47 protein-coding genes and 2 tRNA genes (2 of these 49 cut by a window edge) are annotated in these 57,671 nt (G+C 43.2%); 28 read left to right on the top strand and 21 right to left on the bottom strand.

What is annotated here, in order from left to right:
- Both AC59JO_RS20775 and AC59JO_RS20770 read left to right on the top strand, forming a co-directional pair.
- Nucleotides 1-62, top strand: the final stretch of a protein-coding gene (locus tag AC59JO_RS20775; RefSeq protein WP_497307690.1) for a hypothetical protein. 613 nt of this gene lie to the left of the window's left edge; only the last 62 of its 675 coding nucleotides appear in the window; the start codon falls outside the window, past its left edge; the stop codon is at nt 60-62.
- Nucleotides 63-814: 752 nt separating this feature from the next.
- Nucleotides 815-1,384 carry a hypothetical protein gene (locus tag AC59JO_RS20770; RefSeq protein ID WP_497307688.1) on the top strand — a complete coding sequence of 190 codons (570 nt, stop codon included), beginning with the start codon at nt 815-817 and terminating at the stop codon, nt 1,382-1,384.
- On the opposite strand, the gene AC59JO_RS20765 is transcribed toward AC59JO_RS20770, so the two are convergent.
- Complete coding sequence (locus tag AC59JO_RS20765; protein WP_497307686.1) at nt 1,379-2,698, bottom strand: leucine-rich repeat-containing protein kinase family protein; 1,320 nt, start codon at nt 2,696-2,698, stop codon at nt 1,379-1,381. The genes AC59JO_RS20770 and AC59JO_RS20765 overlap by 6 nt on opposite strands.
- A gap of 178 nt (nt 2,699-2,876) precedes the next feature.
- Between AC59JO_RS20765 and AC59JO_RS20760 the strand changes: the two genes are divergently transcribed.
- The 7 genes from AC59JO_RS20760 (at nt 2,877) to AC59JO_RS20730 (ending at nt 12,061) form a co-directional block, all read left to right on the top strand.
- Nucleotides 2,877-3,137: a hypothetical protein gene (locus tag AC59JO_RS20760; protein WP_497307684.1), complete on the top strand. Its 261-nt coding sequence runs from the start codon at nt 2,877-2,879 to the stop codon at nt 3,135-3,137.
- Nucleotides 3,138-3,247: 110 nt separating this feature from the next.
- On the top strand, nt 3,248-4,021 hold the full coding sequence (locus AC59JO_RS20755) for a M17 family peptidase N-terminal domain-containing protein (protein WP_497307682.1): 774 nt from the start codon (nt 3,248-3,250) through the stop codon (nt 4,019-4,021).
- Between the two features lie 64 nt (nt 4,022-4,085).
- Nucleotides 4,086-4,694 (top strand): RNA polymerase sigma factor, encoded by a 609-nt coding sequence (locus tag AC59JO_RS20750; protein ID WP_413670773.1) that lies wholly within the window; start codon nt 4,086-4,088, stop codon nt 4,692-4,694.
- A gap of 72 nt (nt 4,695-4,766) precedes the next feature.
- Nucleotides 4,767-5,723: a FecR family protein gene (locus tag AC59JO_RS20745; RefSeq protein ID WP_497307680.1), complete on the top strand. Its 957-nt coding sequence runs from the start codon at nt 4,767-4,769 to the stop codon at nt 5,721-5,723.
- 114 nt (nt 5,724-5,837) lie between these two features.
- The gene (locus AC59JO_RS20740) at nt 5,838-9,374 is read left to right on the top strand and encodes a SusC/RagA family TonB-linked outer membrane protein (protein ID WP_413670775.1); all 3,537 of its coding nucleotides are present in this window, start codon (nt 5,838-5,840) and stop codon (nt 9,372-9,374) included.
- A 35-nt stretch (nt 9,375-9,409) separates the two neighbouring features.
- Nucleotides 9,410-11,203, top strand: a complete 1,794-nt coding sequence (locus AC59JO_RS20735) for a RagB/SusD family nutrient uptake outer membrane protein (RefSeq protein WP_497307678.1) — start codon at nt 9,410-9,412, stop codon at nt 11,201-11,203.
- Between the two features lie 18 nt (nt 11,204-11,221).
- Nucleotides 11,222-12,061, top strand: a complete 840-nt coding sequence (locus AC59JO_RS20730; RefSeq protein ID WP_497307676.1) for an endonuclease/exonuclease/phosphatase family protein — start codon at nt 11,222-11,224, stop codon at nt 12,059-12,061.
- Nucleotides 12,062-12,185: 124 nt separating this feature from the next.
- Here AC59JO_RS20730 and AC59JO_RS20725 read toward each other — a convergent pair.
- The 3 genes from AC59JO_RS20725 to AC59JO_RS20715 all read right to left on the bottom strand — a co-directional run bounded on the left by AC59JO_RS20725 (nt 12,186) and on the right by AC59JO_RS20715 (nt 12,970).
- A tRNA-Val gene (locus AC59JO_RS20725) sits at nt 12,186-12,260 on the bottom strand.
- Between the two features lie 216 nt (nt 12,261-12,476).
- Nucleotides 12,477-12,551: transfer RNA gene (locus AC59JO_RS20720), tRNA-Val, on the bottom strand.
- A gap of 101 nt (nt 12,552-12,652) precedes the next feature.
- Nucleotides 12,653-12,970 carry a hypothetical protein gene (locus tag AC59JO_RS20715; RefSeq protein ID WP_413670778.1) on the bottom strand — a complete coding sequence of 106 codons (318 nt, stop codon included), beginning with the start codon at nt 12,968-12,970 and terminating at the stop codon, nt 12,653-12,655.
- A 1,433-nt stretch (nt 12,971-14,403) separates the two neighbouring features.
- Between AC59JO_RS20715 and AC59JO_RS20710 the strand changes: the two genes are divergently transcribed.
- A complete protein-coding gene (locus tag AC59JO_RS20710) occupies nt 14,404-15,096 on the top strand; it encodes a ferritin-like domain-containing protein (protein ID WP_497307674.1) in 693 nt (230 codons plus the stop codon).
- Nucleotides 15,097-15,108: 12 nt separating this feature from the next.
- Entirely contained in the window at nt 15,109-15,954 is an 846-nt protein-coding gene (locus tag AC59JO_RS20705; RefSeq protein WP_497307672.1) for a ferritin-like domain-containing protein, read from the top strand.
- A gap of 74 nt (nt 15,955-16,028) precedes the next feature.
- On the opposite strand, the gene AC59JO_RS20700 is transcribed toward AC59JO_RS20705, so the two are convergent.
- A complete protein-coding gene (locus tag AC59JO_RS20700) occupies nt 16,029-16,475 on the bottom strand; it encodes a thioredoxin family protein (protein ID WP_497307670.1) in 447 nt (148 codons plus the stop codon).
- Between the two features lie 98 nt (nt 16,476-16,573).
- A complete protein-coding gene (locus AC59JO_RS20695) occupies nt 16,574-18,214 on the bottom strand; it encodes a DUF6600 domain-containing protein (RefSeq protein ID WP_497307668.1) in 1,641 nt (546 codons plus the stop codon).
- Between the two features lie 203 nt (nt 18,215-18,417).
- Here AC59JO_RS20695 and AC59JO_RS20690 point away from each other — a divergent pair, with 203 nt between their 5' ends.
- On the top strand, nt 18,418-19,380 hold the full coding sequence (locus tag AC59JO_RS20690; protein ID WP_497307666.1) for an isopenicillin N synthase family dioxygenase: 963 nt from the start codon (nt 18,418-18,420) through the stop codon (nt 19,378-19,380).
- Nucleotides 19,381-19,557: 177 nt separating this feature from the next.
- Here the strand turns inward: AC59JO_RS20690 and AC59JO_RS20685 are convergent, their stop codons facing one another.
- Nucleotides 19,558-20,796, bottom strand: a complete 1,239-nt coding sequence (locus AC59JO_RS20685) for an MFS transporter (RefSeq protein ID WP_413670784.1) — start codon at nt 20,794-20,796, stop codon at nt 19,558-19,560.
- Nucleotides 20,797-20,939: 143 nt separating this feature from the next.
- Between AC59JO_RS20685 and AC59JO_RS20680 the strand changes: the two genes are divergently transcribed.
- Nucleotides 20,940-21,821: a LysR substrate-binding domain-containing protein gene (locus AC59JO_RS20680; RefSeq protein WP_413670785.1), complete on the top strand. Its 882-nt coding sequence runs from the start codon at nt 20,940-20,942 to the stop codon at nt 21,819-21,821.
- Between the two features lie 223 nt (nt 21,822-22,044).
- On the opposite strand, the gene AC59JO_RS20675 is transcribed toward AC59JO_RS20680, so the two are convergent.
- The gene (locus tag AC59JO_RS20675) at nt 22,045-22,527 is read right to left on the bottom strand and encodes a hypothetical protein (protein WP_413670786.1); all 483 of its coding nucleotides are present in this window, start codon (nt 22,525-22,527) and stop codon (nt 22,045-22,047) included.
- Nucleotides 22,524-23,861 (bottom strand): tRNA lysidine(34) synthetase TilS, encoded by a 1,338-nt coding sequence (gene tilS / locus AC59JO_RS20670; protein ID WP_497307663.1) that lies wholly within the window; start codon nt 23,859-23,861, stop codon nt 22,524-22,526. Before tilS ends, AC59JO_RS20675 begins: the two co-directional genes overlap by 4 nt.
- A gap of 51 nt (nt 23,862-23,912) precedes the next feature.
- Here tilS and AC59JO_RS20665 point away from each other — a divergent pair, with 51 nt between their 5' ends.
- The 6 genes from AC59JO_RS20665 to AC59JO_RS20640 all read left to right on the top strand — a co-directional run bounded on the left by AC59JO_RS20665 (nt 23,913) and on the right by AC59JO_RS20640 (nt 32,000).
- Entirely contained in the window at nt 23,913-26,486 is a 2,574-nt protein-coding gene (locus AC59JO_RS20665) for an OstA-like protein (RefSeq protein ID WP_497307661.1), read from the top strand.
- Between the two features lie 272 nt (nt 26,487-26,758).
- Entirely contained in the window at nt 26,759-27,004 is a 246-nt protein-coding gene (locus AC59JO_RS20660; RefSeq protein ID WP_413670789.1) for a hypothetical protein, read from the top strand.
- Between the two features lie 486 nt (nt 27,005-27,490).
- Entirely contained in the window at nt 27,491-28,576 is a 1,086-nt protein-coding gene (locus AC59JO_RS20655; protein WP_413670790.1) for a Gfo/Idh/MocA family protein, read from the top strand.
- A gap of 3 nt (nt 28,577-28,579) precedes the next feature.
- Entirely contained in the window at nt 28,580-29,314 is a 735-nt protein-coding gene (locus tag AC59JO_RS20650) for a 6-phosphogluconolactonase (RefSeq protein WP_413670791.1), read from the top strand.
- A 186-nt stretch (nt 29,315-29,500) separates the two neighbouring features.
- Nucleotides 29,501-31,216 (top strand): GMC oxidoreductase, encoded by a 1,716-nt coding sequence (locus AC59JO_RS20645; RefSeq protein ID WP_497307658.1) that lies wholly within the window; start codon nt 29,501-29,503, stop codon nt 31,214-31,216.
- Between the two features lie 25 nt (nt 31,217-31,241).
- A complete protein-coding gene (locus AC59JO_RS20640; RefSeq protein ID WP_413670793.1) occupies nt 31,242-32,000 on the top strand; it encodes a 3-keto-disaccharide hydrolase in 759 nt (252 codons plus the stop codon).
- Nucleotides 32,001-32,099: 99 nt separating this feature from the next.
- Here AC59JO_RS20640 and AC59JO_RS20635 read toward each other — a convergent pair whose 3' ends face one another.
- From AC59JO_RS20635 to AC59JO_RS20615, 5 genes are all read right to left on the bottom strand, one after another.
- Nucleotides 32,100-33,800 carry a CocE/NonD family hydrolase gene (locus tag AC59JO_RS20635; RefSeq protein WP_497307656.1) on the bottom strand — a complete coding sequence of 567 codons (1,701 nt, stop codon included), beginning with the start codon at nt 33,798-33,800 and terminating at the stop codon, nt 32,100-32,102.
- 221 nt (nt 33,801-34,021) lie between these two features.
- The gene (locus AC59JO_RS20630) at nt 34,022-34,720 is read right to left on the bottom strand and encodes a LytR/AlgR family response regulator transcription factor (protein WP_497307654.1); all 699 of its coding nucleotides are present in this window, start codon (nt 34,718-34,720) and stop codon (nt 34,022-34,024) included.
- Complete coding sequence (locus AC59JO_RS20625) at nt 34,717-35,775, bottom strand: sensor histidine kinase (protein WP_413670796.1); 1,059 nt, start codon at nt 35,773-35,775, stop codon at nt 34,717-34,719. Before AC59JO_RS20625 ends, AC59JO_RS20630 begins: the two co-directional genes overlap by 4 nt.
- A gap of 183 nt (nt 35,776-35,958) precedes the next feature.
- Nucleotides 35,959-36,444, bottom strand: a complete 486-nt coding sequence (locus AC59JO_RS20620; RefSeq protein WP_413670797.1) for a hypothetical protein — start codon at nt 36,442-36,444, stop codon at nt 35,959-35,961.
- Between the two features lie 114 nt (nt 36,445-36,558).
- Nucleotides 36,559-38,898, bottom strand: a complete 2,340-nt coding sequence (locus AC59JO_RS20615) for an efflux RND transporter permease subunit (protein WP_497307651.1) — start codon at nt 38,896-38,898, stop codon at nt 36,559-36,561.
- 397 nt (nt 38,899-39,295) lie between these two features.
- Between AC59JO_RS20615 and AC59JO_RS20610 the strand changes: the two genes are divergently transcribed.
- Both AC59JO_RS20610 and recO read left to right on the top strand, forming a co-directional pair.
- Nucleotides 39,296-39,667, top strand: coding sequence for a diacylglycerol kinase family protein (locus AC59JO_RS20610; protein ID WP_413670799.1), 372 nt, complete (start codon nt 39,296-39,298; stop codon nt 39,665-39,667).
- Complete coding sequence (gene recO, locus AC59JO_RS20605) at nt 39,657-40,382, top strand: DNA repair protein RecO (protein WP_497307649.1); 726 nt, start codon at nt 39,657-39,659, stop codon at nt 40,380-40,382. Before AC59JO_RS20610 ends, recO begins: the two co-directional genes overlap by 11 nt.
- Nucleotides 40,383-40,389: 7 nt before the next feature.
- Here recO and AC59JO_RS20600 read toward each other — a convergent pair whose 3' ends face one another.
- Nucleotides 40,390-40,512, bottom strand: coding sequence for a hypothetical protein (locus AC59JO_RS20600; protein WP_497307647.1), 123 nt, complete (start codon nt 40,510-40,512; stop codon nt 40,390-40,392).
- A 331-nt stretch (nt 40,513-40,843) separates the two neighbouring features.
- Here AC59JO_RS20600 and AC59JO_RS20595 point away from each other — a divergent pair, with 331 nt between their 5' ends.
- The gene (locus AC59JO_RS20595; protein WP_497307645.1) at nt 40,844-43,222 is read left to right on the top strand and encodes a glycoside hydrolase family 3 C-terminal domain-containing protein; all 2,379 of its coding nucleotides are present in this window, start codon (nt 40,844-40,846) and stop codon (nt 43,220-43,222) included.
- A 65-nt stretch (nt 43,223-43,287) separates the two neighbouring features.
- Nucleotides 43,288-45,627 (top strand): glycoside hydrolase family 3 protein, encoded by a 2,340-nt coding sequence (locus AC59JO_RS20590; protein ID WP_497307643.1) that lies wholly within the window; start codon nt 43,288-43,290, stop codon nt 45,625-45,627.
- Nucleotides 45,628-45,908: 281 nt separating this feature from the next.
- Here the strand turns inward: AC59JO_RS20590 and ruvC are convergent, their stop codons facing one another.
- The 4 genes from ruvC to AC59JO_RS20570 are packed head-to-tail and all read right to left on the bottom strand — an operon-like array spanning nt 45,909 to nt 51,045.
- Nucleotides 45,909-46,499 carry a crossover junction endodeoxyribonuclease RuvC gene (gene ruvC, locus AC59JO_RS20585; protein WP_497307641.1) on the bottom strand — a complete coding sequence of 197 codons (591 nt, stop codon included), beginning with the start codon at nt 46,497-46,499 and terminating at the stop codon, nt 45,909-45,911.
- 18 nt (nt 46,500-46,517) lie between these two features.
- A complete protein-coding gene (gene aat, locus AC59JO_RS20580; protein ID WP_413670804.1) occupies nt 46,518-47,156 on the bottom strand; it encodes a leucyl/phenylalanyl-tRNA--protein transferase in 639 nt (212 codons plus the stop codon).
- Between the two features lie 11 nt (nt 47,157-47,167).
- Nucleotides 47,168-49,123 carry a DUF3857 domain-containing protein gene (locus AC59JO_RS20575; RefSeq protein WP_497307639.1) on the bottom strand — a complete coding sequence of 652 codons (1,956 nt, stop codon included), beginning with the start codon at nt 49,121-49,123 and terminating at the stop codon, nt 47,168-47,170.
- Nucleotides 49,120-51,045 (bottom strand): DUF3857 domain-containing protein, encoded by a 1,926-nt coding sequence (locus tag AC59JO_RS20570; RefSeq protein WP_413670806.1) that lies wholly within the window; start codon nt 51,043-51,045, stop codon nt 49,120-49,122. The genes AC59JO_RS20575 and AC59JO_RS20570 overlap by 4 nt, the downstream gene beginning before the upstream one ends.
- Before the next feature lie 481 nt (nt 51,046-51,526).
- Between AC59JO_RS20570 and hflX the strand changes: the two genes are divergently transcribed.
- Nucleotides 51,527-52,711, top strand: a complete 1,185-nt coding sequence (gene hflX, locus AC59JO_RS20565; RefSeq protein WP_413670807.1) for a GTPase HflX — start codon at nt 51,527-51,529, stop codon at nt 52,709-52,711.
- An 86-nt stretch (nt 52,712-52,797) separates the two neighbouring features.
- Here hflX and AC59JO_RS20560 read toward each other — a convergent pair whose 3' ends face one another.
- Complete coding sequence (locus AC59JO_RS20560) at nt 52,798-53,700, bottom strand: menaquinone biosynthesis family protein (protein WP_413670808.1); 903 nt, start codon at nt 53,698-53,700, stop codon at nt 52,798-52,800.
- Nucleotides 53,701-53,712: 12 nt separating this feature from the next.
- Entirely contained in the window at nt 53,713-54,333 is a 621-nt protein-coding gene (gene mqnB / locus AC59JO_RS20555; protein WP_497307636.1) for a futalosine hydrolase, read from the bottom strand.
- A 76-nt stretch (nt 54,334-54,409) separates the two neighbouring features.
- Between mqnB and AC59JO_RS20550 the strand changes: the two genes are divergently transcribed.
- The 4 genes from AC59JO_RS20550 to AC59JO_RS20535 all read left to right on the top strand — a co-directional run.
- Nucleotides 54,410-54,826, top strand: coding sequence for a 6-pyruvoyl trahydropterin synthase family protein (locus AC59JO_RS20550; RefSeq protein WP_090534603.1), 417 nt, complete (start codon nt 54,410-54,412; stop codon nt 54,824-54,826).
- 9 nt (nt 54,827-54,835) lie between these two features.
- Entirely contained in the window at nt 54,836-55,477 is a 642-nt protein-coding gene (folE, locus tag AC59JO_RS20545; RefSeq protein WP_413670811.1) for a GTP cyclohydrolase I FolE, read from the top strand.
- A 96-nt stretch (nt 55,478-55,573) separates the two neighbouring features.
- Nucleotides 55,574-56,461: an ACP S-malonyltransferase gene (fabD, locus tag AC59JO_RS20540; protein ID WP_413670812.1), complete on the top strand. Its 888-nt coding sequence runs from the start codon at nt 55,574-55,576 to the stop codon at nt 56,459-56,461.
- Between the two features lie 83 nt (nt 56,462-56,544).
- Nucleotides 56,545-57,671: the 5' end (the start) of a sensor histidine kinase gene (locus AC59JO_RS20535; protein ID WP_497307633.1), read on the top strand. It continues 2,608 nt past the right edge of the window; the window shows 1,127 of its 3,735 coding nt (coding positions 1-1,127); its start codon is at nt 56,545-56,547; the stop codon falls past the right edge of the window.

The raw sequence follows: 57,671 nt of genomic DNA, 5'->3' as shown, positions 1-57,671 counted from the left end.
AAGATGATTTCTGGATTGTAGATACCAATGGATACTTTAAGTTAAAAAAACTAAATAGTTAGGGCGGTTACACTATAATGCAGATTGAACTCTGTCGTTGTTGATGTTGTCACCAACAACTCTACGCGCGGTATTTGAACAAGGCTTTTGGATATCATAAAAGAAGGGGGGGCAAAAAATTGTTGGTGACAACACCAACGACGCGCGGCAGGGTTATTTATTGTCGGCTTTATTGGCCTGGTAACATGGCTTATTGATGTGGTGAAGGAAAATAAGTAAGTCGTAAGTATTGAGTTCTAAGTCTCAAGTCGTTAGTTTTAAGTTCAAAGTCGGTTATATTTTTAAAAACACAACTTAGATTTACAGTTGTGTTTTTAGGCGTTAAGTTTCTGGTATACAGTATGTAATGTTGATAAATAAGACTTAAGACTAAAAACTTCAGACTTAGTACTTTTTTATCCTTGTTTAAACACTAAAACTTTAGTTGGTGCGTTATTGATAAGATTAAAAAATAAAAGCCTCCTTGCACTCGCTGCTTGGAGGCTTTAAACCTAAACCTTATCACAAATCAAGGTGGTAACCTTGTATTGAAATAGCTGCAAATCTAATACATGGATTGTTAAAATCAAAAAAAAACCGACGAATAGATCGAATGAATAGACGAATTGGTAAAAATTATCATTTTTCGTTCAAATATTTCTAAAAAAGCAAACCTACGGGTTACCTTTATCGCTATGCTAAAGCATAATAGGATGTACAAATTTGAAAAATCCTGTATACTTGCATGGCATCTTAAACCCCTACATGGTATTTTATGTATCCGAAAGACCTTATCGGAAAGAAAATAACAGATATTTATTGCCTGGTTAAGAACAGGCAATACGAACTTGATTTTGCCAGCTGTTTTATTGAGCTTGAAGGAGGTGTGTTTGTAAGCATTCCTTATGATTTCAATGATGAACTGAGGATAGAAGCGCCCGATCCAGGTGCGAAAAGTATTTTCCTGCATCCTTTGATTAAAACAGAGCATGTTAACTCGGGAAAGAAATCGATTGGCGAACTGGCCTATAATAATTACACAGGCTGGAAAACCCTGATAGTTAAGATGAGGCACATTTTAGCATATCGGCCTTATAAAACAGAATTTGCTGAAAATAAATTAATGAATGTTAAAGGCAGGTGTATAGTTGATTTGCTTAGTTCGGGGTTTGAGGACGAAAAGCTAATTTTAGAGCTTGATAACGGTTATTTCATTACCGAAACAACGGTAGCTCCAAGCGGCTTAGGTCTTGCCGGAATTAATTACTTTACCTGCCTGGCTGATTTACTTGACGGAGAAGAGGATGATTTAATAAGGCTATCAGCAACACAGGCATCGCTATAGCACAAAATGTTCCCGGTCTAATACTATCAAGTCTCTGTTTAAAACTTGAAACGAAGGGCGCTTTTCCACATTATCGCTCATGCACGCATCCCTGAGCTCTTCAAGTTTTGATATTAACCGAGAATCTGCTTCATTGCACAAACTGATGAGGTCATCAAGCAAACAGCCATAAGCCCTTACTTCCAGCAATTCAAGTTTTTTTGCGGTTCCGGTATCTGACAGATCATAAAAACAGGCAGCTCCAAAATCGCTGAATAGCGTGTTGGCGTCATCGTCAACCAAAATGTTGTGGGCGTAAAGGTCACTGTGCATAATACCTTTGTTGTGCAGGTGTTCTGCTACGGAGGCAATGGTTCCTGCAATTTTTAATACATGTGCAGGCGTAAGGCCCATGCCGGGTTTAAAAACGTCGCGCGTGCAGCTAACGAAGCTGGGGGGCAGACCGAGGTTGTAAAAGCTTTCGGGTATGAGTTTCATTACCAGCCCTTCTTTATTTTCGGCATGATTGGTGATCTGGCCTATCAACTCTACTAATCCGTCATGGTTGCCAGCGGTTATGCAAGCGTTCATTTCATCTTCGGGCAGGCCATCGCTGGTAACCGCGCCTTTAAATATTTTGACAGCAACTTCACTGGTTTTACCGGCATGTCGCCAGGTAGCTTTGGAGATGATGCCCGATGCACCTTCGCCAAGCATTTCGCTGATTTCCAGCTGGCAACTGTCGATTGGTGTAAGCGGTTGTACTGTTGGCTTATAGCTGAAAGGATTGCCCGAAAAGGCCAGCCATGATAGTTTGGGCAGAGATAAAAGCCATTCAGGAAATTCATTTAACTGATTTGCGGAGATCCGGAGCAATTCTAAATTACGGCACTTGGTAAGCGACGCCGGTAACTCCTTTAATTTATTACCCGCAAGCATTAGCTTCTGCATTCTGCTGCAATTACCTGTTTCGGCAGGTAACTCAGTAATCCTGTTGTTGGTAAGGATAAGCCAGCGAAGATTTGAATTAATTGATGCCGGTGGTACCGTTTCTATCCGGTTTGATTTAAAGCCAACCATATCCAGCAGCGGGCAATCGGCCAATACTTCCGGCAAAACCGTGAACCGGTTTTCTGAACAAAAAAAGATCTTCAGTTTTTTGAGCCTGCCAAAATCAGGGGGCAATGAGTTCAGGTTATTGAATGATAGATCAAGGTACTCCAGCGTATCTGCCAGTTCAAAAATTTCAACCGGGAAATGAGAAAGATTCTCTGATAGTTTAAGCGATATAGCTCCTTTTAATTCTCCGTTTTGTAACTGCTTTAATGTTTGCATAGGTTGCAGGCAAAGGAACAAAAAAGGCTAAACATTTATGTTATTTCTTGTGATACTAAGGAGGGCTTCGGGTTAAGGGTCCCGATATAAGTAACAAATAAGATAGATTTTAGAGGTGCGTTAACAGTAAATACTTTTCCCTTTAATTCGCCGTTTGTTGCGGAAACCCCTATATGTTATGCATAAGAAAGTGCAGTTGGCACATATTCGCTATAATACCAATAGTAATGGTCAAACCCAATGCTGGCGCCTTGTGCTCGATGGCGAAGAGATTCTGGTAGAATCTGTTCAGATCGAAGCGCCGGTATTCACCTCCCGGGATTGGATCGAACCCATCGGTCAGTTTAAGCACCATATATCAGTAAAAGATTGCGATGTTATTATAAGCGAAGCAGGCGCAGCCCTCATTACCCGATCAGAAAATCTGATTTACATTTAATAGCGGATTGGGATGTTATTTAAGAGGTCTTGCATTTCTTAATCTACGTCATCTTTTTGTTTTTTTATTTCCCCCATTTTTGACGTATCAGTAATTTAAACATCGTCATCATGGAACACGCTATTACACTAACTCAAAAATTATCTGTAAAATCTTATATAGGTTCGTTACGGTTGCTTATCGCCAGTGTAGCCATCGTTTTAATCAATTTTACAAACGGGTGGGCACAAACGCAGGCTTCGGCATTGCCCGCCGCCGGAACATCAGCCACATTGGGGCAAATAGATGGGATGATGATAACAACGGCTGTTCAGGCGCCGTCTAACCAGCAAACGCCCTTACAGGTTATTTGCGTTTTTGAATACACCGATGGAGATATATTTAACTCGCCGCCCGCATTGCCGCGTAACCTTAACGGATTGGTACATATAGATGACGCGCTGAAGGGAATGCTTACCGAATTACGAAAAAGCGGCAGGTTTGAAGGCCATGCATTGGAAACCATATTGATTACACCACCCGCCGGCAGCATGCCTGCCGAAAAGCTGCTGATCATTGGGCTTGGCGACCGTAAAGCATTTAACCCCGAGCTGATGACCAGTGTTGGCCGTGTAGAAATGCGTGAAGCTCTGCGCTTAGGCGTAAGCAGCTACTCGCATGCCAGCGATTTAAAAGATGCCGGTATTGATTCGCCTACGGGTATTGTAGCAGTGAATGTTGTTAAAGGGGCTGTAAATGCTTATGAAACTGAGCAGTTTTTGAAAAATCATTCGCTGAGCTCGTTTCAACCTATAACCAAAATAACGCTGCTTGCAGGTCCTGCTTATTTTCAAATTACAGGAGATGCGGTTAAAGCTTTTGTTGGTACTTCAAAAGGCAATTAACCGCTTCTGTACGATCAGTTTGTTATTTAACTTTTACTTTACTTAGGTTGTTTAATTTTGGCGGATGCAACAATTTGATACTCCTCCTGCTGATCATGAACTGTTGGAAATGCTTAGAGACGATAACATCAGTGCTTTTGATGTATTGTTCAACCGCTATTGGAAGTCCCTTTTTATGGCTGCGCAGGTAAGATTAGGTGATTACGAGGCCGCGAAAGACATTGTGCAAAACCTGTTGATAGATGTTTGGCAAAAGCGAAATGAACTACAAATAAACACCTCTCTTGAGCAGTTTTTGTTTGGTGCGGTTAAACGCAAAGTATTAAATCATTTCCGTTCGGAAGGCATCAGGCAAAATGCTATGGAGCATGCACTGTCACGGATGAACGATATCATCTATAAGGAAGAAAACCTATCCTCATATTTTAACCTCGAAAAAATTGTGAGCGAAGAAGTAGAAGAGATGCCGGCTAATATGAAGCGTGCTTTCCTGCTGCGGAGCGATAGCTATTCGGTAAAGGAAATTGCCGAAAATCTTAACCTTGCCGAGCAAACCGTATCAAATAATATTACCGAAGCGCTAAAACGTTTAAAGCGCCGCCTTAAAGTTGAATACCCCGATCGTTATATTAACTGTTTTATTTGCCTCGTGATTTTGTTTACACAAAGTTAACGAAAACTTGATGTAAAATAGAAGTAGTAAAAGCGGCTTTGTGCAACATCCCAATAAAAAGCACAAAACTGGATGGACTCGTCGGAGCTTAAAAAATTAATTGACCGCTACGTTAAAAATAAAGCTACCGAACAGGAGCGAAAATTGGTTGATGGATGGTATCAATCATATGATGATATCGATGAACCCTTGCCCCTCGCTAAAGAACAGCAGTTAAAAAGCGAAATTTACAACTACGCCAAAGCGCATGTAAATAACAATCCTCCCAAAATACGAAGACTTAATTTTATCAGGTATGCCGCCGCCGCTGCAATCATTGTGCTGGTTACAGCAGGGTTGCTTCTGCGCCGAGAAATAGCGCAGCAGCAGGAACAGCAGAAGCCGACCTATGCTATCTTTAAAACAGGTATAGGGCAGGTAAAAAAATTGGAACTACCTGATGGTTCAACTGTTTGGCTCAACGCCATGTCACGCGTCCGTATCATTGAGGGCTTTGAAAAAAAGGCAACCCGCAGTGTTTATTTAGATGAGGGTGAAGCTTATTTCGAAGTAAAGCATGATGCCGCCCATCCCTTCCTGGTAGTAACAGGCAGTATAACCACAAAGGTGCTGGGTACATCATTCAATGTAAAAGCCTATAAACAGCTAAACTATGTAGCTGTAACCCTTCGCACCGGTCATGTGGAAGTAAGTGATAAGCAGGGGAAAAAAGCTGTATTGATCCCTAATCAAAGGGCAGTTTATTCATTGCAGGAACATAGCTATAAACTAAGCAGCTACAATGGCGAAAAAAGCAAAGGTTGGGTAGAGGGACGATCGGCGCTCAGCAATGCCTCTTTCCGGGAATTGGCCCTAACCGTCAATAACATTTACGGGGTAAAACTCACCAGCAAAAACAAGCAAACAGATACCTACAAATACAATATCATCATCAGCCAGTCGCGCACGGTTGATGAAACCATGAGGCTAATATGTTCAATCCATAAAAACAGTTGCAGGAGGCAAAATAATGATGTAACCCTATATTAATAAAAAAAGCCGGTCTGTAGCAGATCCGGCCATAGTTCGCAAAGCTAATAGATTGAGCCCTATTTGCTTATGCCCTTAGTTTCTCCGTTAAAAATCCACTAAGAACTCAAAAGTATGAAAAAAAACTTACGTTGCTTAAGTAAAGCCATGCGTATCACTTTTCTGATTTACACCATTATTATTGCGGGCGCAGGTGTATTGATAGCCGCCCCAAGCACAGGACAGGTTTTTGAGAAGCGCGTTAGCGTTTCCCTTTCAAAAGAAACACTGTTAACCTCAATTAAAAAAATTGAAAATGCCGGGAATATTGAATTTGCCTACGACCCCAAACTGCTTGGTTTGGCCGACGTGCAGGTGAAAAGCCAAACCTTTAATAACGAGCGTTTAGCCGATGTATTGAAAAGGCTTTTGGCTAATACCGATATCGGTTTTAAGGAAGAGGTATCGGGTACAGTTACCTTATATAAAAAAGATCAGCCAAGGCCGGCCTTAGGTAAAATTGCCGGGAAAATCATTGATGAAAAAGGCGCGCCTTTAACCGGGGCTACCGTTATGTTGCTTGAAGCCAGCAAAGGCGTACAGGCCGATATCAACGGCGAATTTACCATTAGTGCCGACGAAGGAAATTACACCTTAATGGTAAGCTTTATTTCGTTTGAGTCGAAGCGTGTAACGGGCGTAAAAATAAAACAGGGCGAGGTTACACAACTTAATCCCATAACACTTGTTGCACAATCGGGTACGTTGAACGAAGTATTGGTTGTTGGTTACGGCACACAGAAAAAGCAAAACCTTACCGGTGCCGTTGAGCAGGTTACCTCAAAGGTATTTGAAAATCGTTCACTGCCAAACTTAACCCAGGGCTTACAGGGCGTAATCCCTAACCTGAACCTGGTGCCGCTTGATGGTAAGCCTATCCAGTCGCCCACCTACAATGTAAGGGGTACTACTTCGATCGGGCAGGGCGGAAACGCGCTGGTTTTAGTTGACGGTGTGGAAGGCGATCCAAGCAGGATTAACCCGAATGATGTGGCCTCAGTATCGGTATTGAAAGATGCGGCTTCGGCCTCTATATATGGTGCAAGGGGTGCTTTCGGCGTGATCCTCATCACCACTAAAAATCCATCCAAAGAAAAAACCAGCGTTACCTATTCATTTAACCACTCGGTTAAAAGCCCAACTGCTGTGCCTAAGTTTGTTACTGATGGCTACACCTTCGCCAAGATGTTTAACGATGCATGGAGTGCCTGGAATGATTATTCACAAACACCACAAAACATCAACAAAACAGTTAAGTTTTCTCCGGCATATCTTGAGGAATTAAGAAAACATTCTCTTGATCCTTCTTTGCCTTCAACTATAGTTAACAGCGCCGGCGAATATGAATATTATGGCAATACCGATTGGTACAAGCTGTTATACAAAGATCATAACGAAGCCCGTGAGCATAATCTTGCTATTTCAGGTAACAGTGGCAAAGCCGACTTCCTGATCACCGGGCGTTATTATTCGCAGGATGGTTTGTTCCGCTATAATTCTGATGATTATAGCATGTACAACCTGAGGGCTAAAGGTTCATTGCAGGTTTACCCATGGTTAAGCCTTTATAATAATGCTGACTATTCCAATATGAAATACCACAACCCGCTCAACGTGGGTGAGGGGGGAAGTATCTGGAGAAACCTGCAGGACGAAGGCCATACCATGGTACCCTTATTTAATCCCGATGGTACGCTTACTTACTCGGCCGCATATTCCGTGGGGGACTTTTACTACGGCAAAAATGGTATCAACTTCGATAACCGGGTATTCAGAAATACAACCGGCTTTGTAGCCCAGTTTTTTGATAATACATTCCGTGTTAAAGGCGATTTCACTTTTCAAAACACCGATAACGGTCAAAACCGTAAACGAGTGCCCGTTCCTTACAGCCGCAAACCAGGGGTAATTGAATATGTTGGTACTGCTTATAACGATCTTGAAGTTTACAGCCAGAGTACGCAATATATAGCTACAAATACTTACGGCGAGTTTGAACCTAAATTAAATGGTGGCCACTACTTTAAAGCATTAGCAGGGTTCAACTTTGAGCAATCAACCAAAAAAACGCTTGATGTAACACGTAACGGTTTAATTTTTGAAGATGCTACTGATATTAACCTGGCATTGGGTCAGGCAATCAGCACTTCAGGTGGTTGGGACCAGTGGGATATTGTGGGCGGTTTCTATCGTTTAAATTACTCGTTTAAAGACAGGTATCTAATTGAAGCGGATGGTCGTTATGATGGTTCGTCAAAATTCCCTGCCGATCAGCGTTATGCTTTCTTTCCTTCAGTTTCTGCAGGTTGGAAAATCTCCAACGAGCCATTCTGGAAAGTATCGAAAGAGCTGATCACCAACTTAAAAGTAAGGGCTTCTTACGGTTCATTGGGTAACGGCAGCATCGGCTCATATGCATTCCAGGAAAAATTCAATATTTCTAAATCGGGCAGGATCCTGAATGGGGTATTGCCTCAAAAAACCAGTCAGCCGGGCGTATTGCCTGATGGTTTAACCTGGGAAACTTCAAACACACAAAACCTTGGTTTAGACTTGGGCATGCTATCTAACCGTTTAACCATTTCGGGCGATGCCTACATCCGCAAAACAACAAACATGTTTACTGTGGGTATGACGCTTCCCGCTGTTTTTGGTACCGATGTGCCTAAAGGTAACTACGCCGACCTGAAAACAAAAGGCTGGGAAGTAACCGTAGCCTGGCGCGATAAATTTAACGCCGGTACCAAGCCGTTTAACTATGGTTTAAGATTAACACTGGCCGATTACACTTCTAAAATTACCAAATACAACAACCCCGATAAACGTTTAAGCGATTATTATGCAGGCCAAACAATAGGCGAGATCTGGGGATTTGAAACAGCTGGTTATTTTACTTCTGCACAGGATATTGCCAACTCGCCTAAGCAAACGCTTATCAAGGCTTCTACTACAGGGCAACTTTTGCCGGGCGATATCAAATTTAAAGACCTTAACGGCGATGGCGTAATTGACTACGGCGACCAAACCGTAAACAAACCCGGCGACAAGCGCATCATCGGTAATGCTACCCCAAGGTATACTTACGGTATTGGTGTTGATGCCGACTGGAACAACTTCTTTTTCTCGGCATTTTTTCAGGGTGTTGCCAAACGCGACTGGTACCCGGGCTCAGAAGCAAGTGTTTTCTGGGGACAATACAACAGGCCTTACAACAAAGTGCCACAATCGCAATTGGGTAAAATCTGGTCGGAGGATAATCCTGACGCTTACTTCCCAAGGTACCGCGGCTATTCGGCACAAAACGGATCGGGCGAGTTAACCCAGGCGCAAACCAAATATTTGCAAAATGCTGCTTACCTGCGTATGAAAAATGTACAGGTAGGTTATAACCTGCCATTGCGTTTGATCCAGAAGATCAAACTAAACAATCTTCGCGTGTTCCTTTCGGGCGAGAACCTGTTGACATGGTCGCCGCTTTATAAAATTACCAAGGATATCGACCCCGAAAGTATCAACGGATCAGACAGGGTACTTACCGATGGTAACAGCGGTAACGGTAATAACTACCCGATATTAAAGAGCGTAACCCTGGGCTTAACCGCAACATTTTAATCAATCGCAGTACGAAAATTTTAAAAACATTAAATATGTTTCACATAAAAGCAACACACATTAAGTTAGCCATAGCAATGCTTTTTGCAAGCTTGATTACAGTTAGCTGTAAGAAATTAGACCAGGTACCCAAAGACACCGCTACCAACAGCGCTGTTTTTGGAAGCATAAACGGCCTGCAGCTTTATGCCAACTCGTTTTATGATATCCTGCCAACCGCGGGCGATGCTGTACGCGGTGATGCCATGGCTGATTACGCGGCAAGGACATCGGTTCCGGATTTTTTAAGACCGGGTGCCTATGGCCCAAGGCAAAGCAGCGGCTGGACCTGGACCGGCCTGCGCAACATCAACTACTTTATCGAAAATTGTAATAACCCGAGTATTTCGCTTGATCAGCGCCAGCATTTTATTGGCCTTGCACGCTTTTTCAGGGCCTGGTTTTACTTTGATAAGCTTAAGCGTTTTGGCGACGTGCCATGGTACGGCAAAACAATGAAGGTTGATGATCCTGCGTTATATAACGGCAGGGATAAAAGGACCCTTGTTGTTGATTCGATACTTGCCGACCTTGATTATGCAGGACTGCACATCAACACTACTGACAATACCAGGAGCCTTATCACTAAATATACTGCTTATGCATTTAAATCAAGGGTTTGCTTGTTTGAAGGTACATTCAGGAAATACCATGATGAGTACGGTTTGCAGTCGTCAGTTAATGGCTTGCTTACCCAGGCTGCAGATGCTGCGCAAAAAGTGATGAGCGAAGGCGGTTTCAGTCTTAATACTGCGGGCGGAACAGATAAAGCTTACAGGCAGTTGTTTACCAGCCAGGCGCCGGTAGCATCGGAAGTGATCCTTGCAGCAATTTCTGATCCTGCACTGGGTATCTTCAATGATTCCAACTGGTACTGGACTAGCGCCACTTACGGCGACAGGTTAAGCTTTATCCGCACATTTGTAAATACTTATTTGAATATCGATGGCACGCCGTTTACCGATAAGCCCGGTTATAAAACAATGCCTTTTGCACAGGAGGTAAAAGGCCGTGATATGCGTTTGCAACAAACCATCCGTATGGGCAACTACACCCGCTTAAACGGCGCTACTCAGCAAGCAGCACCGCCGGTGTTTTCATATACCTATACAGGTTATCAGCCCATCAAATTAACCCAGGATGATGCCTCAATGGATGGCGGATCGCGCAATACCAACTCAATACCGCTTATGCGCTATGCGGAGGTATTGTTAAACTATGCCGAAGCAAAAGCCGAGCTGGGTACCTTTACTGATGCCGACTGGAACATGACCATTGGCGCTTTACGCCGCAGGGCAGGCATAACAGGTAACACTGCTACCAAGCCCGTTGTTGCGGATAAATATCTGCAAACAAATTACTTTCCGGCTATCTCTGATCCTGCTTTGTTGGAAATAAGGCGCGAGCGCGGCATTGAACTTGCCTTTGAAGGTTTCAGGTTCAATGACATAGTAAGGTGGAAACGCGGCGAGTTGATGGACCAAACCTGGAACGGCTTTTATGTACCGGCCCTGGATGTGCCGCTTGATTTAAATGAAGATGGCAAGCCTGATGTATGTTTTTACACTACATTGCCGGCAAACCAGGTGGCAGGTGTAACCTATGTGAGCGTTGCCGCTACATTAACCGGGGGTACTGCAAACCCGCAAAGGCTTAGCAGCGATAATGAACTTACCTGGCTAACAACGGTTCAGCGTAAATGGGATAATAAATTTTACCTGTACCCAATCCCTGAAACCGATAGGCTTCAGAACCCTAAATTAGGTCAAAACCCGGGCTGGGAACAATAATTATAACAGATATATATCATGAAAATAAAACAATATTTATTTGCGGCATTATTTGCTTTGGTATGCATGCAGGGTCGTGCACAGCATTTAATTGCCGGAACTTTCAATTTGCGTTTCGATAACCCAAGGGATACCGGTAATTTATGGATTAACCGTGCACCTGTTGCCGCCGCGCTGGTCCGCTTTCACCAATTTGATATTTTTGGTACGCAGGAAGGTTTGAAAAATCAGCTGGATGATTTGAATAATGCCCTGCCTGAGTATGAACGCTATGGCTTAGGTAGGGATGATGGAAAAGATGCGGGTGAGCATTCGGCTATCTTCTTTAAAAAGAGTCGCTTTGTATTGCTGAAAAAAGGTGATTTCTGGCTGTCTGAAACGCCTGATAAGCCGGGTTTGGGCTGGGATGCAACCTGCTGCAACCGCATCTGTTCATGGGTGTACCTGCAGGATAAGGAAAGCAAAAAGAAATTCTATTTCTTTAACGCGCACTTTGATCACCAGGGAAAAATTGCCCGCGAAGAAAGCGGTAAACTGATCCTGAAAAAGATCAAAGAAATTGCAGGCAACGAAAAAGCCATATTCACCGGCGACCTGAACGGCGACCATAACAGTACCTGGTACCAGCGACTGGCGACCTCAAATTATTTAGTTGATACTTATAACCAGGCAGCTCAACCTTATGAGTTTAACGCCTCTTTTAACTCATTTGGAAGGGCTTTAAAATCAAACGGCGTAATCGATCATATTTTCACCACCGGTAAAGTGGATGTTAAAAGGTGGGGCATTTTAAGCGATAGCTATCACGGTAAATTTCCGTCAGATCATTTCCCGGTATTGGCGGAAGTGAATTTATAGGATAATAATTTTTTATTGTTTGAGGGGCTGCCGGAGGCAGCCCCTTTTTTTGTGTTTTGAGTTTTAGCGCAGCCTTGCGACATTAAAAACAAAAAAGCCTAACATTTCTGTTAGGCTTTTTCCGTGGGAACTACTGGGTTCGAACCAGTGACCCTCTGCTTGTAAGGCAGATGCTCTGAACCAGCTGAGCTAAGCTCCCCTTTTTGCTTCTTCGTTCAAGTGACCCTCCCGATATAAAATCGGGATGCTCTGAACCAGCTGAGCTAAGCTCCCTTTGTGTTTGATTTTACCATTATGTTTGGTAAAACCGAGCGGCGAAGTTAAATTACTTAGCCATATAATGCAAATACTTTTGCGAAGTATTTTGCGTGTAATGCAAGTATAAAAAGCCCAACATTGCTGTCAGGCTTTTTTGTGGGAGCTACTGGGTTCGAACCAGTGACCCTCTGCTTGTAAGGCAGATGCTCTGAACCAGCTGAGCTAAGCTCCCTTGCTTTTGGGACTGCAAATATAGGAGTTGACGTTTGTTTGTCAAAATAAAATTTCAAAAACTTTTATGTGGCTGATTTTTAATAAATAAGAACGTTACTGCTACTTCACATCCCGGTATTGGGCTCGTGGGCGAGGGTCTTCGGGGAGGATTTCCATCTTCGGGAAATCAATATAATTAGCATACCACTGTATGGCACTTACTAAATCAAGCGCATCTTCGGCTGCAACATTGACGGTTTCAAAAGCATAGAGCTTATGACCGGCATAGCCATAAAGCTGGATTTCGTTATCATCCGCACTAAATTGCTCTTCGTCAAGGCAATAAACTTTTACTTTAAGACGTGTATCCCTGGAGTGGATCACATCCCTGCAGGGGTTTTGAGGATCGGTTGCCAGTAAATATACATTATAGTCCATAGTTAGGCTAACAAAGTTTAATTGGGATGGTTTCTATGATTAAGTATTTAATGAATGAAATTGTTTGAATTTTATACGTATTTCTCAAGATGTGGAAATCGCACCCTTGTTTGGGGAAAGTTTCTACAGTTTAACGTTTAGGTAATATTAAAAACCTGTTTTTTAAGCAAATAAGTGCTAAATTATCAATTGGCATTTCGTTTGAATAAATGTTATTACCCTTCTCAAAGGGTTGTTTTTCATAGGTAGATGTAGGGTCGAAATACTGCGAGAGTGTTTCGACCTTTTTTATTGGCCTGGATTGGATGTAAGAAACGGTTTGAAATAAATAAATATTACTAAATAGAAAGTTTTATTGTCTATTGCAAACACTTACCCCGTGATAAGTATCATATGCAATTAACATAAGCTCGCAAAGCCGCAAAGAAAAACCTTTGCGCCTTTGCGAGAAATCAAATACGTTATCGGGTTACTTCAACCTTCAATGTTAATTACTGAGGCTGCCAATTACTTCGCAACTCATCCAGTTTAACCTTTGGGAAAATTATACCACCATTCCCGGTATGTATTTACACACTTTGCCACCAATAAGTCTTTGAAAAGCGTTTTTTGATGCTTTATGATATGTTTTTATATCTGGCATCCGGTTTGAATTAGAGTTAATGTCCTTACTAAAAAGGACTGTTTTTCATAGGTAGATGTAGGGCCGGATCAACTGCGAGGGTTGTCCGGCCTTTTTTATTTGCTTTATGATGTTATCTGAGAATTAAAATAGATACTGCCAAATTAACCATTGGGAAATTAATTCCCGGTTCCGGGTGTCATTTCTACACATTGAACTCCGCTTAGGCTTTAAAAAGCTGCCAATTAGGCAATTAAAGCTGTTTTTTGAGATTGGCACCCTGTTTGAATATAACTTATTACCCTTCTCAAAGGGTTGTTTTTCATAGGTAGATGTAGGGCCGGAATAACTGCGAGAGTTGTCCGGCCTTTTTTATTTAATGGAAATTCAAATTCATTTTATTCCATTGCTTTTTAATTAAGAATATTTTATTCATTAGTTGCTTATAATCCCCGGTTTTGGGATTGCTTTCCACAGTAATTGCGTACAATTACCTCAAAAAGCTTATTTATAGCGACGTGGAGCACTTTTGTGATTTGGCACCTGGTTTGGATAAGTATTAATACCCTTCTCATAGGGTTGTTTTCATAGGTAGATGTAGGGCCGAAAAACTGCGAGAGTTTTTCGGCCTTTTTTTATTGCCCTTCCTTTTTGGGAATTTTTTATTGCGAATAGAGCCCTGGGTTTTACTGAAAGTTAATTACTCTAATTAAGAGTGTATTAATGTCAACTAATTGCAATCCGCCATGTTGTTACAGGCGTATATCCATCTACAGAACGACTAATTATAACATCAAAAAAATCGAACTTTATGAAAACATCTGAACAAGAAAGCATAGGCGGGGCAAACATGGCCAGGAGGTCATTTTTACGCTATGCGGGGTTAGGCGTGGCATCAGCCGGCCTTTTAGCTACAGCAGCATGCCACAAAGATCATAAGGTAGTAGTTGGCGGGGGCATTGACATCGGTGCCAAAGGCGATCTTGCTATCCTGAACTACGCTTACGCACTTGAGCAACTGGAAGCAGCTTTTTATATCCAGGTAATTACTACCCCATATTCGGGCATGACATCTGATGAAAAAGCGCTTTTCACCAGTATCCGCGATCACGAGGTTCTTCACCGCGAGTTTTTCAAAGCTGCTTTAGGCGGTAACGCAATCCCGGCGCTTACTGTTGATTTCAGTACTATCGATTTTACCAAGAAATCTGCAGTGCTTGGCGCGGCCAAGGCATTTGAGGATACCGGTGTTAAAGCTTATGATGGGGCCGGTTACCTTATTCAGGATCCTGGTTATTTAACTATTGCCGGTAAAATTGTATCGGTTGAGGCAAGGCATGCGGCGCTGATCAGCAATATGCTGGTGGCAGGTTCATTTGCCGCCGATGATCAGGTTGACAGCAATGGCTTAAACAAATCGGCCACCATTGCCGAGGTATTGCCCATTGCAAATACCTACCTGAAAACTAAAGTGAGTGCATCCAATTACAGTTACACAGCTTAATTCCCCATCGCCATGAATTTATTTAATATAATAGACGAAATAGAAAAATTTGATCCGGAGCTGAACGACAGGCTTAATCCGCGTCGTGCAGCCATCAAAAACATAACCAGCTTCGGTTCAAAAGTAGCTCTGGCTGCGGTGCCGTTTGCTATGGGTACTATGCTCAAAAGGGCATATGGTGCGGCTGCTGCCCCAACGGTAGTGGAGGTTTTAAACTATGCCTTAACGCTTGAGTATCTCGAATCATCTTTTTACAATACAGGTGCTGCTTCTGCAGGTTTGATCCCTGGGGCTGGTGCTTCTTATATCAATACCGTAAAAGACGACGAAAACCAGCACGTGGCCTTCCTGAAAACAGCTATTACCGCTTCGGGCGGCACTCCGGTTACTCCGCCTAAGTTTGATTTTACTGCCGGCGGCGGTACTGGTAACGGGCCGTTTAAAGGTTTGTTCAGCAATTATACCTTGTTTTTGAAAGTGGCATTGGCATTTGAAGATACAGGTGTACGTGCCTATAAAGGTCAGGCCCCTAATTTATTGGGCAATAAGGATATTCTGACCGCTGCTTTATCTATACACGCGGTTGAAGCCCGTCATGCATCGGCCATCCGCCAATTGCTGGGTGTTTCTCCATGGATCACCAGTACCGCTACTTTGGGTAATGATACAGGCGTGTCGCAAGTTAATGGCAATTATGATGGGGAGCAAAATGTTACCCAGGGGCCGGTTAATGTTACCACATTGCCAAGTGTTTCCGGCTCTACTACTTCGGTTGCTATTGCTACCGCTGCCTTTGATGAGCCTTTATCTATGGACCAGGTGTTAGCTTTATTAGTAGGTACTTTTATCTACACCTAAATAAAGTTGTTAATTGAGTTAAAAAAAGACCGGTTACTTTTAGTGCCGGTCTTTTTTTATACCTGAAAATTGAACTATTTGTTCAATGCCTGCTGGCCAAATTTTATGAGGTCGTTTGCCCTTATGTAGCCCACAGTACCTGAAACAGGTTTGCCTTTACTGGTAAATATGATCATGGTAGGGTAGGCCTGCAGTCCCCACTGGGCGGCAAGGGCAGGGCCTTGCCCCTTTTCCATATCAATGGCTACGTTCACAAAGTTATCGTTATAAAAGTCGGCTACTTTATTGTTTTTGAATGTAGTAGCCTTAAGCATCTTGCAGGGGCCGCACCAGCTGGCATAGGCATCCACAAAAATATATTTGTTTTGGCGGGCCGCCTGTTTTAAGGCTTCGTTCCATGAGTTTTCAATAAAATTGATTTGGGTTGATGATTTGCTTACGTTTTCCTGGCCCTTAACGGTGGAACTAAGTACGAGAATAAGTGCAATAATAAAATGATTGGTATGCAGGAGTTTCTTCATTATTAATAGTAGCGTTATAATTAGTAGCGTTTATAATAAAAACAGCACGTATATAATGCTTTATACGTGCTGTTTATTGTAGCTGTTATAATTTTTATTTACCTGTTTTCAGGGCGTCTTTCCCTTTGCTGCTGCTGGCGTTGTTGTTCCTGCTGCTGCCTTTGGGCTTGTTGCTGTTGTTGACGCTGCGCTTGTTGTTGTTGTCTTTGGGCCTGCTGCTGTTGCTGGCGTTGTTGTTCCTGTTGCTGCCTTTGGGCTTGTTGCTGTTGCTGGCGCTGTTGCAATTGCTGTTCTCTTTGGGCTTGCTGTTGTTGCTGGCGCTGTTGTTCCTGCTGCTGTCTTTGAGCCTGCTGTTGTTGCTGGCGCTGTTGTTCCTGCTGCTGTCTTTGAGCCTGCTGTTGTTGCTGACGTTGTTGCTCCTGTTGTTGCCTTTGGGCCTGCTGTTGTTGTTGGCGTTGTTGTTCCTGCTGCTGACGTTGTTGCAACTGTTGCTCTCTTTGGGCTTGCTGTTGCTGCTGGCGCTGCTGCGCCTGCTGATCAAGTTGGCTTTGTGGGCGCTGTTGTTGCTCTCCTCTGGCCTTTTGTTGTTGTTGGCGTTGTTGCAGTTGTTGTTGACGCTGTGTCTGTTGTTGTTGCTGGCGTTGGGTTTGATCTTTTTGTTTTTGATCAAGCTGTTGTTGTCTTTGAGTTTGCTGCTGTTGCTGGCGCTGCTGAGCCTGTTGCTGACGCTGGGCCTGGTTATCTCCCGGCCTTGCGTTTGGCTGGTTAGGGCGTGCTCCGTTTGCAGGGATTGGCCTTGCTGCCGGGCCTGCATGATTAACCTGAACTATTTTATTATCAGGTTTTTCATTTCGTGCTACTTCCCTTAAACGAGCTGCATTATTACGGTTGATAGCTGCATTACCGCCACGTCTGTTGGCTATACCATCATTAGGGTTTTGCTGCCTGTAAGCCGCGGCGTTTACTACCCTTGCCGGTCTGGCATCGGGGGCTTTCCTTATTTCCGGGCGATAGATATTCACATTGTTGTTTACTATCCTGCCACCACCGTTTGGCCTGTTAACATTAGTGATGTTGTAAACACGCACGTTACGGTTGTTGGTAACCTGCCTTATCTCGTTAATTCTAGGACCGGTTATATAAGTGCGGTTATTATTAACATAAGTGTTGTTGATAATGGTTGTACGGTTAATAATGTTTACCACACGAGGGCGCGATACGTAATAGTTGTAAATGTTTGGCCTGTTGATATAAGCCTGCGGAGCGCAAACCCAGTAATTATCAGGTACACGGTAACTATTACCTAAAGATATACTGATGCTGATACCTGGTTGTAAAGGTGCCCAGCCGTAATAACCACCGCCGTGCCTCCAGCTTACCCATGCTGGTGCCCATTCATGACCGGGGATCCATTCCCAGCCGTAATAATCATCATAACGCCACCTGCCATAGTGGAAAGGCGCCCAGCCCCATTCGTAGTCAGATACCCAGGTATTCCCATAATCGGTTACTACCCAGTGACCGCGGGTGGCGTAGGGCCTAAAATCGTCGCCGGCATCGGGTACCCAAACGTTTCCGTATTGAGGGTCGCTAACCCAGGTGCCGTAAGGGTCAAGTTCGTCGTAAAATTCCTGGTCGGATACGTAGCCTCCGTCCTGGGCTTTACTCATGTTTGGTGCGGCAAGCATTATTAAAAATGCTATTAAGCTGATACCGCATATTTTATTGATGAATTTCATATAATTGATGTTTAAAAACAACCTGTCAGGTTGCTGTTGCTAAATATATGACAGGCAGAAGTATAAAACGTTTAAAGCAAAAATTGTTTTAAGGCTTAATACAAACTAAACCGGTGTAATTATGGGGATAAAATTTTATTGCTATCTTGTGTTCCTCGCTTAAAAATTAAATAATTTTGCTACCTGTTTTATAAACTACAACTATGAGCACAATAACCATTCCACGTCTGGATCTGAATACCTATATAAGCGGCACGGCCGAAGAGCGCAAACAATTTTCGAACGATATTGGTAAAGCTTTTAACGAAACCGGCTTTGTGACTATCACCAATCATGGTTTAAGTAAAGAACTGATTGATAAACTTTACGAGCAGGTGAAAGCGCTGTTTGCCCTTCCAGATGCTGTGAAACAGCAATATGAAATCCCCGGTTTGGCTGGCCAGCGTGGGTACACGGGCAAAGGCAAAGAAACTGCGAAAGGTTTTAAAACTCCTGATTTGAAAGAATTTTGGCAAATAGGTCAAACCGTGACAGATGATGACGTGCTGAAAGCACAGTATCCGGATAACGTAATTGTTAATGAGCTACCCGAATTTAACCCAACCACTATTGAGGTTTATAAAAAGCTGGAAGCTGCCGGCAAACACTTGCTTCGTGCAATTGCCGTTTATCTCGAGCTACCCGAAAACTATTTTGATGATAAGGTGCACAACGGTAATTCGATACTCCGCACCCTGCATTATTTCCCTATAACTGACCCTGATTCGGTACCTGATGACGCTGTACGTGCCGGTGCCCACGAAGATATCAACCTGATTACTTTATTAATAGGTGCCAGTGCCGATGGCCTCGAACTGTTAACCCGCGATAATACCTGGTTTCCGGTTAAAGCTTATGGCGAAGACCTGGTAGTTAATGTTGGCGACATGCTGCAGCGTTTAACGAATAATAAACTAAAATCAACCACGCATCGCGTTGTGAACCCGCCTCGCGAGTTGATGAAGTTTTCCCGTTTTTCTGTGCCGTTTTTCCTTCATCCCAAATCGGGCATGGATTTGACCAGTCTTGATTCGTGTATTGACGAACAACATCCTAAACTATACACTGATATCACTGCCGGTGAGTATTTGGATGAACGCTTGAGGGAGATTGGTTTAAAGATGTAAATCTTTAAAAAGCATCTAATAAAAGCGTCATTGCGAGGAACGAAGCAATCCCAAGCTATACAGAGTGGCTCTGCTAATCGGGGATTGCTTCGTTCCTCGCAATGACGTCGTAGCATAACAAAGCCCTTTCCAAACGGAAAGGGCTTTCACATTTAAATATAGGTAGATGATATAACTTTACTTTGCCAGCACTGCCTTGCCATCAACGCTTTCACCAACTGCCTGTCTTCTTTTATACAATACAAACAATGCGGTAGCTAATACGCCAATGATTCCCTCAATACAAACAGCCCTGCGTGGACCGAGCTCGTTGGCTAACCAGCCAGCCATCAAGCTGCCAACCGGGATCATGCCCTGGTAAGCCATAACGTAATAGCTGATAGCCCTGGCCCTCATGGCCGGTATGGCGTGGGTTTGGATATAAGTGTTAATGGCTGATGTTTGCGCCATCATACCAACCCCGGTAAATACCATGAATACCAAGGCAAACGGTAGTTTTCCTGCATAAGCCACCATCAGCACACTTGTACCGAAGATGAGGCTTGCTATCGACATGATCTTTACCAGGTTCTTATTACTCTTTAAGTTTGCCAGGTACACCGCACTGATCACCGAACCTAAACCAGCTGCGCTCTCAAACCAGCTGAAAGTTTTAGCATCGCCATTAAAAAGGTCTTTAGCAAAGATGGGCATTAACGTATTAAAAGGAATAACGAACAGACTGCTTGCAGTGAGCATCAGGATCATGCTGCTCAGGTCGCTGTCACCTGATACATATCTGAAGCCTTCCTGTAATTCTGTCCAGATGCTTTTTTCTGAACGTACCGGTACAATGGTATTCAGCTTCATCATAAATAAGCAGGTGAGTACCGGGATATAGCTCAGAAAATTGCCGAAGAAACAAACATCCTCACCGAAAGCGCTCAATACGATACCGGCAATGGCCGGGCCCGCAATACGAGCCAGATTGGTCATGGTTGAGTTTAGGGCAATGGCATTAGGCAAATCGGCCTTGTCGTCAACCATATCCACCATTAACGATTGGCGGCAGGTAACATCAAAGGCGTTTACAATACCCTGCAGCAGGCTTAAACCAACAATAGCTGGTATATTATAAATTTTGAAAAAGATCATGAAAGCAAATACCCCGGCCTGCAGCATGGATACCACTTGTGTAATAACCAAAATGCGGTAACGGTTATGCCTGTCAACAATACTGCCGGCATAAGGAGCTAATATCAATGATGGGATCAGGCTCACAAAACTTACTATTCCCAGTAAAAGCGCCGAACCTGTAAGACGGTAAACCAACCAGCTTACTGCTGTTTTTTGCATCCATGTGCCAATGAGGGAGATTGACTGACCGTAAAAAAACAGCTTAAAATTACGGTACTTTAAAGAGCGAAACACATTCATTTGTTCAATTCATAACAAAAGCAAATTCAGGGGAGTACTTAATGCAAGACTATTGAATTGTTTTATGCTGCAAATATCGCCCATATCAATATATTTGTAAAATAGATTGTTTTAATAGGATTGATAGATAAAAACGATTGATTGTGGAATTGCGTCAACTGCAGTATTTTGTTAAAGCTGCCGAAACCATGAACTTTACTGAGGCAGCAGCAGCTGTGTTTATAACACAAAGCACGTTATCACAGCAAATCAAACAACTTGAAGAGGAGCTGGGTATGCTGCTGTTCGACAGGATAGGCAAGCATGTACGTATCACCGAGGCCGGGCATATATTTTTAACCCATGCCCGCAAAATCCTTAACGATGTACAGCGGAGCAGGCAAGCCATCAGCGAGTTGCAGAACGCTACAATCGGAGAACTGAACCTTGGCGTTTCATACGCTTTTACTTCTTTGTTGTTACCGGCACTGGCGCCGTTCAGTACCAAATATCCCGGTATCAAGATCTTTATCACTTATGGCAGCCCCGAGGAACTGGAAAAAAAACTACGGCTGGCTGAGCTGGATATGATCCTTGCTTTCCATAATGAAAGCGATGACGAAGACCTGGAAATGCAGGAATTATTTAGCTCGAGCGTGGTCATGGTGGTTTCTAAAAACAATCCATTGGCCCAACTCAAAAAGGTAAGCCCGGAAGAGCTTGCCAAACTTGATCTCATCCTGCCGGGAAAAGGGTTCAGTTCGCGCGATTTTATTAATGAGCTGTTTAACCGTAAAAAAATAATCCCCAATATTAAAATTGAGCTCAATGATGTGCATTCATTGCTGGCCCTGGTTGAGAATGGTCATTGGGCAACTGTTTTGAATGAAAAAGCCATCATAGGTTGGAATAAAGTTACTGGCATTCCTATCGAATCAAAAGATATCAAACGGCAATCATATATCCTATGGCAAAAAGGTGTTTACCGAAAACGTGCAGCTATTTTATTTATTGAGGAGTTGATGAAGGTGATGGAGAGTGAATAAATCATATCTCAAACTTTTTGTCATTTCGATGGAGCGTGTAGAGGAAAAGCATTGGGGCGAAAGAGAAATCTTATACGCCATGTAAGTTCGTCGTTGGAGTTCGCGGGCAGGGCGTATAAGATTTCTCCTCACGCTACTACTCTTTTCCTGCGCTTGTTCGTCGAAATGACAGGCGCATAATATAAGCTGCCCCCCGCGGTCGCGTCCTCACGACCAACGCGAATTACTTCTTCATCTCTTCCCTTATCGCCCTTAAAAACTCATTAGGGTGCTTGGAGCCGATGATATAAAGCAGGCCATCGCGATCGGTAAGGTGAATGGCCTCATTGCCCGATGTGAAAAAGCGGATGGTGCCTTTGGTGTGCAGGTTATAAACCGGGTTATTGAACATGTAGCGGCTGTAAGTACCCTTTTCGGCTTTAATAATGCTGTTCAAATCTATTTTTACCAGTTTGGTTGTCCACAACCCGTCGAGCATAACACTTTTGTTTTCTACACGGGTACGGAAATGCAGCAGGAAGCCCAGAATAATTGAAATAATGATGATGGAAAAGCCCACTACAACCAGCAAATCGCCGTTGCGTTCGCGTTCGTCGGTAAAAAAGTAGGCTGCAAAACAAAACATGGCTAAAACCAGGCGTATGGTTAGCGGTATAAATTCCCGGCCAAGGTATTGTTTTTCGGTAAAAACGGATTTATCGCTCATGTTAGTTTAAACAGTTCGAAGATAGTAACTTTTTTAGTGTTATCACTCACTTTATACCTTTCGTCGGGGCGATAGCCGCCAATCCACATAATTTCACCGTTGCCATTTACAAGGATTGGGATTTCTTCCTTTTGGTGCAGCGGCACTTTCTGGTTAATGAAAAAATCGCTCAACTTCTTTTTGCCCTTCATCCCCAAAGGAAAAAAATGGTCGCCCTCATACCATGTACGCATTTTTAGCGGATAAACCAGTTTATCGGCATCAATGGATACTGCCAGCGGATTATCTTTTATAATCAGCGGGCTATCATCGTGTAGCAGGTTAAGCTTATAAACGCCAAAATTTGCTTCATGGTCTGTAGCGTTGATAATAACTTCGGCAGGCGGCCCTATAGTTTTGGGTTTAAGGATGATGTTATCCCTGTCAAGCAATAAGGTATGTGTTCCTGATTCAAATACCCTGCCGGAGTGTTTATCAAGCGAAGCAATGAGATCGTCAATGGTGGCTTCATTAAAACCATACTCATCCAGCAATTTAAAAAGAAGCAGCCTTTTGGGGTTAAGCTTCTTTACGTTGTTAATTGGAAAATAGGCAATATCATCATGTATTTGCGGCAGTGTTTGCCTCAATTCATCAAGCCTGATCTCCAGTAATTGTTCAAGATCACGAAAATGGAGCAGGTTATTTTCAAAAGTTTTTTCGAGTGATGGGTTGAGTTCCTTCAGCTTAGGCACAACTTCCAGCCTGATCTTATTGCGGGCATATTTGGCCGAAGCATTGGAGCTGTCCTCTACAAAATTTAAACCTTCGGCAGTAACAACGGTCTGTATCTCATCCCGTGTCAAAAACAATAGCGGGCGAACCAACTTGCCATTTTCGGGCAAAATGCCGTGCAAGCCGGCAATTCCGGTACCGCGTGTAAGGTTTAACAATATTGTTTCGATAGTATCGTTTTGGTGGTGAGCAAGCGCAACGACCTCATAACCTGATTGCTGACTGATAGTATCAAACCACTGATAACGCAAATCGCGGGCTGCCATCTGTATGGATATCTTGTTGTCTGCAGCGTATTGCTCTGTATTAAAGTTAACAGTATGAAAAGGTACATTGAGGGTTGTAGCCAGATCATGGCAAAAGGCCTGGTCGCGCAGGGCTTCATCACCGCGCAGCTGAAAGTTACAATGGGCAATGCCAAAATCATAGCCTGCAGCATTAAGCAGGTGTACCATCAAAACCGAATCGATGCCGCCGCTTACAGCTGCCAGTATTTTGGTAACAGGCGTAAATAAGCTGTTTTGCTCAATAAAATTAACAAACTGATTAACTGGCAGCATTCATCAAAATTATTAATTTAATAACCCCAACAAAAAACTAATTTTGCCATTGTGAGGAAATACGTTTTATGCTTTTTGTTTTTGGCGATGGCAACTGCAGCTATGGCTCAAAAAAAATCAATTGTAAACCTGATACAATCTGAACGAAGCACCGGCACAAAGGTTAACGGCAGGCAGCTGATCAAGGTATATAAAGGTGTGTTTAAGCAGGATTATTCCCTCCTCCGGTCGGATAGTGCTTACTTTTACCCCAACGAAAACGCTTTTGATGCTTTTGGCAACGTAAACATAAACCAGGGCGATACGCTGAATATATTTTCGGATAAGCTCAATTATAACGGGAATACCAAAACGGCCATCCTTACCGATAATGTTAAAATGGTTGACCGCGATGCTACGTTAACCACCAACTACCTTACGTATAATACGGCCAGCCGCATAGGTACCTATACAGGTGGCGGAAAGCTGGTGAATAAGGACAACGTGCTTACCAGTAAAAACGGTTATTACTTTGCTTTCAGTCGCGATTCATATTTCAGGTACGATGTGGTACTTACTACGCCCGATGCATTGATAAAAAACGATACCCTTAAGTATAACACGGGCACACGTATTGCCTATTTTTTCGGTCCAACCAATATTTACGGTACTAAAGACAAGGATACTCTGTATACCGAGAACGGTTTATATAACACTGTTACCGAACAGGCGTATTTTGGTAAGAAAAACTCATACAGGCAAGGCACTAAATCATTAAAAGGCGATAGCCTTTTTTATGATAAGCTGAAAGGCTATGGCCGTGCGGTAAAGAATATCACCTTTGAAGACAGGGAACAAAAGGTAACTATAAAAGGCGACCTGGGTACTTATTTCAGGGCCGAGGAAAAAACCGTTGTTACCGAAAATGCTTACGTGGTATTGATCTCCGAGCAAAAAGATACCAGTAAAACGGATACCTCGGTTAAGCAATTACCTGTTGCAAATAAGAATGCCAAAGCGTCCGCTAAAAATATAACCGATCTTACCAAAATAGCCGGTGCCATAAAGCCCGACAGCAGCCACAAGGCCCCGGCCAATACCATGCCCATTAAGCAGCCTTTTGCTATAGGTAAAAAAGATAGTGCCAATGTTGATATGGCAACTAAGCTGGTGCAGGGCGCTTTACAAAATAGTAAAGATGCCAATGCTGACGCATTGATAAAAGCAGCAACGCAGGCTAAAAAAGGGAATGAAAAGCTGATTGATTCGGCGCTGAAGGCTGTAGCTCCGGCATTAAAAAATAATAAAGACAAGGCTGGCATTAAAAACATAGGGAACCTGGCCGGAGTGGCTGATGCTATTAAGCCGGGCATTGCCAAAGTAACAGGCAAGCTTGTACCTGTTAAAACGGTAGTGGCGCCAAAAGATACGAGCCACATCAAACGCGATTCGATATACATGACTGCCGATACCATTGAAACGCAGATCATGACTTATAAAGACCAAAAGATTTACCAGGAACGCCAGCGGACCTTACGCGATACTACACTAAAGCAACGCAAACTGGCGGCTGATAAAAAGTCGTCGAAGTTCCTTACTGCTTATTATATAAAGGTACCTAAAGACACCAGCTACTTTCACCGCGACTTTTTTGGAAAGCCTAAGCCTGTAAATGATTCATTGCAGCGCAAAAAGGATGCACTTGCGGCTATTAAAAAAGCAAAGCAGGATAGCATAGCCCGTGAACAGATGCAGCGCGACCCGGTTTTTAAACAATACCCGGTTAATTTGAAGGATACGGCACGCGTGCGGATGCTTATCGGCCATCACCATGTTAAGATTTTTAAATCTGATCTGCAGGCTAAATCCGATTCGGTATTTTATAGTAACAGCGACTCAACCATGCGCATGTATGTGAACCCTATTATCTGGACACAGGGTTCGCAGTTGAGCGGCGATACCGTATACATGCAAATGCGACATAAAAAGCTGGATAATATTGAGCTGTTCCCCTCTGCATTTATCGTGAATATTGAAAAAGATGATTCAACGCATTTTAACCAGGTGTCGGGTAAAAAAATGCGGGGGTATTTTAAAGATGATAAGCTTGACCAGATGTATACATTTGGCAATGCCGAAACAATTTATTTTCAGCGCGACAGCGGTAAAGTTTCGGGCATGCAGCGATCATTGAGTAGCAGGATCCGTACCGTTTTTAAAAAGAACCAGGCTACGGATATCTACTTTTTAACCAAGCCCGAAAACCGGTATATCCCTATTGAAAAGGTTAAAGAAGATGATAAGATATTAAAAGGCTTTTTATGGAAACCTAAAGAGCGCCCTGCATCAAAAGAAGACATCATTAAAAAGCGTAGTAAAAAATTACCGGCGACTAAATCTCCGACAAAAAATGCTCCTGCTAAACCCGGAACTGCCAAGCCGGGGGCGAGCCTCAAAACGGATAGCCTTAAGGGCCCCGGAATAAAAAACATGCAGGATAGTACTCTAAAAGTTGATACTGGAAAGAATAATGCGATAAAATTAAAAAAGGATACGATAATCAGAAATTTCGCACCAAAACGGACCGGAAATGAGCAAAAAAAGGACAGTATTGTTAACAAAACGCCATCTGTTAAGAAAAACTGATCCAAAATGAAAAAAAAGTAACATTTTTTATCAAAAAAATTAGTCTACTAATTCTATAGTGCTTATATTTGACTAATTGTTATTATCGATCTAACCAATTAGTTCTTTATGATAAATAATGAGGTCAGTCAACTTAAATTTAAAAAAGAGACAGCCGGCGGGCTATCTCTTTTTTTCTGCCTCGTTTTAAAGCATGTTTAAACAACTGTTTTATTTGTTTATAAAGGAAACATCATTTATCGTGGCGTGTTATCTCAATAAACACTAACGTCATGATCGATCAAAAAGACACCACTCCGGCCGCAAAAGACGGGAAATACGAATTCCTGATCAATTACTCAGAGCGTGAGCTTACCTGCCGTGTTGAAAAAGAACAAAACAAGCTGCATGTTTTTATCGATAACAACATCAACGCCGAGCTGGAATTGCAGCCCGATGGCAGTCTTACCCAGGTCAGCGGCAATGCCCTGCCCGAATCAACCATCGAGTTTATAAAAAAACATGTGTTGGAACAGTAGGAGATAAAACTGTTGCTTTGAACTTGAAGGAGGTATTTTATAAAGCTCTCGTTGAACACCTGTAGCATATTTGAAACCGCTTATGTCAGCAGGTAAGCTTCGGGCGAAAGCGGTCAGAACGTGGTGGGCATGTGTGGCTGTAGGGGCATAGCAAATTTTTGCAGAAGCGGGGGCCTGTGAAGACAGGGCAAAATAATTGCAGCCTGTGGTTCTGCCCGGTTTGCAGGGCAAAGGCCTTGCGCGCAAAGAAGCCTATCTGCTGACTTGATTTTTGGTTCTTTTTATCAAGAAAAAGAACAAAGCCAGCCCGCGGCGATTGAGCGGGCCAATGTTATTAGAGGATCTCAACCGCTGTTACTTGCCTTTACAACATCTTTCAAAAGTTTTCAATTTTTAAATATTATTCGCTAATCTTGAACGGTATTCTGAACCAGGTAAATCCTGTGCGCTGCTCCAATTATCGGCGCTTTATTATATATACATTTTATGAACAAAACTAAAGTAGCCATACTGGGTGCCGGTTTTATTACCGATATCCACATGGAATCATACCATCGCTTTATCCCCGAAGCCGATGTTGTGGCCTGTTACGCCCGTAACCCTGAAAAAGCCAAAGCCTTTGCCGAAAAATATCACATAGCCCAATGGTTTGATGATATTGACAAACTGCTTGCCGAATCAGGTTGCGAAGTAGTAGATATCTGCCTGCCCAATTACCTGCACGCCGAAGCTACCATCAAGGCGGCTAAAGCAGGGAAACATGTAATCATCGAAAAACCGCTTGCTATTACGCTTGAAGAGGCCGATGAAATGATTGCCGTATGCAAGGCCAATAATGTAAAGCTGATGTATGCCGAAGAACTTTGTTTTGCACCAAAATATGAACGGGCACGGCACCTGGTAAAGGAAGGCGCTGTTGGCGAGATCTATATGCTGAAGCAAGGTGAGAAACATTCGGGACCTCATTCGGACTGGTTTTATGATATCAATTTTTCGGGTGGCGGTGTGATCATGGATATGGGCTGTCATGCGTTAGGCTGGTTTAGGTGGATGCTTGATAATGCCCAACCTAAAAGTGTTTACGCCAGCATGAGCACGGTACTGCATAAAGGCCGCACCAAAGGCGAAGATAATTCGGTAATTATTGTGGAGTTTGAAAACGGTGTAACCGCTGTGGCCGAAAACAGCTGGGCAAAACATGGCGGTATGGATGATCGCTGCGAGATCCATGGCCTTGGCGGTGTTATTTATGCCGATCTGTTTATGGGCAATGCGGCAGTAACCTACAGCAGGGATGGATACGGCTATGCCATGGAAAAATCAGATACTACGCAAGGCTGGAGCTTCACCATATTTGAGGAAGCCTTTAACCAGGGCTATCCGCACGAGTTAAAACATTTTATTGATTGTGTACAAAATAACAAAACTCCGTTGGTAACCGGCGAAGATGGCAGGGCTGTGCTTGAACTTATCTACGCGGTCTACGCATCTGCAGGAGCGGGTAAAAAAATTGAGCTGCCGTTTTCGGCAAAGATTGATAAACCGGTAAATCTTTGGCTCAATAACAAATAGAAAATGAAACTACATATATATCCCGATTATAATACCATGTCGAAATCTGCAGCCGATTTGGTAGTTACCCTGGTTAATCAAAAGCCCGATGCGCTGATCTGTTTCCCTTCCGGCGATTCGCCAACCGGCATGTTCAGCTACCTTGTTCAATACGCCAACCGCCGCCTGGTTGATTTTAGCCAAACCAACTTTGTGGGACTTGATGAATGGGTTGGCCTCGACCGCACTAATGACGGCAGTTGTACTTACTTCCTTGAAAAGCATTTTTTTAAACCGCTTAATATTTCGCCCGCTAAGATGAAGTTTTTTAATGCCGTGGCCGATGATCTGGATGCCGAATGCCAGGCTATGAATAAACATATTGATAAGCTTGGCGGGTTAGATATGATGGTGGTTGGCGTTGGGCTTAACGGTCACATCGGCCTTAATGAGCCTGGCGCCGATTTTCATTCTTACGCGCATCATTCGCCTTTAGCTCCAATTACTATAGAAGTTGCTCAAAAGTATTTTACTACCGATACTGTTTTAACCGAAGGCATTACCCTTGGCTTGCGTCATCTGGCCGAAGCCGCGGTACCGGTACTTATAGCCAGCGGAAGTAAAAAGGCACCCATTATTGCCGAAGCATTGCAGGGATGTGTTACTAATGATGTGCCTGCTTCTATATTTAAAACGCTGCAGAATGCGCAGGTGTTTATGGACGACGCCGCGGCAGCGCAACTGAGCTTAGCAGTATAAGAACTGTTATGATGATCTTAAAGCTTAAGGCAAAAGCCGAAAGCTAAAATTTAAAGCTTTGAGCCTTCTGCTTTGCGCTTTCAGCTTTTAAGGACTGAATGCTTTATGCTTTTGGCTTTGCGCTTTCAGCTTTATACAAAACCTATTGACAATTAAATAGTTTATTAACCATAACCAATTGTAGCCATGCCTGACGAGCCAAAAAGTACTGAAAATCAGTTTACCTATGATGCCATAGTTATAGGCTCGGGTATTAGCGGGGGCTGGGCAGCGAAGGAGCTTTGCGAACAAGGTTTAAAAACGCTTGTACTTGAACGCGGCCGGGACGTGCAGCATATCAAGGATTACCCCACAGCAACCATGGATCCCTGGGAGTTTAAACACCGGGGGGAGATGACGAAGGCTTTTTTGAAAGAAAACCCATTGATTAGTCGTGCTGCGGGTTATGGCGAGGATGATGCCCATTTCTTTGTAAAAGATAAAGATCATCCCTACATACAGGAAAAACCTTTCGACTGGATCCGCGGTTACCAGGTTGGCGGTAAGTCGCTTACATGGGGCAGGGCTTGTCAACGCTGGAGCAAATATGAGTTTGAAAACCCGGCACGTTTTGGTTATGGCATTGAGTGGCCTATTGGTTATGATGACGTGGCGCCATGGTATTCGCATGTAGAAAAGTTTATAGGCGTTTGCGGTAACAAGGACGGTATTGAAGCAATGCCTGATGGTGAGTTTTTACCGCCCTTTGATATGAACGCGGTGCAGGAACATATCAGCAAAAAGATAAAAGAAAACTATCCCGACAGGCACCTGGTACATGCCCGCTGGGCGCATATCACCGAGCCTAAGCAGATCCATATAGATCAGGGCAGGGTTAAATGCATGGCGCGCAACCTGTGTATGCGCGGTTGTCCCTTTGGTGGCTATTTCAGTTCGGTTAGCTCAACGTTGCCCTGGGCCAAGAAAACGGGGAATCTAACTATACGGCCTTTTTCGGTAGTTCATTCTGTTATTTATGACGAAAAACTTGGTAAAGCTACCGGGGTAAAAGTTATTGATACCAATACTAAAGAGGAGTTTGTATACAAAGCCCGCATCATTTTCATGAATGCTTCGGCATTGAATACCAATCTGATCTTGCTTAATTCTAAATCAAACCGGTTCCCGAACGGGCTCGGCAATGATAATGGTTTGCTGGGCAAATACATCGCTTTTCAAAACTACAGGGCATCGGTAACGGCCGATATGGATGGCTTTTTAGACCGCTATTATTTTGGCCGAAACCCGACCGAGCTGATCCTGGCCAATTATCGCAACCTGCACCAACAGGAAACTGATTATAAAGGCGGCTTCACCACTTTTATGGGCGCTTACCGTAACCGGGGGCCAAAAGAAACAGCCGAAGGTGAATTAGGCGGCGCTTACAAAGATTCGCTTACGGAGCCGGGCGGCTGGAGCGCATATATGTACCTGCAGGGCGAAACAATACCCAAGGCCAGCAATCATGTGCGTTTAAGTCCGGATAAAAAAGATCAATGGGGTATTCCGCTGCTGATCACATCTGTTGAGTATGATGATAACGATGAACGCATGATCAAAGATTTTTTAACCCAGACTGCCGATATGTTTGAAAAAGCCGGATGCTCCAATATTCAAAAGCACGAGAACAAACAGGCACCGGGACTGGATATACATGAAATGGGAGGGGTAAGAATGGGCAAAGATCCCAAAACATCGCTGCTGAACGAGTGGAACCAGCTGCATTTATGTAAAAATGTGTTTGTTACAGATGGTGCTTGTATGACAACTACCGGAAACCAAAGCCCCTCAATTTTGTATATGGCTTTAACTGCCCGTGCTGCTACTTATGCGGTGGGTGAATTTAAAAAGGGAAATATTTAAAACTTACTAATTAAACATAGCACCAATGAACAAGTTATTTTTAATAGCAATAACAGCCGTCGCCATAAGCGGCTGCCATTCATCCACCCCCAAAAACTATAATAACGACAGTACCGTAGTTGCCGATACCAACAAAAAAACGGCAGGCCCAACTTCGGCGTTTGAGCCATTGTTTGATGGTAAAACTACTGATGGCTGGCATGCATACGGTAAACCGGCACCGGGTTTAGCCTGGAAAGCAGAAGATGGGGTGCTGCACCTCGACGCCTCGCAAAAAGGCGACTGGCAAACTAAAAATGGCGGTGATATGGTAAGCAACGAGGAGTATGAAAACTTTGATCTGAAGCTGGAATGGAAGATCTCCAAGGCTGGGAACAGCGGCATTCTGTTCCTTGTTAAGGAAGATACCTCCAAATACAAATACAGCTATTTTACCGGTCCCGAATGCCAGGTTGTCGATAACAAAGAAAACGAAGACGGCAAACTCATCAAACACCGTGCAGGTGATCTGTATGACCTGATCTCCATATCAAAAGAAGTAGTTAAACCTGCCGGAGAATGGAACCAGGTAGAGATTGTTTGCAATAACAGCAAACTTGATTTTACTATCAACGGCGAGCATGTATTGTCAACTACCCTCTGGGACGATAACTGGAAAAAACTGGTAGCGGGCAGTAAATTTAAAGAATGGCCCGATTTCGGCACGTTTAAATCAGGGCACATCGTGTTGCAAGACCATGGTGCTGATGTTTGGTACAGGAATATTGAGATTAAGAAATTGTAGTTTTAGAACCCAGACTTACGAAGTAATTCAAAACTTCGTAAGTCGGTTCTTCCGGTCTTTAATTCCTTGCTTCCTGGCTCCTTACGCTTTGCGTCTTATTTATCTCAGCACCGGCACATTTATATAACTATCATTAAACCATTTTATTTGCAGCGGTTCCTGAGCATCGCGGATAGTTTCATCGCTCACGTTTTTTCCTGTCCCGTAGTTGATCTGTTCAAAAGGGCTTTTGTTGATATTGAGCAGGATCACGATGCGACTGCCTTTGCTGAATTGCCTGCTGGTGATGTATGAGTTGGTAAACGGGATAGTTTCCATTTGCCCCGGCTTTAACAACCTGCGTTTCTCCGGGTTTGTTGCATAACTCGCCCTGCCCATAAAGTAGGTGAGGTAAAAATATTTGCCATCGGGCATTTCCTCAAACATCACCACATGGTAATCCATGTCTTTTTTATTGATGATGGTTTTTAATACGCCCGAAAACGCACCGCTGACAGTAAGCGGCTGGGCGAGCGGATCACTTTTAAAAACAAGGCTGCTGCCGGTGTTCAATGTATCATAAATAAGCTGGTTTAAAAAGTAATAACTGCTGATGCTATCCCGGTTGGCGAAATTGACCCTTTGCGATGCGAAAGCTTTTTTTAATGGTTTAGCAGGATTTAAACGCGAATTATCAAGATAAAACTTTAGGGTATCATTGCTCATTTGGTTGAGCGAGGGTACATGCTTCCATTCGTTGCTACCCATAACTTCAAAGTTGAATTTATCCTTCAGGAAGGCAGGCTTAGGCTTGTGTTTAAAAATATAATCAAACCATTGGTAAATAATTTCGTGAATGTTGATCCTGGCTGCATCATCAATGCGGTAGCCGTTAAAAATGGAATCAGGGTGCCCCTGTGAACCGAAATGCCCATATGGCCCGATGATTACGTAATGATTGGCTTTAGGATTGTATTTCAGATGCTGGCGGTAATAATACATGCCGCCAATTTGCCCGCCATCGTAATAGCCGGTGGTTGTTAAAATGGGTATATTGATATTTGCAAAATCCTTTTTGTATGGGATCATATGCCGCCAGTATTGATCATAGGTAGGGTGCGCCACCCAATGCCCGAACATATGATTAACTCCTCTTCCAGTAAGGCTGTCGAGCGTGTGATATGCTAATCCCGCGTTGTACCATTTCCAATACAACTGGTTCCATTGCGGACTGTTGTAATCTTTTTCGTCCAGGAATTTATTGTTGCTGGTGTAGTATGTCCACGAAAATACGAAGCTCATTTGCACGTTATTGGTCATGGGTACATCAAGGCCCGGCGCTACGGCAGCTGAAGGCACAATGGTTTTAAGTGCGGGATGAAGCTTTTTTGTAGCCGCCCATTGTGTAAAGCCGTTGTAACTTCCACCATACATGCCCACCCGGCCATCGCTCCAGGGTTGTTTGCTAATCCAGTCGATCACCGCATATGCATCGCGGCCATCGGTTTCATAAGCCAGCGGCTCACCTGGGCTGTTCCATTTGCCGCGGGTATAGGCCATTACACCAACATAGCCCCGGTCGGCAGCTTCCTTGGTTTTTAGTGAATCTGTAGGGCGGGCGTAAATAGTGAACTGGAAAATAGCAGGTAGTTTTTCCGTTACCTCTTTTTTACGCGTTGTCATCACGGTTATGAATGCACCATCGCGGGTTTTTAGCAGAACACTATCCCTAAGGTAAGATGCTGTAGCTTTTTTGTTTTGTGCCGATGCTATGCTCCCGAAAATAAGGCATAGCAAGAGCAGGGAGAATAATTTTCTCATTATTTTAGGTGGTTAATATGTGTTTATGACTTTTAGATATGAAAGATTTCTTTCAATATTTTAAGGTTCCCCTCTTGAGAGGGGGCGCTGGGGTAAGAGCGACGGGAGGGGTGTGTTTATGCGTTTGACTTACCAAAGTAGAAACACACCCCTCCACCCCTCTCAAGAGGGGAATCGCACTTTCCCGAGCTTCTTTTATTTAATATTTATCCATGCTCTATTTACTTATCTGCTGCCCATTGCCTGAATTTCACCGATTGCCTTTCGGAAACCTCCAGTTGGGCACCTGTACTGATTGCTATTTTTAAACGGCCATCAACAGTTGTTATAGTTTGTATGTACTGCCTGTTGATGATCTGCGCCCGGTTGATCCTGAAAAATATGCTGCCGTTTAATTTATCCTCCAACTGGTTAAGTGAGCTTTTCAGGAACACATTTTTATCACCAAAAAAGATCCGGGCATAGTTATCCATCGATTCAATTAGGTGCACCGAGCTCCATTGAATAAAATGGTATTGCTGGCGGTCTTTCACAAAGATCTGGCCCGCGGGATCTGCCTTACTCAATCGTTGCCTGGCATGTGCTACGGCTTTTTCAAATCTTTCTTCACGAATTGGCTTTACGAGATAATCAAGCGCACTTACCTCGAAAGCTTTAACAGCATACTGGTCATAGGCCGTGGTAAATACCACCGGCGGGACCTGATCTAAGGATTCCAGTAAATCAAAGCCTGATTTTTCGGGCATCTGGATATCCAAAAAAAGGAGATCAGGTATTTGATCATTTATTATTTTCAGGGCATCATCGGCGTTGGCGGCTTCTCCCATAATTTCAAAATCAGGGTAACCTGCAAGTAGTCGCTTTATTTCACTCCTGGCAGCGCGTTCATCATCAATAATCAAAATCCTTATCTTTTTCATGAAACGGGAATTTTAATGGTTGCTGTTACTATGCCATTGGTTTCGCTGACAGCAAAGCGGGCGAATTCTTTGTACTGTAATTGCAAACGCTCGGTTAGGTTTTTAATACCCAACCCGCCGCTTTCTTCAAGAAGGTTTAACCTGCCGGGATTACTTACGGATATGATCAGATTGTCTTGTTCGTTAATAAGTTGCACTTCAATAAGTCCACCTTGTTTTTGCTGGCCGATGCCATGCTTTATGGCGTTTTCAACAAGCGTTTGGATACTTAGGCGTGGGATAAGCATGGCATTCAATTCATCGCTCGCTCCGATATGATATTGCAACCGCTCTTCAAGCCTGAGTTTTTCCAGTTCGAGGTAATCCTTAACCAGTTCAAGCTCTTCTTTTATGCTGATCATTTGTTTGTCGCCACTGTAAAGAGAGCTCCGCAGCAGATCGGCCAGCAGGTCGATTGCCCGCCTTGCCGATTTAGGATTATCAATAACCAAAGCTTTGATATTATTTAAAGAGTTGAACAAAAAATGCGGATTAAGTTGAGCGGACAGGTTATTAAGCTGAGCGTCTCGGGTGACGATCGCCAGTCGTGCGTTTTCTTTGGCTATATTAATTTCGCGTTTTGCGTAGTGGTATAGATGATAAGCCAGCAGCCAGATCGACATCAATCGTACCCCGGCCACAAAAATGCTATCGCGGTAGAAATCAAAGAAATCACTGAACGCTTCCGAGAACCCCGGTTTAAACCACACCCTGAAAAGGTAAACCTTTGAAATGGTTACAAACAGGTAAACCACCCCTAATAAAAGAACAGTAGGTATCAATCGAGGCAATAGTTTATTAAGTCCGAGGCTTTGCCAGCCTTGTTTTAGGGCGAAGCAACGGTAAAGGTGTGTAATGAGGATATAAACGGCAACATCAGTAGTGAATTGAAGAATACCCAACAACCAGTTAAAGCCCGGCTGATTAAAGCCCGTATACCCCCAATAAAGCGCCGCAACCGACCAGCCAATGAGCTGGCATTTCCAATAAAGTGATATAGTTACCTGTTGTTTCAATTTGCTTGCTGTCCGAATTATTACCAAAGCAACAAAAACTATTATACAGTTAAAAGATAAAGTACATGAGTGCAGGTATTTAGGGGATAAACGCAGGCGGGGGAGAATCAAGACTTTTAGACATAAGAGCCTGGATTGCTATAGCCAGTAAAAGCTTTGGCAGATCTATAAACTTTAATCGGGTTACTTCTTAGGCGCTTTGGGCTTTTTTTCGCGCTTATTGTCAGATATCATTTTTACAATGGTTTTACCATGGCTTAGTTGCATAGCATCTTTAACTTTTGCCAGCGAATTTTGCCAGGCCTCATCAACCAGTTTCTTTACTTCCTGCTGCGGAAATGTTTCAATATCGTTCACCAGCAAATAACGGTACTGCTTACCTTGGCCAATAAGGAGTTTCTGCGGATCGGAAAGTTCTGAGCCCCAGTAAAAGCCAAAATGGGTATTGTAGTTACCCCCACGGTACAGGGCAAAGGAGCAAAATATGTGGCTCATTTTTTCGGTAGGCGACCAGCCCACGGCCAAAGCATTGTAATTGTCATAAATGAGCTCGTTGGCCTGAGGGTACAGATCCCATATAAAATCGCGCAGCCATAAGGCACGCTCCCTCACTTCGGAAGGAAACATTCTCAAAAAGAAAAGCAAATCGGCAACTTCTTCTTTGGGCATATTATAAATATACAACCTTTTTATTTGTAAGTAATAATAAGCTTTATATAACAGTAAGTTAAAGAGGGCGTTATTGATCTGTTTTCCTTTTTTAAATATTCATAGGCTTCGGCTTTAAGCTTCGTCAATATCCGGGCCTTTGATCTTGTCGCGGTCAACGCCGCCTTCAAGCGATAGTAAAAATGCAGGTAGTAGTGTCAGATTGCTTATCATCGCTACCAATAAGGTAATAGATAACAGTACACCCAGGGCAACGGTGCCGCCAAATTTTGATATAGCGAAAATGCCGAAACCAAAAAACAAAACAGTGGCAATGAAGATCATGCTCACCCCGGTTTCGCGAATGGTGTCTGAAACTATTTGCGATATGCCTTTTTTGCTGTGGCGCAACTCATGGCGGTAACGGGTAATGAAGTAAATAGTTTGGTCGGACGAGATCCCCATCGCTATACTGAAAATCAATATGGTTGATGGTTTAAGCGGAATGCCGAAAAAGCCCATAATGCCTGCGGTTATAACCAGAGGGATTATATTGGGTACCAACGATATGGCAATCATTTTTATGCCCCTGAAAAGAATCCACATTACGCCTGCAATAAGCACAATAGCCCAGGCCAGGCTTTCATACAGGTTTTTCAACAGGTAATTGGTGCCCTTTATAAATATAATGCTCGAGCCGGTAAGTTCAACATGAAATTTCTTCGGGTTAAAAATAGAATCAATACGTGGCTGTAATTCGGCCAGTACGGTATTCATTTTTTTTGAACCTGCATCAACCATTTCGAAGGTAACACGGGTCACGCGGTGGGTACTGTCGAGATAGGTTTTCAGTAAGCCGCTTGTGCCTTTGCCCGAATTGCCTGCATAGTTGAGGATAAAGTTTTGCTCTAATCCGTCGGGCAGGCGGTAATACTCCGGGCTGCCGCCATAAAACGCCTGTGTGCTGAATTTCAAAACCTGGATCAATGATACCGAGCGGCTGAATTGCGGATAGGAAGAAATTAGTTTTTCCAGTTTCTCTACCTTGCGGATAGTGGCCAAATTCATTACCCCGTTTTTGCGTTTGGTATCGATACTAACTTCCAAAGGAAGTACCCCGTTAAAATTCGATTCGAAAAATTTAAGATCATGCAGGGTGTTGTTGCTTTGGGGCAGATCGTCAACCACATATCCATTGATATTAATCCGCACCATACCAACAATGGCGATAATAACCAATATTGCGGTAGTTAAATAAATGGCTTTACGTTTGGTATGCACCAATTTATCTAAAGTGGCCAGCAGACCATCCATCAACTTGCTGTCTTTAATACCGGTTTGGCTTGCCTTTGGTGCCGGCAGAAAACTGAAAATGATGGGGACTAATATAAGGCTCAGCGCGAAAGTCCCCATGATCCCGATTGAAGCTATCAAGCCAAACTGGGTAAGTAACTCACTGTTGGTAAAGCATAATACGCCAAAGCCTATGGCCGTGGTAACATTGGCTATAAAGGTGGTGATCCCGGCACGCTCCACGGCAACCTCCAAAGCGGCCATTTTATTACCGCCGATGCCATACTCATGAAAATATTTATTGAGGATGAATACACAGTTGGGGATCCCGATCACCACAATAAGCGGAGGGATGATGCCGGTTAAAAGTGTCATCTCATAATGCATCATTTGCAACACGCCAAGACTGAATATTACACCCAATATCACGATCAGCACCGGGAAAATAACCGGAAATACCGAGCGAAAAAACAGCAAAAGGATAAGCGCAGTAATAACCACCGAAAGGCTCAGAAATAACGAAAACTCGTGGGCTACCAGGTCGCCAACCACGGTACGGATAAGCGGTAAGCCAGAATAGTGTACTTTGATATTATGCTTGTTTTCAAACGCCTGCCCAAGCTGATCTATCTTTTTAATAATAGGTACGCGGAAAGGTGTGTTAATGATCTTATCATCAAAAGTGATGGCCATCAGGGTGCTTTGGCCATCATTACTTACAATTAGTCCCTTATAAAAAGGCATGGATGTAAGCTGTTGCTTTACACTATCAACAGCAGCTTTGGTTTGCAGCGGGCCGTTAACCAAAGGTTTGAGCACAAATTTATGCTGAAGGGTATCTTTTTGCAGATTATAGATATTGGCAGCCGAGATTACGGCCTTAATCCCTTTTATTTTCTTTAGTTGCTCGCCAATCTGGTACCAATCGTTAAAAACATCTTTATCAAAAATATTGGGCGACTTAATACCGATAACCATCGATGAGGCATCCTGCCCAAAGGTTTTCTTAAATTCTGCATAGCGGATAAATGCCGAATCGGTAACCGGAAGTACCTTGCCGCCATTGAAGGTTATTTTTACCTTCGAAGCTTCATAACCCATAAAAGCGCTTAGCGCCAAAACGCAAATAAAAATTATCAGCCTGTTTTTAAGAATTGCAGAAGCTATATGTTTCCAGAACATTATTAACGATATAAGAGAGGCGCAAAACTACGAAAATTGCGCTATCTGCCTATTAATGATAGTGATAATGTGACAAAGAATTAACGGGTAATGCGTTACATTTTGGTTAAAAGATTTGTATACCGTATTAGTGTTCAATTTTTTTAGGTGTGAACACTTGCGCTTGTTTTTGAAATGAACATTACTGATAATCAGCAAGTTGTGTTTTGCTGAATTGGGTGTTTTTGATGATTTGAACAGATTGTTGTTGATAGTCAGTTATTTATGTTTTTTGGAACAAAAAAGTTGAACACCCATTTTTTTAAAAGTTGAACACTTATGTTGACAACACCAACAACGAGGTAAGCCCGAATATAACACCTATCCATACTTGTGCGTAAACTTTGTATTTTTGAACATGAAAAGGTTGATGCGCAGTTTTGGTTTTGCGTTTAAGGGTTTAGGATATGCGGCTCAAACTCAGCCCAATTTCAGGTTCCATTTGGTGGCGGGTTCAATTGCCCTGATCCTTGGCTTCCTTTTTCAGCTCTCAACCGCCGAATGGCTTTGGCTTATGGCCAGCATCGCTATTGTGCTCATCGCCGAACTGCTCAATACTTCAATTGAAACATTAACCGACCTCGTTTCGCCTACATATAATGAAAAAGCGGGTCATGTAAAAGATGTGGCTGCCGGTGCCGTTGTTGTGGCTGCGCTATTTGCGCTGATAACAGGGATCATTATCTTTTTACCGAAGATCATTTTAGCGTTAGAAAGATATGCTGCATAAAACCCGTGGCATCATATTCCGCGCTACCGATTATGGCGAAAGCAGCGTGATCGTCCAGATCTTTACCGAAAAGTTTGGACTACAATCATACATTATCAATGGTGCTAAAAAGCCAAAAGCTAAGATTAGCAGGAACATGCTGCAGCCCCTGCACCTGCTTGATCTGGTGGTTTATCATAAAAATACCGGTAGTGTACAGCGCATCTCCGAACTAAAAAATGCACCGGTATTGCTTGATATTCCTTATGATGTTATAAAAAGTTGCATAGCTATATTTTTAAACGAGGTGTTGTATAAAGCGATAAAGCAGCAATCGCCTGATGAAAACCTGTTCGATTTTATTTTCAGCGCTATTGAGTGGCTCGATCATCAAACCGAAAGCGTGGCTAACTTTCACCTGGTATTTTTAACCCGCCTAACCCGCTATCTCGGTTTTTACCCCGATCGCTACATGGCTGGTGAAGCCGATTATTTCGACATAAAAAACGGGCAGTTTACTCGATACAAACCCGAAAGTGTTTCATACCTGTCGCCCCCGCATACCCAAAACTTTGGATTAGTGTTGCAAACCGGCTTTGAAGACATGCAGCTGCTTAAGCTGAGCAATGATGAACGCCGATACCTGGTACAAAAGCTTTTGGAATATTATGCCATGCATATAGAAGGTTTCGGCAACATCAAATCGGCCGATGTGCTGGAAGAGGTGTTGGCGTAGCGTAATTTTATTGTAATGCTTTTGCGTTAGCGATAGTAGCGGATACCGGCCGTGAGCGCAATGCCTGCAGGCGTATGAGCGGATAGCGCGGGCCGGAGGTAACGCCCTGAACAAGATTAAAAGATGTCATTACTTCGTGGCTCACACAACCGTCGCGAGTATGCAGCGCCGGGCAAAGCGTGGCGTACTCGTAACTTTTTAGCCAATTTGGAATTTGCAGAAAAGTCACGAGTACCCCAAAGCACTCAGCCTCTCCCTGCATACCCGAGCCAGAATATAGTTTTCTAACCCATAGCTTTATTGCCCCCCTCCATCCATATTCTTTATCCTTTCATCGATAAAACTTGCTATTGTAAAACTTAATTTTTACTATTGTGTAATAATGACACAAAGAGTGTGATTTCACAACGGTCATTATAGCCAATCAGCCCCTTTAACCTATTTATTTTTTAAACATGAGAATGAGCTACAAATTACACGTTGCTTTAGCGGGTGTTTTATTTGCCGGTGGCATCCACCAGGCAGTACAGGCCCAAAGCAAAAGCCCCGCACCACAATTAAGCGCAACAAACGTAAAGCAGATTGTTGCTGCCATGACACTCGAAGAAAAATCGAAGCTTGTTGTGGGAATGGGTTTTAAGATGCCTGGAGTGCCCCCTCCTTCAAAGGATAAAAAGAACGAGCCAATTGATATCGGCGGTTTTAAATTGCCGCCTTCTGATCCGGATGCTTATAATATTCCCGAAAAAGTGCCCGGAGCTGCCGGTCGCACCCATGCTATTGCCCGTTTAGGCATTCCGTCAATTACGGTGTCTGATGGTCCGGCTGGGTTGAGGATAGAACCTATCCGCAATGGTGATAAATCAAAAACATATTACGCTACGGCTTTCCCGGTGGCTACTTTATTGGCCTCAACCTGGGATACACAACTTGTAAACAAGGTAGGTATTGCCTTTGGTAACGAGGTGCGCGAGTATGGTGTTGATATTTTGCTTGCGCCCGGTATGAACATTCACCGTAACCCACTTGGTGGCCGTAATTTTGAATATTATTCTGAAGATCCGCTGGTTGCCGGCAGCATGACCGCTGCCATTGTTAATGGTATCGAATCAAACGGGGTGGGTACTTCTATTAAGCATTATGCTGCTAATAACCAGGAAACCAACCGTAACTCTATCAATACTATTGTAAGTGAGCGTGCCATGCGTGAAATATACCTGCGTGGTTTTGAATTAGCGGTAAAAAAAGCGCAGCCATGGACGGTGATGTCGTCATATAATAAACTGAACGGCACTTTTACATCCGAAAGGAGAGACCTGCTTACTACCATTCTTAAAAAAGAATGGGGCTTTAAGGGTTTTGTCATGACCGATTGGTTTGGCGGCAAAGATGCCGTAGCGCAGATGAAAGCCGGCAACGACCTGCTGATGCCAGGTAACCCAACCCAATCTGAAGATATAGTAGCTGCGGTAAAAAGCGGTAAGCTTAGTGCACAACAGCTTGATGCCAATGTGGAGCGCATCCTGAACGTGATTATACAATCGCCTACCTTTAAAAAATATAAATACTCGGATGCACCGGACCTGGTGGCTCATGCCGCTGTGGCCCGTGAAGCTGCGGCCCAGGGTATGGTACTTCTAAAAAATGACGATCATGCGCTACCTTTTGGTGCGGGTAAAAGGATAGCTGTTTTCGGTAATACTTCATATGATATTATTGCAGGAGGTACCGGAAGTGGCGACGTGAATAAGGCATACACTATTTCATTAATGCAGGGCCTTGCTAATGCCAACTTTAAGCTGAAGGAAACGCTTTCAAATAATTACAAAGCATATCTTACAGATATGAAGGCCAAACAGCCAAAACCTAAAAACTTCTTCGATCACCCGGCACCAATCCCCGAAATGGATGTGAACGCCATTGTGGCCGATGAAGCAAATGGTGCTGATGAAGCGCTGATCACGATAGGCCGTAACGCAGGTGAAGGCGCCGACCGCAAACTGGAAAGCGATTATTATTTGAACGATGCTGAAAAAGGATTGATCAGCGGTGTTGCCAACGCTTTTCATGCAAAAGGCAAAAAGGTAATTGTTGTACTTAACGTAGGTGGTGTCGTTGATGTTACCTCCTGGCGCGATAAGGTTGACGGGATCTTATTAGCCTGGCAGCCTGGACTGGAAGCCGGTAATGCTATTGCCGATGTGCTGAGCGGTAAAGTAAACCCATCAGGTAAACTGGCAACCACTTTCCCTGCCGATTATAAAGACGTGCCATCGGCAAATAATTTCCCTGGTACGCCCGAAGGCAAGCCTACCCAGGTTATTTATGAAGAGGGTATTTATGTGGGCTACCGTTATTACGATGCCGCTAAAGTTACCCCGGCTTATGAGTTTGGCTACGGCTTGTCGTACACCAATTTTAAGTTCAGCGATCTGAAATTAAGCGCAAAGGTTTTCAAAAACGTGATCACCGCTACTGTGACTGTTAAAAATACCGGAGAAGTTGCAGGTAAAGAAGTTGTGCAGTTATACCTTGCTGCCCCTAAAAAGGATCTGGACAAACCAGAGGATGAGCTGAAAGCTTTCGGCAAAACCAAACTATTGGCACCGGGCCAATCGCAAACGTTAACGTTTACCATTAAAGCAGCAGACCTGGCCTCGTTTTATACCGACAGGCAGGCCTGGATAGCCGATGAAGGAAGCTATAAGGTGAAAATAGGTTCATCATCGCGCAAAATTGAAAAAACAGCATCTTTTAGCCTCGCTAAAGATATCACTGTTGAAAAAGTAAACAAGGCGCTGGTACCCGAACAAACTATAAACGAACTGAAACTAAAGTAAAACCAACCGGCCTCTGCAATTTTTTTGCAGGGGCTTTTTTTCTTTAACCCGAATCATGAATGATCATGGCCAAACCAATTAAACTGATAACCCTGCTGGCCCTGCTGCCCGCAACCGCAGCTGTCGCGCAAACTAAGTGGACAGAAAGAAAAGCAGGCGATATTGCTTTTGTAACCAATGCGGGCGGACAAAACTTAGGTTACTCCACCACATCCGGCGTAAAAATATTAACTGTTGATGGACTTGCTTTTAAAGACCTGAACAGGAACGGCAAGCTTGATAAATATGAAGACTGGCGCCTGCCGGTTGATGAACGCGCTAAAGACCTCGCCTCAAAAATGAGCGTTGAGCAAATAGCAGGGCTGATGCTGTACAGCCGTCACCAGCCTATCCCGGCGGCAGCGGGTGGTCCATTCGCGGGGACTTATAATAACAAGGTTTTTGCCGAAAGTGGTGCTAAAGCTTCTGATCTTTCCGATCAGCAAAAACAATTTTTAGCTAAGGATAATGTAAGGCATGTACTGGTAACGTCGGTGCAAAGCCCGGAAATAGCCGCACAATGGAATAACAATGCCCAGGCTTTTGTGGAAGGACTGGGTTTGGGTATTCCCAACAATAACAGTTCTGATCCGCGGCATGGTACCGTGGCTACCGCCGAATATAATGCCGGTGCAGGAGGGGCTATTTCTATGTGGCCGGGATCGCTCGGATTGGCCGCGACTTTTGATCCTGAAGTGGTAAAAAACTTCGGCCATATAGCTGCACAGGAATACAGGGCCTTGGGTATTTCAACGGCGCTTTCGCCGCAGGTTGATATCGCTACGGATCCGCGCTGGGCGCGTGTAAGCGGTACTTTTGGCGAGGACCCGCAATTAGCTGCCGATATGGCCCGCGCCTATATTGATGGATTCCAGACTTCAGAAGCTGAAAAGGAAATAAAGAATGGCTGGGGTTACAACAGTGTAAATGCTATGGTGAAGCACTGGCCAGGCGGTGGTGCCGGAGAGGGTGGGCGTGATGCGCATTATGCTTATGGCAAATACGCCGTTTATCCGGGTAATAATTTTAAACAACACCTGATCCCTTTTACCGAGGGTGCATTTAAGCTGCAAGGTAAAACCGGTATGGCCGCGGCGGTGATGCCTTATTATACCATTTCCTATAACCAGGATCCCAAAAACCACGAAAACGTAGCCAATAACTATAACTCCTATATCATTAACGACCTGCTTCGCAAAAAATATAAATATGATGGCGTGGTATGTACCGATTGGCTGGTTACCGGCGATGAAACCACGGTTGATTCGTTCCTTTCGGGCAAATCATGGGGTGTTGAAGGGCTTTCTATTGCACAGCGTCATTACAAAGTGCTGATGGCCGGTGTTGACCAGTTTGGAGGTAATAACGAGGTGGCCCCGGTTACTGAGGCCTACCAGATTGGCGTAAAAGAGCATGGTGAAGCATTTATGCGGGCAAGATTTGAGCAGTCGGCAGTGAGGCTGCTGCGCAATATTTTCAGGACTGGCTTGTTCGAAAACCCTTACCTGGAACCTGAAGTTTCCAAACAAGTTGTGGGTAAGCCTGAGTTTATGGATGCCGGTTACCAGGCGCAGCTTAAATCGATAGTGATGCTGAAAAACAAGGCTAATATTTTGCCTTTGCAAAGCGGCAAAACGGTGTATGTGCCAAAGAAATTTACACCAGCAGGCAGAAACTTTTTAGGGATGGAAACACCCGAAAAGCTGGAATATCCTGTAAATATGGAAACGGTTAAAAAATATTTTAAAGTGACCGACAATCCTGATGAGGCCGATTATGCATTAGTATTTATTGCCAGCCCCAACAGCGGCGGCGGTTACAACAGCGCCGACGCTAAAAACGGAGGAACAGGTTATGTGCCGGTTAACCTGCAATATGGTGCGTACACGGCTACCGACGCCCGTGCAACCAGCATAGCAGGCGGCGATCCATTGGAGAAATTTACCAACCGGACATACAAGGGCAAATCAAGCACGGCTATTAATGTTACTGATTTAGCTATGGTTACCGATACCTATGCCAAAATGAAAGGCAAGCCGGTTATTGTATCTGTTAATGTGAGTAACCCGATGGTGTTTGCCGAATTTGAAAAGGATGCCAACGCCATTGTTGTTGATTTTGGTGTGCAAGGTCAGGCCTCGCTTGATATCATGACCGGTAAAGCCGAACCATCGGCATTATTGCCGTTACAGATGCCTGTTGATATGAAAGCCGTTGAAGCTCAATTTGAAGATGTACCGCATGATATGAAATGCTATGTTGATGAACAGGGTAATAAATATGATTTTGGTTTCGGCTTAAACTGGAAGGGCGTTATTAAAGACGGGCGCGTGGATAAGTATGTGAAGAGTGTGGTGAAGCCGTAAGCAGGTTGTTTAAAAAAATATTTTTAACGTAGAGACGCATATTTGCGTTTCATCGCTACCGCAAGCGTCCTCGCTTGTGGGCATCATGTTGAGTTATGCAAGCGGTTTGCTCATTAAACGCGGGCCACAAGCGAGGACGCTTGCGGTAGCAGCAGGATTAACATGCAGTATTTTGATGTAGAGGCGCATAATTGCGTCTCCCGTAGGACATGCCGTATGATGATCTATCGTAGCTTGCAAGCGGGAGACGCAATTATGCGTCTCTACGTTGACGGGCAATTTTATTTCACAACCCGTTTGGCATTATCCTTTACAAAAGTATCCCAGCCGGAATAAGATTTTTTAGAACCTGCCTTACCAATACCCGAGCCCGTTGGGATCCGTTGAAATGAATGACAAACGGCAACCGCCAAACCATCGGTAGCATCCAAAAAATCGGGAGTTTCTTTGAATTTTAACAGGCTTTGCAGCATGGCTGCAACCTGTTCTTTGGTAGCGCTGCCGTTACCGGTTATGGATTGTTTGATTTTACGGGGAGCATATTCGGTGATCTCTACATTACGCGATAATGCTGCGGCTATCGCCATGCCCTGTGCACGACCCAATTTAAGCATCACCTGTATATTTTTACCATAAAAGGGAGCCTCGATAGCCAGGCAATCGGGGTGGTAGTTATCGATGAGGGCAACCGTTTTTTCGAAGATGCGCTGCAGCTTAAGCATATGATCGTCGGTGGTAGGCATTTTTACTACCCCCATAGCCAGCAGCTCAATTTTAGGACCGGTTTCCTTAAGCAGGCCGTAACCCATAACCGCTGTTCCCGGGTCGATGCCTAAAATGATTCTCTCCTTTAAATTTACCGCCTGCTGCATAGGCTCAAAGGTAATTAATCAAACTAAATTATTTAGCAAAACATCCATGTATTCTTCCCGGGATATCATCCTGGCTCCCATCGATTCGAGGTGGTCAGTATGTACCTGACAGTCGACAAGCTTATAAAGCCCGGTATTGCACAGATAAATGAGCGCGGTTTTTGAGGCATTGCTAACCCGGCTAAACATACTTTCGCCGCAAAAAACGCCACCAACGTGTACGCCGTAAAGGCCGCCGACCAGCTTATCATCCAGCCATACCTCAACAGAGTGTGCATAACCTTCCTGGTGCAGGCGGTTATAGGCAGCTATCATATCAGGCACTATCCAGGTGCCGTCCTGTCCCTCACGCGGAGCGGTTGAACAGGCTGTTATAACCTCATTAAAACAGGTATCAACCGTAACCCTCAATTTGTCCGACCGTAACACTTGCCGCATGGATTTGGATACTTTTAACTCGTCGGGATATAATACAAAACGCTCATGGGGCGAATACCACAGGATCGGGGTATCATCACTATACCAGGGGAAAATGCCGTTTCGATAGGCCAGCAACAAGCGCTCGGTGCTCAGGTCGCCGCCAACAGCCAAAAGCCCGTCTGGTTCGGCCAGATCGGGCTTTGGAAATATTAAATGTTCGTCGAGCCTGAATATCATCAGGCGCAAATTTATGCTTTACGGCGGATCACCAGCTTTTTATTTTGGGCTTTGGCTATCGCATCCATATAAACCTGCATCTCGGTGTATTTGGCAGCAGGGATTACATGATTGGTTAAGTTAAACTTGGCGGTGCTGATGATCTGGTTTTTGGCAGCATCGTAAGTATATTTAACATCATAAGTGCCATAACTGAATTCTAAGCTTTGATTTGTTGGCAAGGTTTCAACTTCAAAACCCGCCGGCAGGTCTATAGTTGTTACGCATGTTTTTGAAACCGGCGAATTGAAATAATATGTGTTTTTACGTTTTTGCTCAGCAGGTAAAGTAAGGTCCCAAAGCATAAAACCAAGCGGACGATAGAATAGTTTGTTACCTGTGGTTACATCGCAAAACTTATCATAATCCATAGCAATACTTACATGTTTAATTCCGTTGTTATCATCCGCCGGTATGTAATCAAAAGCGGCTGGTTGTTTTATATCAAACTGCTTAAGAAGGTACTCCTTTTGATCTTCCTCTTTATAATACGGTAGCCTGTCAACAAAAATGCTGCGGTACTCGCCGGTGCTTGCAAATTTAATATTCACCTTGGCGCCGCCTTCGGCATCAAGCACCACGTGTACCTGGCTATCGAGTACATTATCTTCCTTGGTGCTGCGAGGGGTATTTACCAGCTTCCCCCCGTCATCAGTTATTAATAAGGCGTTGCGGTTTTCGGTAAAGGGGCCAAGTTTGCCAAATTGCGCGGTTGTACTGGTACACTCAAGCCAGGTGGTATCATTTTTAAAAGGAACGCACAAAATGGCATGATTAAATGAGTTTGCCGGGAAATTATAGTCGGCAGGTTCTGCATTATAACCTGCCCTTATGATGGCATAGTTTGATGGAATATCTACAGCTTTAAGCAAGGCGCGCATGTAATTTGATAAAGCCTTACAATCGCCATATTTTTTCTCGTCCACAAATGATGCGGCAAACGGCTTATATCCGCCAATGCCAAGCTGGATACTTACATAGCGGGTGTTTTTTTGCATGTAATTGTAAAGGAACCGGGCTTTTTCTTTATCGGTTTTAATAGTATCGGTCATTTTTTTGATTTGCACCACACGTTCGGGGCTGAGGGTGCAAACGTCGTCATTTAATGATTTTATCCATTTACCAAAAGCTTGCCAACTGGTAAAATCGCCGGAGTAACCGTAGCAGTCAAAGCTATTGGCGGCAAAGGTTACCCGGGGCATAAAGTTCCAAGCCAATACCCGCTCTTCTTTTTTTATGGCTTTAAGGTTTTGCACCTGCCACGTGTAGGTTTGCAAGTTATTTGTATCGGTTTTTAAAGGTTTGATACTGGTGTTGCTGTTTTTATAGCGAAAGCCCATTGATGGGTTTACCATAACTTTGTATATTTTATTTTGTACAGATTGTTCCATCCCATCCTGCAGGTACCAGCTGCCAAGGCTTATGAAGCTGTTCTCGGTTTCTTCATATTTGATCTCTACGGTTGTTGGGTAGGTAGCAATCGCATGTCTTACAGCCAGGAAACGTTCGTTGGTAACCATGGTTTCATCATTTGCTGCCGAACCATCATACATATCGCTTTTATGGTAACGTTTTATTTGCTGGCCCGCGGCGTTGTATATGTTCATCTCGATGTCCGAGTAGTTATCATATTTTTTATTGTAGCCCATTTGCAAAATTGCCTCATCATCGGCCTTTTCATTTAAAATGGTGATTATACTGTGATGAACAGTTATCATTTTGCCGGGGCCTTTTACTGTAACCTCATCTTTCGAATATCTAACCACCGAGTTAGCATCTTCTTTTAGCGAATCGGGGATGGTTGAGGCAATGTAAAAGTCTTTCGGGATTTTTTTGTCCTGCCCGTAGCTATGTAAAACAAACAGGAAGAGGACTATCGTAACAAGCGGTAACCTGTTAAAATATCGGTTATTTATTATATTGATCATGACTTTTTAAGTACTATCGATTCGTTGAGCATCTCGTACATTTTTTTGTAAAACTCAAAAAACTCAGCGTAGTCTTCTTTAAAGAAAATTGATTTCTGGTGGTCAACATTAAGGCGCACCATAACCTGCCCGTCCTGCTCGATAACCATACGTTTAAAGCTTACCGATTTATCGGGCATTACCATGCTTACGCTTTTAGGCAGGGCATCAACCTTGTAGCCTGCCGGTAGTTTAAAAATGCCGGTGATATTAAAATTGTCGCGATAACCGAAATCAATATCAGTGGTACGACTCATGTTCAGGAACGGGTTTTTATCAAGGTTGGTAAACAGGTTAGCGTTAAAATAAATATAATTTTCGTCCGAACCGGCGAGGTCGAGGTTGAAGTTTACGTTTTGCCTTAAAGGCACAGAGTCTATATCTATATCCTCTACTTTTAGTGAGGATATAGTTAAATTGTTGTTACCGCCGCGCAACTCATCAATATATTTTTTTTCACCGTCTGTTTTGTAGTTTTTAATTGCGTTGATCCTGTTGTAGGCAAAGCTGCTTATGTCGGCGGCCCCTGTCATTTTACCGGTGGGTTTAATTTCGGCATTTATAAGTACTACCTGCCTCACGGGTTCAACATGCTGTAAAAAGGTCATGTCGTAAACTTTATCATCCTTGTTGAGCAGTAAGCCAAACGAGTTTAAAAAGTTAGAAGGTGTTTGGTTGTACATGTTGTATTTGTTTGAGGCATCGAGCGCGTAGTATTTAGCGCTGTCTACCGGTATGTAAGCTATGGTGCTGTTAAACTGGTATGAGTTTGGATATGCTGGGTTTACACGCCCGTGTTTGCGGGTGCTTACCATCATAGGATAAACGTTTATACCCGTTTTTTTCAACAAATGGTAAAGTATAAGATTGATTTCGGTAGCATTACCTACTTTTTTCTCCCATGCTTTAACTGTGCCATCTATTGTGTAATTACCATAGTTTTCGTTCCATTTCATAGTATTTTTAACTTCGTTAAAAATATAGGCTATTTTTTCGTCGTTGGTTTTGAAAGTTTTGGCTTTGGCCGCAATCGTTTCTTCGCCGGTAAGTTTGCGGTTTAGCTGGGTGCCAAAATCGTCCCATTCCAGCACCTTTTCGCCAACCTTGGTCCAGGTATCCTCATAGCTATGGGTGAATGTTAAGCGTACACTTAATAACTGAAAAAGAATACGCTCCATGTTATCGTTAAGCGCCCCCATATATGGTTCTTCTTTAACCGATGGTATATTCATTAATGCCTGTATGTGAGTGTTGGAACCAGAAGTTTTATCAACAACAAATGGATAATGCAGGTTTTGCAGATTTTTATAGGTTAAAATATCCGGTATATTGGTGCTTAGCTCACTATATCGGGTTGGTATGGTGCTTTGAAAGTACCAGTCAGGAAAGTTGCCAATGTTAGTGGATGTTAAACGATATTTGAATTCAATAATACTTCCTGGCTTTACGTTTGGAAATGAGAATACTATTGCCGAACGAAATTTATCTACCTCTTCTGAAAAAATTTGTTTCTTTTCGACTTTCACCGGTACAATAGTGCCGTTTTCAAGATTAATAGTTTGTGCTTCAACGCCGGTAACAAATTGTGATCTATTATAGCTCAGATATTCGATACGTACGTTGGCCGCATCTTTTCCGCGGTCATTAAATACTTTAATTCGTTTGTGCCGTTCAAATATGATCTGGTATTGGGTGTCAAAGTATACATCGCCCTTATCAAAAAGTATCTCGGCATTTGCATCTGGTTCAAAGTCACATTTTGTCATTTCCATGTCGGCTTTGTCAACTTTGCCAAAGGCCTTGGTGGTTGGGATAGCAGGAGCTTGTGCTTGTGCAGCAGTTGCAAAGGCTCCTATTGCGATAAGGGTTAATAACTTATTCATTTAAATTAATTGTAAGGGTTTAACTATACTATGATGGTTTGAGTGTAGGTCAATAGAGCATTAATCCTTAATGCTTGTTGAATGTTCGAGGTGTTTTGCCCGTTAGATTATCTTTATTTTACTCAGGACATTCGGGTTGCAGAATTATACGTAATCGTTCCGGTGCCGATAAGTTCAAGTTGTAAAATGAAAAAAATTGAAGTTGTGTTTCGGCTTCTGAGGCTTTAGCCGGTAACCTGAATAGCGCTGATTTAAACAGCATTAAGGGCCTGTTCATCGTGATGAGGTTTAATCAAACCAAAAATAACAATTGCCGGGATATTTAAAAGCGAAATTTTTTAGCCATTTTATCTATTTACTAAAAATGTAATCTATGTCACTAATTAGCCGGTACCATGTTATTTTGACATTAAAATTTCATTTCATACTGCTGTTTACGTACATTTATTTAATTGGCACTTTGATTGATATACTGTAATTAATGAAGCAAAAATTTTATGATACTGCTGTGAAGCAGGAAAAAGCTGTACTTGTTGGTGTAATAACTCCAAATGAAACCGACGAAATAGAGAAGGAGCACCTTGAAGAGCTGGAGTTTCTGGCAAGCACTGCTGGTGCATTAACAGTTACCCATTTCACCCAAAAACTACAGCGCCCGGACAGGGCAACTTTTGTTGGCTCCGGTAAACTGGAAGACATTAAAGCATACGTTAAAGAAGAAGAAATTGATATAGTTATTTTTGACGATGGCCTGTCGCCCTCGCAACTGCGTAATATTGAGAATGAACTACAGGTAAAGATCCTTGATCGGAATAACCTTATCCTGGATATTTTTGCGAGTCGTGCCCAAACAGCCCAGGCCAAAACCCAGGTTGAATTGGCCCAATTGCAATACCTGCTGCCCCGCCTTACGCGCCTCTGGACCCACTTAGAACGTCAGAAAGGTGGAATCGGGATGCGTGGCCCGGGTGAGTCGCAAATTGAAACAGACCGCCGTTTGATTCTGAATAAAATATCGTTATTAAAGGAAAAGCTGAGGCAGATAGATAAACAGAATGAAACCCAGCGTAAAAACCGCCATCAACTGGTGCGTACGGCACTGGTGGGTTATACCAACGTGGGTAAATCAACTATCATGAACATGATAGCCAAATCGGAGGTGTTTGCGGAGAATAAGCTGTTTGCTACACTGGATACCACGGTAAGGAAAGTTGTGATAGAAAACCTGCCCTTCCTGATGTCGGACACGGTAGGGTTTATCCGTAAGCTGCCTCACCATTTGGTTGAGTGTTTTAAATCAACACTTGATGAAACCCGTGAAGCGGATATCCTGATCCATGTGGTGGATATTTCACACCCTAATTTTGAAGATCAGATCCGTACCGTTAACGAAACCCTGAAAGATATAGGTGCGATTGATAAACGTATCATTACTGTATTTAATAAGATAGATGCATTTAAACCCGAAGAACACTTGCTACCACAGCAAGAAGAACCATTAACGCTGGAAGATTTTAAACAAAGCTGGATGGCTAAAAATAATGCTCCTGCTATATTTATCTCGGCAACTAAAAAAGAAAATGTGGAAGAGTTTAGGGCATTGTTGTATAAAGAAGTGAAAGCTATACATACTGAACGGTATCCGTATGATGCTTTATTGTATTGATAATTGATGGGATAAAATAAGAAAAGGACGCATTTTTGAAGTGTGTCCTTTTTGTTTTTTATAGCAGATTAAATTCTGCTGTCATCTTAATCAGTCAAAAATATCCTATATTTTATCTCCGGTATAATACCTTTTTCTAAAGCAGTATCAAACATCAGGTTAATAGCTTTACGACCTTCTTCGCCCAACTCAACTGAGTACTGGTTTACATAAAGCTCAATGTGCTTGTACATCACCTCCTCGCTCATTTCCTGGGCGTGCTGTTTAATAAACTCTAAGCCCGATTTTGGATTGGCAAAAGCAAACTCAACCGATTTGCGTAACACCCGGTTTATTTTATGCTGAACATCCTGTGGTAAATTGCGGTTAGCTACAATGCCGCCGAGGGGTATAGCGCAGCCGGTACGTTTTTCCCAATAGTCACCAAGATCGATTAATTTGGCCAGCCCCCTGTCCTGATAAGTAAACCTGTTTTCGTGGATGATCAATCCAAAATCAATGGTTCCGTTTAGCACAGAGTTTTCTATTTCAGAAAAAACAATTTCTGTTTTATCATTGGCGTCCGGAAAAGCAAGACTTAGTAAGAAATTGGCGGTTGTATATTTTCCTGGAATCCCAATTTTGGATTTTGAAACAATGGGGACCAGATCAACTTTTTCGCTGGTGCCGGATTCTCCCTTGAATACTTCCTTATCCCCATCATTTATAAAACGAGTTATCGGTGGATTAAAAATGAGCATGGGGCCTACACCAAACCCTAATGCACTCCCCGAATCAAGCAGTACATATTTATCAGTGACGTAAGCAAAAGCATGGTAGCTTAACTTGGTAATATCAAGCTCGCCGCGGAAAGCCTTTTGGTTAAGCGTTTCCACGTCATCATAAAATACTTCAAACTCCAGGCCTTCGGTATCAATTTTATGGTGGATGAGGGCGTCAAAAATAAAAGTATCGTTAGGGCAGGGCGAAAATCCGAGCGTTAGTTTCATGCGGGTAGTAGATTAACTGTTAATGATCTGGCTCACCAGGTCGATGGCAAATGTATTCAGATTTTTAATGGCCAGCCCAATGTTCCAGGCCTCCCGGTTACGTTTCTCCACATAATTTGACACTGCCCTGATTTGCATGCCCGGTATGTTCATCTGCCGACAGGCGTAAAAGAAGGCCGCGCCTTCCATACTTTCCAGTTGCGGATTTAACCATTGCTGTATTTTTTGGATAGCTGGTTCATGGCCATGGACCGTATTAACAGTAATAGCTTTTGCTTTTTTCAGAAAGAAGTTAGGATAAACCTGGTCAAGTGATGTTGTTGGGGTAAAAACGCTTTCGCCGAAACCGAGAGTATTGATAGGGATAAAATCCTCATCATCCTGTGCTCCAAGTTCGGCAAAGGTATCTTCGGTAATTTCCAATACATCTCCTAAATTAAAATTACGGTCGAAACTGCCTGCAATGCCAAGGTTAATCGCCAGGTCATAAGTATGATTGCTGAGTTGCCTGGCCATGCCAAAGGCTGTTGGCACCATGCCCGCGCCGGTTATCAGTACATCAACCTTGCCGCCAAAAGCATTGGCCAATGGCTCAACTTCAAATTTGGTAGCTGCAACAATGAGTATAAGCATATTGCATTATTTTGACGGCTAATATAAAACAACTCACCTGTTTTTGTTTTGTATATTTGCACCCACTTTTGTTATGATGATACATATAACGCGCAAGGAACATTTTAATGCCGCTCACCGGATGTACCGTGAGGAATGGAGCGCTGAAAAAAACTTTGAGGTGTTTGGCAAATGCGCAAACCCCAACTGGCATGGTCACAATTACAACCTATTTGTAACTGTAAAGGGCGAGGTCACGCACGCCACAGGCTATCTTATCGACTTAAAAGAGCTGAAGATAATTATCAATGAGTATGTTATTGAAAAGCTTGACCATAAAAACATTAATAAAGATGTTGATTTTATGGCAGGTAAAATGGCGTCGACCGAATTGCTCTGCATTGAGATCTTTAACCAGTTAAAAGGACCTATTGAAGCTTACGAGGGTGTATTTTTGCACTCGGTAAAGCTGTACGAAACCGAAAATAATTCTGCCGAGTATTTTGGCGGTTAATTTTATAAAATGAGCGATTCACAATTTAGCCAGGATACCGACGATGACGATTTCGGCGGATACATCAAAATAGATCGTTACAACCAGGAGCGGATTGATAGTTTAAAGGGGAACTATCACAACGTATTAAAGCAAATAGGCGAAGATGCCGAACGCGAAGGTTTATTGAAAACTCCCGAGCGTGTGGCCAAAGCGATGCTTTACCTAACCCACGGTTACGAGCTTAATGCCGAAGAGATCCTGAACTCGGCCAAGTTTAAGGAAGATTACAGCCAGATGGTGGTGGTGAAAGACATTGAAGTATATTCCATGTGCGAGCACCACATGCTGCCCTTCTTTGGCAAAGCACACGTGGCCTACATCCCTAACGGGCATGTAGTGGGTTTAAGCAAGATTCCCCGAGTGGTTGATGTGTTTGCCCGCCGGCTTCAGGTGCAGGAACGTTTAACCAACGAAATTCGCGATTGCATTCAGCAAACCCTGAACCCGATAGGCGTTGGCGTGGTAATTGAATGCCGTCACTTGTGTATGAGCATGCGTGGCGTACAAAAACAAAATTCGGTAACCACAACATCGGCCTTTACCGGTGAGTTCCTGAAAGAGAAAACCAGGACTGAGTTTTTGAATTTGATAAGTTCGAAATTAAGTTAAGAGCCCCCCGGCCCCCTAAAGGGGGAGTAAGGAGCTAATGATTATATTTATAAACCACTAAAACAATATTCCCCCTTTAGGGGGTTAGGGGGCAAAATGAAAGCATATATTTTCCCGGGCCAGGGTGCCCAGTTTGTAGGTATGGGCAAGGACCTGTACGACCAGTCAGAAAAAGCGCGTGAGCTGTTTGAAAAGGCTAACGAAATTTTAGGTTTCCGCATTACCGATGTAATGTTTGAAGGGACTGCCGAAGATTTAGTGCAAACTAACGTTACCCAGCCTGCTATCTATTTACACTCAACTATTTTGGCTACAGTTTTGGGCGATGACTTTCAACCGGAAATGGTTGCAGGCCATTCATTAGGCGAATTTTCGGCCCTGGTTGCCGCAGGTGCTTTATCATTTGAGGATGGTTTACGTTTAGTAGCCGCACGTGCTAATGCCATGCAGAAAGCCTGTGAAATACAGCCATCAACCATGGCAGCTATTTTAGGACTGGATGATTTTACTGTAGAAGATATTTGTGAGCGTATAAGTGAAGTAGTTGTTCCTGCTAATTACAATTGCCCGGGACAACTGGTAATATCAGGCTCAATTGCCGGTATTGATGAGGCTTGTATTAAGATGACCGAAGCCGGAGCTAAACGAGCTTTAAAACTTAAAGTAGGTGGCGCATTCCACTCTCCGTTGATGGAAGCGGCAAGGGTTGAACTGGAAGCCGCTATTGTGGCTACCGAAATCAAATCGCCGGTATGCCCTATCTATCAAAATATAGATGCCAAACCATATACCGATCCTGAGTTGATCAAGAAAAACCTGATAGCCCAGTTAACCGGCGCCGTTAGATGGACCCAAACCGTAATGCATATGCTTGAAGACGGTGCTACCTCATTTACCGAAGTAGGGCCGGGTAACGTGCTGCAGGGGCTTGTTAAAAAGGTTGATAAAACCGTGATAACAGCAAGCGCTTCATTACCGCAATAATTTTTAAAAGCCACATACAACATGTGGCTTTTATTTTTGTTATAGGCTTGTATTAATCAAAAAATCCATAGTATAGCAATATCTTGACTACATCCGGAAAAATACGCCTATTGCTTGCCCTTTTAGGGCTTAGTTTGCTGCTTACGGCCATTATTGTACAAAAAACGTACACGCCGGTGAACAGTCTTGTGCAGTCTGCCCGGGTGCTTGAAAATAATCTCCATAACAAGGAAACTTTTATAAATAAGCAGCTTAACGGCACGGGGCGTTTTAATAAGATGATGAACCTGCGCAATAATGAGCAGGATGCTATTAATGCTATTGAAGATTTTACCACCCAAAACGGTATCTGGTTTATAACCCTAACCAACAACAAATTAAGCTTTTGGAGCGGAATAAAAGTGTTGCCCGATAGTACAAATACCATTAAGGAGGGCTACTCATTTATTCAGCAACCTAATGGGTATTATGAAACGTTCCGGAAAAGTGAGGGGGATTTTTCCGTTATCTTCTTTATACCGGTAAAAATCAATTATGCCTTCCAGAACAAATACCTCCAAAACAAATTTGCTAAAGATCTGCTGGACGATGATAACATCGATATAGCTGATTTTACGGATATTAACGTTTACGAAGTTCATAGCAGTGATAATGATTACCTGTTTTCGGTAAAGCTTAAAAATAATGGTGCCAATAATGATTTTGTTTACTATGAACTTTCATTTTGGATCCTGACGGCCCTTACGCTTTGTATCCTGATGCATAATATCTGCAATTATGTAGCAGCAAAAGGGTATGTAGTGCTATCCATCATTTTCCTGGCTTTGTACATTGTATTGTTCAGGTTTGTTAACCTGCATTATAACCTGCCCGATTTTACATATAAGCTCAGTATTTTCAATCCCATATTTTATGGCTCAAGTTTGGTTTATCCTTCGCTGGGCGATTTTTGCATCAATATCCTGGTTATTTTTTGGTTTATAACCTTTGTGTACAGGCAACGGCGCCGGTTTTTAAATAATGTGCAAAGTAAAACAACAGGCTACACTATAGTTGTCGTCTCTGTTTTAACTCTTATAGTGGTTTCAACTTCATTATTAAGTTTGTTTTATGGGCTGGTTATTAACTCAAAAATCAATTTTGATGTAAATAATGTACTCAGTTTAACCGGGTTCAGCTTGCTGGGAGTGCTGATGCTGTGCTTTAGCTT

The sequence above is a fragment of the Mucilaginibacter sp. A5337 genome (genome assembly GCF_059690695.1).
The sequence above is the reverse complement of the archived record's forward strand: the minus strand, read 5'-3'. Positions and strand labels throughout refer to the sequence as shown.

Excerpts from the sequence above, each read along its gene's own strand:
- AC59JO_RS20770 (WP_497307688.1), top strand. The coding sequence starts at position 815 with ATGTATCCGAAAGACCTTATCGGAAAGAAAATAACAGATATTTATTGC.
- AC59JO_RS20765 (WP_497307686.1), bottom strand. The coding sequence starts at position 2,698 with ATGCAAACATTAAAGCAGTTACAAAACGGAGAATTAAAAGGAGCTATA.
- AC59JO_RS20760 (WP_497307684.1), top strand. The coding sequence starts at position 2,877 with ATGCATAAGAAAGTGCAGTTGGCACATATTCGCTATAATACCAATAGT.
- AC59JO_RS20755 (WP_497307682.1), top strand. The coding sequence starts at position 3,248 with ATGGAACACGCTATTACACTAACTCAAAAATTATCTGTAAAATCTTAT.
- AC59JO_RS20750 (WP_413670773.1), top strand. The coding sequence starts at position 4,086 with ATGCAACAATTTGATACTCCTCCTGCTGATCATGAACTGTTGGAAATG.
- AC59JO_RS20745 (WP_497307680.1), top strand. The coding sequence starts at position 4,767 with ATGGACTCGTCGGAGCTTAAAAAATTAATTGACCGCTACGTTAAAAAT.
- AC59JO_RS20740 (WP_413670775.1), top strand. The coding sequence starts at position 5,838 with ATGAAAAAAAACTTACGTTGCTTAAGTAAAGCCATGCGTATCACTTTT.
- AC59JO_RS20735 (WP_497307678.1), top strand. The coding sequence starts at position 9,410 with ATGTTTCACATAAAAGCAACACACATTAAGTTAGCCATAGCAATGCTT.
- AC59JO_RS20730 (WP_497307676.1), top strand. The coding sequence starts at position 11,222 with ATGAAAATAAAACAATATTTATTTGCGGCATTATTTGCTTTGGTATGC.
- AC59JO_RS20715 (WP_413670778.1), bottom strand. The coding sequence starts at position 12,970 with ATGGACTATAATGTATATTTACTGGCAACCGATCCTCAAAACCCCTGC.
- AC59JO_RS20710 (WP_497307674.1), top strand. The coding sequence starts at position 14,404 with ATGAAAACATCTGAACAAGAAAGCATAGGCGGGGCAAACATGGCCAGG.
- AC59JO_RS20705 (WP_497307672.1), top strand. The coding sequence starts at position 15,109 with ATGAATTTATTTAATATAATAGACGAAATAGAAAAATTTGATCCGGAG.
- AC59JO_RS20700 (WP_497307670.1), bottom strand. The coding sequence starts at position 16,475 with ATGAAGAAACTCCTGCATACCAATCATTTTATTATTGCACTTATTCTC.
- AC59JO_RS20695 (WP_497307668.1), bottom strand. The coding sequence starts at position 18,214 with ATGAAATTCATCAATAAAATATGCGGTATCAGCTTAATAGCATTTTTA.
- AC59JO_RS20690 (WP_497307666.1), top strand. The coding sequence starts at position 18,418 with ATGAGCACAATAACCATTCCACGTCTGGATCTGAATACCTATATAAGC.
- AC59JO_RS20685 (WP_413670784.1), bottom strand. The coding sequence starts at position 20,796 with ATGAATGTGTTTCGCTCTTTAAAGTACCGTAATTTTAAGCTGTTTTTT.
- AC59JO_RS20675 (WP_413670786.1), bottom strand. The coding sequence starts at position 22,527 with ATGAGCGATAAATCCGTTTTTACCGAAAAACAATACCTTGGCCGGGAA.
- tilS (WP_497307663.1), bottom strand. The coding sequence starts at position 23,861 with ATGCTGCCAGTTAATCAGTTTGTTAATTTTATTGAGCAAAACAGCTTA.
- AC59JO_RS20660 (WP_413670789.1), top strand. The coding sequence starts at position 26,759 with ATGATCGATCAAAAAGACACCACTCCGGCCGCAAAAGACGGGAAATAC.
- AC59JO_RS20655 (WP_413670790.1), top strand. The coding sequence starts at position 27,491 with ATGAACAAAACTAAAGTAGCCATACTGGGTGCCGGTTTTATTACCGAT.
- AC59JO_RS20650 (WP_413670791.1), top strand. The coding sequence starts at position 28,580 with ATGAAACTACATATATATCCCGATTATAATACCATGTCGAAATCTGCA.
- AC59JO_RS20645 (WP_497307658.1), top strand. The coding sequence starts at position 29,501 with ATGCCTGACGAGCCAAAAAGTACTGAAAATCAGTTTACCTATGATGCC.
- AC59JO_RS20640 (WP_413670793.1), top strand. The coding sequence starts at position 31,242 with ATGAACAAGTTATTTTTAATAGCAATAACAGCCGTCGCCATAAGCGGC.
- AC59JO_RS20635 (WP_497307656.1), bottom strand. The coding sequence starts at position 33,800 with ATGAGAAAATTATTCTCCCTGCTCTTGCTATGCCTTATTTTCGGGAGC.
- AC59JO_RS20630 (WP_497307654.1), bottom strand. The coding sequence starts at position 34,720 with ATGAAAAAGATAAGGATTTTGATTATTGATGATGAACGCGCTGCCAGG.
- AC59JO_RS20620 (WP_413670797.1), bottom strand. The coding sequence starts at position 36,444 with ATGCCCAAAGAAGAAGTTGCCGATTTGCTTTTCTTTTTGAGAATGTTT.
- AC59JO_RS20615 (WP_497307651.1), bottom strand. The coding sequence starts at position 38,898 with ATGTTCTGGAAACATATAGCTTCTGCAATTCTTAAAAACAGGCTGATA.
- AC59JO_RS20610 (WP_413670799.1), top strand. The coding sequence starts at position 39,296 with ATGAAAAGGTTGATGCGCAGTTTTGGTTTTGCGTTTAAGGGTTTAGGA.
- recO (WP_497307649.1), top strand. The coding sequence starts at position 39,657 with ATGCTGCATAAAACCCGTGGCATCATATTCCGCGCTACCGATTATGGC.
- AC59JO_RS20600 (WP_497307647.1), bottom strand. The coding sequence starts at position 40,512 with ATGACATCTTTTAATCTTGTTCAGGGCGTTACCTCCGGCCCGCGCTAT.
- AC59JO_RS20595 (WP_497307645.1), top strand. The coding sequence starts at position 40,844 with ATGAGCTACAAATTACACGTTGCTTTAGCGGGTGTTTTATTTGCCGGT.
- AC59JO_RS20590 (WP_497307643.1), top strand. The coding sequence starts at position 43,288 with ATGGCCAAACCAATTAAACTGATAACCCTGCTGGCCCTGCTGCCCGCA.
- ruvC (WP_497307641.1), bottom strand. The coding sequence starts at position 46,499 with ATGCAGCAGGCGGTAAATTTAAAGGAGAGAATCATTTTAGGCATCGAC.
- aat (WP_413670804.1), bottom strand. The coding sequence starts at position 47,156 with ATGATATTCAGGCTCGACGAACATTTAATATTTCCAAAGCCCGATCTG.
- AC59JO_RS20575 (WP_497307639.1), bottom strand. The coding sequence starts at position 49,123 with ATGATCAATATAATAAATAACCGATATTTTAACAGGTTACCGCTTGTT.
- AC59JO_RS20570 (WP_413670806.1), bottom strand. The coding sequence starts at position 51,045 with ATGAATAAGTTATTAACCCTTATCGCAATAGGAGCCTTTGCAACTGCT.
- hflX (WP_413670807.1), top strand. The coding sequence starts at position 51,527 with ATGAAGCAAAAATTTTATGATACTGCTGTGAAGCAGGAAAAAGCTGTA.
- AC59JO_RS20560 (WP_413670808.1), bottom strand. The coding sequence starts at position 53,700 with ATGAAACTAACGCTCGGATTTTCGCCCTGCCCTAACGATACTTTTATT.
- mqnB (WP_497307636.1), bottom strand. The coding sequence starts at position 54,333 with ATGCTTATACTCATTGTTGCAGCTACCAAATTTGAAGTTGAGCCATTG.
- AC59JO_RS20550 (WP_090534603.1), top strand. The coding sequence starts at position 54,410 with ATGATACATATAACGCGCAAGGAACATTTTAATGCCGCTCACCGGATG.
- folE (WP_413670811.1), top strand. The coding sequence starts at position 54,836 with ATGAGCGATTCACAATTTAGCCAGGATACCGACGATGACGATTTCGGC.
- fabD (WP_413670812.1), top strand. The coding sequence starts at position 55,574 with ATGAAAGCATATATTTTCCCGGGCCAGGGTGCCCAGTTTGTAGGTATG.